Source organism: Vagococcus sp. (assembly GCF_036639995.1).
In the GTDB taxonomy this organism is placed as follows: Bacteria; Bacillota; Bacilli; order Lactobacillales; family Vagococcaceae; genus Vagococcus.
Map to the genome: position 1 here is coordinate 7467 of NZ_JAVWHO010000007.1, position 57671 is coordinate 65137.

A 57671-nucleotide genomic window follows, 5' to 3' on the forward strand; every position below is an offset into this window, starting at 1 on the left:
AAAAAGGACGATGATCTTTTAGGAAAAATTATCAATAAATCAGATAAAAAAGATTCAACACCAATTAAATACACAAGAAATCAGTCAACAGCTGAGTTCATTGAAGAAGTTGGCGAGTCTGCTCGAGAAATCGGTCAAAAAAATGATTTATATGCCTCAGTAATGATTGCACAAGCTATTTTAGAAAGTGGCTCTGGTAATAGTGGTCTTTCTAGAAGTCCAAACTATAATTTGTTTGGGATTAAAGGCTCTTTTGAAGGTGAGTATGTCCAAATGCCAACATTAGAGGATAATGGTAAAGGTGGTATGTATACTATCTCTGCTAAATTTAGAAAATATCCAAGTTATAAAGAATCACTTCAAGATTATGCAACTTTAATGACAGGTGGAACATCTGGTAGATCGACATTCTATCAAGGAGCTTGGAAATCAAATACTGATTCGTATAAAGATGCAACAAAATATTTAACAGGTCGATATGCTACTGATACACGTTACAATGATAAATTGAATGGATTAATTGAAACATATAACTTAACCCAATATGATCAGAAAAAAGCAGTCGAGCAAAAGATGAAAAAATCTAAAAAAACAGAAGCGTTCATTAAAGAAATTTCAGGTGACGCTAAAGAAATAGCTGCTAAAAATGATATGTATGCGTCAGTTCTAATTGCAGATGCTATTATTCAAAGTACTTCTGGAAATAATATTTTAGCTGAAAAAAATAATATCTTCTTAACTAAAGGCTCTTATAAAGAAAAAAGTGTTGAAGTTGACACAGTGAAACAAACGAAAAAAGGCCCTAAGTTAGAGAAAGTTACTTATAAAGAATATCCTTCTTATAAAGAATCAATCGAAGACCATGTTGCAGAAGTCAAAAAAGATAAAGATGTCTATGAAGAAATGACAACATCTAAAAAAGATACTTATAAAAAAGTAACGGCTTATATGACAGCTCAGAAAAAAGAAGACAGACATTATCACAAAAAATTAAATTCTTTAATAGCTACATATGATTTAAAGGATTTTGATAAAAAAGTAGAACAAAAGAAACCAGTTAAAGTGGTTAAAGCAAAGAAAGATACAAAGAAAAAAACAGAAAATATAGACATGCTGAATAAAATTGGTCAAACAATGACTGATAAATTATCGGAAAGTCTAGAAAAACCTGTTAAATATCAAGTAACAAAAAACTAGAAAAGGCCACTAAGCCTTTTTTAGTTTAAATAATAAATAAACACTACTTATATATGATTATAATATGGATAATCGTTTCTACTCAATGCCTTAAACATTGATCTATAAGTAAAAATAGGTTATTTAGTACCCATTTTTACTTACGTAAAGATGGGTTTTTTTATATTTTAAGGAGGATAATAATGAAAGAATTGTTTGAAAAAATTATTAATGAAGGTACTGTATTAAAAGAAGACGTGTTAAAAGTGGATAGTTTTTTAACCCATCAAATTGACCCAGAATTAATGAGTTTGATTGGAAAAAAATTCGCAGATAAATACCGAGATAAAAATATTACTAAAATTGTAACTATTGAATCTTCAGGAATTGCTCCTGCCGTTTTTATAGGCTTAGAACTCGGTGTACCTGTTATATTTGCTCGTAAACAAAAAAGTTTAACAATGACAACGGAACTTTTAACAGCAAGTGTCTATTCTTTTACTAAACAAACGACAAATCAAATTTCAATTTCAACTAAATTTTTAACGTCAAATGATAATGTCCTAGTAGTCGATGATTTCTTAGCAAATGGACAGGCTGCACTTGGTTTGGTTGAATTATGTGGTCAAGCAGGTGCTAGTGTAGAAGCCATAAATATCGTGATTGAAAAAGCCTTTCAAAATGGTCGTAGTTTACTTGAAGAAAAAGGGTATATAGTTGATTCTTTAGCAAGGATTACTTCTTTGGAAGACAATAAAGTTCACTTTTTAGAAGAATAAAAAAATAATGATAAAAATTTTGTAGTTAGAGTTATTTTCTCAATTGATATAAATTGCGTATTAATAGCAAAAATTGAATAATATTTTAGACATAGAAGATGAAAAAGCAATTGATCAAGAAGATCAATTGCTTTTTTTTGTTTGAAAAGAATGATGCTCTAGAGATTTTTGGCTTTACAGTCTATACACAGATTGATACTATTAATACATAATTACAATTGGTTTAATTTGAACTGGAGAAAGTAGTGAGAAAAGTTGTCGGAAATGATTTTACCGGGTAGTACAATTGGTATCATTGGGGGTAGACATATTAGTAAAATGTTAGTAATGTCTGCTAAAAAAATAGGATTTAAAGTAGGTATCTTGGATCCTATGGAAAACTGTCCTGCTTCACAAATTGTTGATTGGCATATATTGGCAGATTACAATAACGAAAGTGCGTTGATTGATTTTGCAAAAAGGTGTGACGTTATTACTTATGAAACAGAAAATATCGATGTCAATGCATTGGATTTTTTGAAAGAGTATGTCTTGCTACCGCAAGGAACATTTGGTTTATCTGTGACACAGGATCGATTAATTGAAAGAGAATTTTTAGATAATCATTCGATTAATATTGCACCCTATGCCACTGCAGTAGTTATTTCAGATATCAAGGAAGCGGCAAACACTGTAGGGTATCCTTGCTTAGTAAAAAGTACTAGAAGGTATCAAGAAGAGGAGTTTATCGTTAAAATTAATTCTGAAGAGGACGTAAATTTGGCAGTGCCATTAATTCAACAAGGTGTTTGTATGGTGGAAGCAGTAGTACCTTTAAGAAAAGAATTATTTGTGACAATCGCGATTAATCAAAATGGGGAATATACACTTTTTCCAGTAGTGGAAACTTTTCATTATAATAATGGGCAACTAAAAAAAGTGAAAGCGCCAATGGAGATGCTTGATTTAGATCAGGCAATTATTAATCAAATGGAGTTAATAGCTAAAGTTATTGCTTCAGAGCTAAGTGTAAGTGGTGTTGTAGGCATTGAATTTTTCCTAACTGAAGAGGACAACCTATATGTGAATGAAATATCTTCAAGACCTCATGAATCAAGTACCTATACGCTTGATGCCTGTGATTTTTCTGAATATGATGCTCATATTCGAGGACTGCTTAATTGGCCGTTACCTAAAATTGAGCAATTTAAACCTGCAGTTACGTTTAATATCACTAAAGAAAATCAAAAATTGGTCGAATCATTAATAGGGAGTAAAAAGCAGTGGCATTACCATTTTTATCAGTACCCAGAAAATGCTGCGGTATTTAAAGTGGGACATGTAACTGTCTTATCAAAAAATTTAGAGGAAACGATTCAAGATATTAAAAACACAGGATTAATAGATAATTAGTGTAGCTTATAGGATTAGGATGGAATGACAGTGAAGAAAAGTAGAATGCAGCAGAAGGCATATGATTTTATCAAAGGAAAAATTGAAGATGGAAAATGGGAAAATGACGTTAGAATAGTGGAACAAGATATTTCAAATGAATTAAATATTAGTCGCACACCAATTAGAGAAGCGATTAATAGTTTAATTTTAGAAGGGTATTTAGAAAAAGTAACGAATCGAGGAGTTGTTGTAAAAAAACAAATTATCTCTACAGAGGAATTTGTTGAGCGAACGCAACTACTTGAACTATTACTTTCAAATTATTTATTTCAACTACAAATTAAGCGTTCAGAAATTAATTCTAAAGAAGCAACTAAAAAAATTAACATACTTAAAAGAGAGTCTGATTTGTTACAAAAACAAGTTATCTTTTTAGAATTACTAGAATTATTCTTAGTTAAACTTGATAATCAAGTCATCAAACAAATCATTTTGAAAAATTTTCAACAGCTGCATTATGTCGCATTTCCAAATGCATCACCCCATTATTTTTATGATGAATTAGTTAGTTGTTTTGTGAGTTTATTTAGTCACTTAGAAAAGAAAGAATTTGAGTTAGCAAGAAAAGATGTTAGAGTTTTTTTTAACCGAGTTAATTTAGAGTTAATTGATCAACAATTTTAAACGAAGGTGTGATGAAAATGAAACAAATTTCTTTAGGTGGAACAAGTCTTAACGTTCCTCAAATAGCATTAGGCTGCATGAGGATGAACTCTTTAAGTTTAAACGAAACAACTTCTGTGATTAACACTTGTTTAGAAAATAACATAAACTTTTTTGATCATGCAGATATTTATGGTGAAGGTGATTCTGAAAAGTTATTTGGAGCAGCTGTTAAAGAATTAAAGTTAGATAGAGAAAGTATCATGATTCAATCGAAATGTGGTATACGCGATGGATTTTATGATTTTTCAAAAGAGCATATATTGGCAAGTGTTGATGGTATATTAAAACGCCTGGATACCGATTATCTGGATGTCTTAGCACTTCATAGACCAGATAGTTTGATGGAGCCTGAGGAGATAGCAGAAGCTTTCAGCAGTCTTCAGAGCAGTGGTAAGGTACGTTACTTTGGTGTAAGTAATCATGGACCGATGCAGATAGAGTTACTTCAAAAACATATTAACCAGAAATTAGTCGTGAACCAACTTCAATTTGGATTAAAACATGCTGGTATGGTTGCTTATGGTATGAATAATAATATGGAGAATGAGGTTGGCATTCACCGAGATGGTGGTATACTGGAGTATTCAAGGCTAAAAGAAATGACGATACAAGCATGGTCACCTTATCAATATGGTTATTTTGATGGCGTCTTTTTAGGAAATCCTAAATTTGAGTCGCTAAATCAAGTGATTAACGAAATGGCTGAGAAATATGGTGTGACAGATACAGGAATTGCTACAGCTTGGATTAATCGTCATCCAGCGAATATTCAAACAATTATTGGAACGATGAATCAACAAAGAATTAAAGATATTGCAAAAGCAAGTGAGATAGAACTTTCAAGACAAGATTGGTACCAATTATATCAAGCAAGTGGCTATCACTTATTATAAAGAAAAAAGAGGGAAACTATGGAAGTTAAAGTAAGTCATGTTGTAAAAAGGTACGGTGTTTTAGAAGTATTAAATATTGATGAATTAACTTTTGAAGCTGGAAAAGCCTACGGAGTTATTGGTCCAAATGGAGCTGGTAAGACAACTCTTTTTAAATGTATTACTAATATTATTGGAGACTATCAAGGTCAAGTTTCCATTGGTGGCGTGTTTGTAAAAGAAGATAATAGTATTTTAAGTAATGTGGGAATTGTCCTAGATGGTATTTCTGTTTATAAAGATCGAACAGGATGGTTTAATATTGAATATTTTTCAAGCCTTCGCGGTAATTTTGATGCGCAAAAGGCTGAAAAATTAGCAATCGAATTAGAAATATCTGAGTACTTACACAGTAAAGTGAAAACTTATTCGTACGGAATGGTAAAGAAATTAATTTTGTTAATCGCTTTACTTCATGATCCAAAAATTCTCATTTTAGATGAGCCATTTAGAGGTTTGGATAATGAAACGGTGACGTGGTTTAAATTTTATTTGAAGCAAATGACACAAAAAGGGATGACGCTAATTATTTCAAGTCATGTTAGAAATGATATTGAATCATTATGTCAGGAAGTTTATATTCTTAAAAAAGGTCGCCTTGATCGTCATATTGATTTATCAGATATTTCTCAAAAAATGGTAAGAGATGTTGAAACGACCAATCAAGAGGCGCTTATTGTGATTTTGGAAAGTTTTAATTATTATTATCAAGTACTTGAGACTGGTATTATTCGCCTAAATATTCAAGATGAACGTTGGTTGAATGTGAAGAAAACATTGACCGAACAACATGTCGAAATTACGGAGCTAGCTAAAGTTAATATTTTAGATGGCAACTTGAATTAGGGGGGCGAAGAGATGAATGCAAAATTAATATTCAAAATGGAATTATTTAAGTATATGCGAGATAAAAAATACTTAATTGCTACGTCCATTTTAGCTATTATCAATATTTGTACAACCGTTTATTTAGTTTATTTAATTGATCACGCTCAAACATTAAGCGAGTCAGAGAGTACTTTTTTCGGAATTTTTGTTTTATTTTTTAGTTTATCCATTTTGGCTAATTTTGCTTTTATGTTTTTATATCCGTTTCATTTAATGTCAATGGATTATAAAAACGATGTAATGGCAATGTTAGTTGCTTCAGGTGTTAATAGAAACCGCCTGTTTTTTTCAAAAATAGGAGCTACTCTTCTTTGGTCATTTTGTGTAACGTTTGTGTTAGTTTTTATTCCAGGATTTATTGTTTTGCTAAAAGCAACGCAATCAACTGGAATGCTTCAAATGTTTAATGATTTATTGAAATATGTTAATGTGAATCATCTTAGTATTTTTGGTATGTCTTTGAGTTTTATTAACTCATATATTAATACGCTTATTTTGATATCAGCGGCAACCATTATTATGAAGGGAAGAAATTTAACGATACTTGTTTACTTTGGTTTTAGTATGGTTCAATCATTAGTAATCAATTTTCTAGATTTGATTCCTTCATCAATGAATTTTAGTCAAACAGGTATGTCTCTTTTTAAAAATTTAATTTTAATGTTAATATCTATAGGAGTCGCACTCGCTTCTCTTTCTGTTATGAAGAAACAGAATCTATAAAACCGAACATTCGAAAGAAACTAAGCAAGATTATTATCATATGTCTTGCTTTTTTTTTGAGTTTAAGGTAGATTATCATAGGATGCAAAATATAAAGGGATGAAAAACTTTTAATATTCGGATTTTGCTCTCAAAATATTGCTTTTATCATCTAGGAGGAAGTTAAATGAAGATTTTTGATTATGAAGATATTCAATTAGTACCTAACAAATGTATTGTAGAAAGTCGTTCAGAGTGCGTAACTACAGTAAAATTAGGTGAAAGAGAGTTCAAAATGCCAGTAGTTCCTGCCAATATGCAGACAATTATTGATGAAAATGTGGCTGAATATTTAGCTTCTAACGGTTATTTTTATATTATGCATCGCTTTGATGAAGCGGGCCGTTCTTCATTTATTAAAGACATGCATCAAAAAGGTTTATTTGCCTCAATTAGTGTGGGGGTTAAACCAAATGAGTATGAGTTTGTTAAGCGATTGGCTGATGAAAAAAATATTCCTGATTATGTGACAATCGATATTGCTCATGGTCATTCTGATGCTGTGATTAATATGATTAAACATTTAAAAACATATATTCCAGAGACGTTTGTCATAGCTGGAAATGTTGGCACACCTGAAGCAGTTAGAGAGTTAGAAAATGCTGGCGCTGATGCAACTAAGGTGGGAATTGGACCTGGAAAAGTGTGTATTACAAAATTAAAAACTGGTTTTGGTACAGGGGGTTGGCAGTTGTCAGCTTTAAGAAGATGTAGTAAAGCGGCAAGAAAGCCTTTAATTGCTGATGGAGGAATTCGAACTCACGGAGATATTGCTAAATCAATTCGCTTTGGTGCAACAATGGTCATGATTGGTTCTTTGTTTGCAGGACATGAAGAATCTCCTGGGGTAACAAAAGAAGAAAATGGTAAACTATACAAAGAATATTTTGGTAGTGCATCTGAATATCAAAAAGGTGAACATAAAAATGTTGAAGGTAAGAAAATTTTGATTGAGCATCGTGGTAATTTACAAGATACATTAACTGAAATGCAACAAGATTTACAATCAGCAATTTCTTATGCAGGTGGAAAAGATATAGATGCAATTCGTAAAGTGGATTACGTTATTGTAAAAAATTCTATTTTTAATGGAGACATTTTTTAAAAAAGTGTGTAAATATATTAAAACAGCTATTCCAAAACGGAATAGCTGTTTTGTTTTTTTATCTTTGTTATTAATTTAAAAATAAATGTTAAAAAATTTTTTAACGTTATTTAAAATAAAAAAAGCAAAAATCTTATTTTGATTTTTGCCTTTTTTCTCACTTATTTTAAAACCCATTCGTTAATGGCATGAGCAACACCGTGTTCATCATTTGTTTTTGTAATTTTGTCAGCAGCTTCTTTGACAACTGGAACAGCATTTCCCATTGCAACGCCAATGGCTGCTACTTCAATCATAGACAAGTCGTTTTCGTTATCACCAATTGCCATGACTTCATCTGATTTCACATTAAGTAATGCTGCTAATTCTTTAGTAGCTTCCCCTTTTGTCGCATTTTTATTTAAAATCTCATAGTAAAAAGGAGCACTTTTAACCATAGCAAATTTTTCCTTGTAGCTAGCAGGAACATTTTTGATTGCTTCATCAAGTATATCTTCGTGATCAACCATCATCGATTTGATGATTTTCATATCAGGAGTCATCTCAGAAATAGCGCGATAGCGGACTGGAATTCCTGTTAAGGCAGCTTCATGGATAGTATATTCACTTAAGTCACGATTGGCAGTGTACATACTTTGGCTGTCTTGAGCGTGGAAATGTACGCCTAATTTTCTAGCTAATAGTTCTACATCTAAATAATCTTCAAAAGGAAGAGGATGCTGAATAAGGACTTCTTGAGTACCGGCATTTTGAATCATGGCTCCGTTATAAGTAATGATAAATCCGTGTTCATTATCAAGACCTAATTCTTTTACTAATGGCATGACACCAATAGTTGGTCTACCTGTTGCTAAGACAATATTAACACCTTGTTTGGTTGCTTTTTGGATGGCTTCTTTTACTTCTGGTGTTACTTTACGATCAGAATTTAGTAATGTTCCATCAATATCGATTGTTACTAATTTAATTGCCAATTATTAACACTCCTTAATTTATCTCTTTAATTGCTCCATTATGAAGCATATTGTTAAACGTAATAATTTGTTCTTCAAATAAAGTATAGGGGCCCTCGTCTTTAGTTGCAAGCATTTCTTTTGGGAAGTAGAATCGCTGATCACCTTTTGTTTGACCAGCAAGGGCTGCCACTAAGTCACTTGCTTTGGACAATTCGACTAAAGTTCCGTCACCTTCCATTAGTTCAATCTGTGTTCGGTGTTTATTTTCAGCTGGATGATAAAAATCATAAGGTAGATCATAGCTTGAATTAATCGCTGTGTAATTTTTGGCATCATAACCGACTGATTCAATCAATTCTTTTAAAGTATCGATTTTTTCTTCTGTTTTTTCATTAAAAGTCACTGATTTAAAGGGATGGCGATGTAAGAAACGTTTAGCTAAATCGCTTAAGGTTGTATCTGGATGGTCCATCCAAGATAAGAAGGCGGTATTCAATACCCCATCATCCAATTTCAAATAATCTTGTAGTGAGTAGTCATTTTTTAAAAAAGGAATCAAAAGAGGTGAATGATTTTCGAAAAACTCACTGTCCTCAGCATAAAGCACTTTTCCTCGGTTAAGTAAATGATCAAGAATAACTTCCATTCCTCGTGAAACTGGATGGAAATAGATTTGCATATACATTTGATAACGACTGACAATGTAGTCTTCAACAGCGTGCATGCCAGTAGCGTGGAACGCAATACCATCTTTATAGGGGCGAATAACTCTTAAAATACGTGTTAGGTCAAATGTGCCATATTCTGTTCCTGTATAGTAAGCGTCTCGAAGTAAGTAATCCATCCGGTCAGCGTCAATTTGACTAGAGATGAGTTGAACAACTTGTTTATTTGGGTAGTCTTTGCTAATAACACTTGCAACTTTATCTGGAAAGTCAGAAGAGACACGACTCAAAATCTCATTGATTTCTGTTGTGTCTGACTTAATAATTTCAACGGTTATGGCTTCATGATTTGTATCAAATATGCCTTCAAAAGTATGAGAATAAGGTCCATGTCCCACATCATGCAATAGAGCTGCACAAAGAGTGACTAGGCGTTCATTGTCATCCCAACCGTCAATAGGATCATCTTTAATAGGAAAATGGCGGTCAAAATAATGACAGATTCGTCTAGCTAATTCGTAAACGCCAAGAGAATGCCCAAAACGAGAATGCTCTGCAGCATGGAATGTAAAAGAGGTTGTCCCTAATTGCTTAATTCTACGCAAGCGTTGAAATTCTTTTGAATTTATCAAATCAAGAATTGTTTGGTGTTCTACTTGGATGTAATTATGGATAGGGTCGCGAAAGACTTTTTCCATAGGTAATTTATTTTCTATTGTCATTAAACCGTTTCACTCCAATTGATTATGTCATTTCGTTGAATCATTCGTTGTTGTTGTTTTTCAAAATTTTCTTTAAAATCAGTTGTTGTTTGATAGGTTAAAAAAGTTTCTTTTGCTTCTGATGATAGGTGATAGCGTTCATTAATGACGTGAATCATTTTTTCTTTTAATGAAGCAACAGTTAAATCTACATTTAATAAATCAGATAAGTTTGCCATTGAATTTGGGTTAACCGGTGGAAAGTTATTTTTTCCAAAATCTTCTTTTAGTCCAGCTTGATAAAAGTCCCTTACCATTTCACCGCGATGGTTTTGATTTCCTGAGACACTTAAATAAATCATAATGCCAATACCTTTTTTTATTCGTCGTTGCGAGATACCGGCAAATTTTTTACCATTAATACTTAAATCAAAATCCCCTGGGCAATAAGAGTCGCTAACTTCAAATGCATCAATCGACACATTGTATTCTTTAAGGGACGCTTCAATGAGCTCTTTCATGAGTAAATACCCATCATCAATTGAAAAAGAGTATTTTTCCTGAGGTTGAGGAATGATGATAGAAACATTCAAAATCTCTTCATCAGCAACAACAGCAAGTCCTCCTGAATTTCTGACAACTACGTGATAGTCATTTTTTATAATTTCATTGACCGCATCTTCTAAAAAAGGAACTCGAGTATCTTGCATTCCTAATATGACTTCATTTGTCATGTTCCAAAAATGGAAGAAAGAAACATGTTTATTTCCAGCATATTCAGCCAAAAGATCTGTATAGATAAATGGCTCCAAGCTTTGTTTATGTGGTATATTTATTTGATCAATTAAAATAGCTTCTTTGGTTATCATAAAAAAACTCCTAAAAATGTATTTGTTATTATTATACATGAGAATGAGAGAAGTAATAAAGAAAAAGAGTTGAGTTGAATATTTGACAAAAGGTTTCAGACCAAGGAAAATAGAGATAATAAAATAAAGATGTAGGTGTTCATATGGAAGAAAGAAAATCAATTCCCGTAGTTATTAAAGTTAAAACAGAAGTATTCCAACAAAATGAATTAAAAGAATACTTTTTTGAAGAAGAAGGTCAAGTCGTTAGAATCGGTGAAGCTCTATACATTCGTTATAATGAAGTCATGGAAGGAATTGAACAGCCAGTTCCTGTAACCATGAAAGTTTTACCAGATGGAAGTGTTCAACTGATTCGTGCTGGTGAAGTTCGCATGAGGTTGAAATTTGATTATCAAAAAGAACTAGAAACAAATTATCAAACCCCTTTTGGCACAATGGGTATTAGAACCTTTACTAATAATATACGCGTTAGTTTAAAAGATCGTCCATTTTCAGGTAATATTTTAATTGATTATGATTTATACGGTGGGGAAGAAAAATTAGGCGTATATCATTTGGAATTAAGTTTTACCGCATAGCTTGTGGAAAATGTTAGATTTGAATTGCATTGAATTGCGACTTATTGTATTATAAAGAGTAGACTGTGAAAGGACGTGTGCCAGTTGGAATTTAAAGCTTTCGAGGGTATGAATAAAAATGAGATATCAATGATTGAAGTAGCGCATGCTATTTTAGCTGAACGTGGCGATATTATGGATTTTTCAGATTTAGTCAATCAAATTCAAAATTATTTAGAAAAAGCAGATAGTGAAATCAGAGATGTTTTACCTCAATTTTATACAGACTTAAATATTGATGGTAGTTTCATTTCTCTTGGAGACAATCGTTGGGGATTACGTTCATGGTATCCAATTGACTCAATTGATGAAGAAGTATCAGGAATTGATGAAGATGAAGACGATACAGTAAGACGTAAAAAACGTAAAAAAGTTAATGCCTTTATCGCAACAGATGAAGATGCTATTGATTATAACGATGACGATCCTGAAGATTCAGATATCCATGATGATGAAGATGATGAAGAATTGTATGATGAAGAAGAAGATGAAACAAAAGAAATTAAAGAATACACAAGTGACTTATCAGAAATTGGCGCAGATAGCGACGATGAAGATGATGAAGCTGAAGGTTTAACTATCGTTGATGAAGATGATTTAGAAGATGATCTTTATGAAGAAGACGAAGAAGAAGAAGAGTAAAAGTAAAGGAGCATCTTTTTAGGTGCTCTTTTTTTTGGAAAGTAGGGAAAAACAATGTTACATAGTGTTGTTAACTATATTATTTTAGCATTGAATGCATTTTCAGTTCTTATTCTACTGTTTGGTGTTGGAAAAGCAGCCATTGATTTTTTCAAAAATGAGTTAAGACATGAAGACAGAATGGAAACTTCAAAGAAAAATAATTATGTGAAAATTTATTTAGGATCGTATATTTTACTTAGTTTAGAAGTTTTAATTGCTTCAGACATCATTGAAACTATTTTAAACCCATCTGTTGAAGATGTATTAATTCTTGCAGGTATTGTCGTTATTCGAACAGCAATATCTTACTTTTTAGGCAAAGAAATTGAAAGTACTGAAATATAGTGTGGAAGAAGCTTAAACCTGAAGAAATGGTTAAGCTTTTTTTATTTCACAAAAACACTTGTATTTTTTTTGAGAAACGCTTACAATTACATCTATACCAAATTAAAAAAGATATAGAAGGAGATAGATAGAATGGTTGATTTAAAACTAGATGAAAGCTATAAATTGTATATTGATGGTAAGTGGACCAATGGAAAAGGGGATAAAACGATTGATAGTTACTCTCCAGCAACTGGTCAAAAATTAGCAAGTTTTATAGATGCAGTAGACGAAGATGTGGATGATGCTGTTGTTGCAGCTCAAAAAGCATTAGTTGACTGGCGTAATTGGTCACTTGTTGACCGCAGTAATTTATTATTAAAAATTGCTGATGTGATTGATGAAAATATGGAACATTTAGCATTGGTTGAATCGATGGATAATGGTAAACCAATTAGAGAAACGTCAACTGTTGATGTGCCGCTGTGTGCGGATCATTTTAGATATTTTGCAGGTGTGATTCGTAGTGAAGAAGGATCAGCAACTGCATTTGATGAAAATACCTTGAGTATTGTTATTCGGGAACCAATTGGTGTTGTCGGACAAATTATTCCTTGGAATTTTCCAATTTTAATGGCAGCTTGGAAAATTGCACCAGCTATAGCTGCAGGAAATACAATTGTTATTCACCCATCGTCATCAACATCATTAAGTTTATTAGAGATGGTTAAATTAATTGGCCCAATGTTACCAAAAGGTGTTTTAAACTTAATTACAGGTAAAGGGTCTAAATCAGGCGAATACATGTTACATCATGAAGGTTTCAATAAACTAGCCTTTACAGGATCAACTGAAATTGGTTATAACGTGGCTAAAGCTGCTGCAGATCGATTGATTCCAGCAACACTAGAATTAGGCGGGAAATCTGCTAATATTTTCTTTGATGATATGCCGTTTGAAAAGGCTGTTGAAGGAGCTCAGTTAGGTATTCTATTTAACCAAGGGCAAGTTTGCTGTGCTGGTTCTCGTATTTTTGTTCAAGAAGGAATTTATGATAAATTTGTTGGAGCTTTAAAAGAAAAATTTGAAGCAGTAACTGTTGGTGAACCTTGGAAAGAAGACACTCAAATGGGTGCTCAAGTCAATGAAAGCCAAATTAGAAAAATAGAAGAAGCTGTTGCTAATGGTCAAAAAGAAGGCGCAACAATCTTAACTGGTGGTAAACGTTTAAGTGGTGCATTGGGTAATGGTTGTTATATGGCACCAACATTATTAACAGATGTTACTAATGACATGGAAGTTGCACGTGAAGAAATCTTTGGTCCAGTGGCTGTTGTTATTAAGTTTAAAACAATGGAAGAAGTTATTGAGATGGCTAATGATTCTGATTATGGCCTTGGTGGAGGTGTTTGGACAAGTAACATCAACACGGCTCTTAAAGTCGGTCGCGGTATTGAGACTGGACGTATTTGGGTAAATACTTACAATCAAATTCCAGCAGGTAGCCCATTTGGTGGTTACAAGAAGTCAGGAATTGGTCGTGAAACACATAAAGCAATTTTAGATAGCTACACACAATCTAAAAATATTTATATTGACACAAACGAAAATCCGATTGGCTTGTATTAAAAACCAAGCTTTGTGAATAATGGAAAAGTTTTCAGAAAATAGTCAGTAAAATTTGTGATTTGACTAGCAAATTTTCAAAAAATCTGTTAAAATAACGGTGTTAGTTAAGTAATTCTAAAAAAATCATTACCCAAAAATTAGGAGGAAATTAATTATGGCATTAGTATCAGCAGCAGAAATGTTAAAACAAGCTAGAGAAGGTAAATATGCAGTTGGCGCTTTTAATACAAACAATTTAGAGTGGACAAAAGCAATTTTACAAGGTGCGCAAGAATCTAACTCTCCAGTTATGATCCAAACATCAATGGGAGCAGCTAAATATATGGGCGGCTACCAAATGTGTTATGACATCGTAAAAGATTTAATCGATTCAATGGGAATCACTGTACCAGTAGCTTTACATTTAGATCATGGTGAATACGAAGATGCTTTAAAATGTATCGAAATTGGATATACTTCAGTTATGTTTGATGGTTCTCATTTACCATTTGAAGAAAACTTAGAAAAAGCAAAAGAAGTTGTTGCTAAAGCTCACGCTGCAGGCGTTTCTGTAGAATGTGAAGTTGGAAGCATTGGTGGAGAAGAAGACGGAATTATTGGAACTGGTGAATTAGCAGATCCAGCTGAATGTAAAGCAATGTCTGATACAGGTATTGATTTCTTAGCAGCAGGAATTGGTAACATTCACGGTTCATACCCTGAAAACTGGACTGGATTAAGCTTCGAAACATTAGAAGCTATTGCTAATGTAACTGATGGTAAACCATTAGTATTACATGGTGGTTCTGGTATTCCTTTAGATCAAGTACAAAAAGCTATTTCTTTAGGCGTTTCAAAAATTAACGTTAATACTGAATGTCAAGAAGTGTTTGCAGCAGCAACACGTAAATATATTGAAGAAGGAAAAGACCTTGAAGGAAAAGGCTTTGACCCTCGTAAATTATTAGCTCCTGGCTTTACAGCTGTAACAGAGTTAGTTAAACAACGTATTGAATGGTTTGGTTCAAACGGAAAAGCATAATTAAAATGTTTGTGAAAAAGCAACTGATTCGTCAGTTGCTTTTTTTGTTTCCCTTGATGAAGTGCATCTAAATCTTTTTTTACTAGACATTATGTGGTAAAATACTATTGGTTAATAAAAATAGATAGTGTAGCTGCTGCTTTTAAGGCAAGCAGCTTTTTTAAAGAATAAAGTGAGGAAATTAAAACATAATGAAAAAAATGATTATTAATGGTGGAAAAAAATTAAAAGGCGAAGTTAAAATAAGTGGTGCTAAAAATAGTGCGGTGGCTTTAATTCCAGCAGCAATTTTAGCAGATTCTCCAGTTGTTTTAGAAGGTGTCCCTGATATACAAGATGTGTACTCGTTAAAAGAAATTCTAGAATTAATGGGTGTCGGTGTGACATTTGAAAATAATCGCATGAAAATAGACCCAACTAATATGAAATCAACACCAATGCCAAGTGGCAAGATTCAAAGTTTAAGAGCTTCTTATTATTTCATGGGCGCTCTTTTAGGTAAATTCAACGAAGCAGTTGTGGGCTTACCTGGTGGTTGCTACCTAGGTCCTCGTCCAATTGATTTACATGAAAAAGGTTTTGAATCATTAGGTGCAACTGTGACAACTGAATACGGTGCAACTTATTTGAAAGCTGAAGAAGGATTAGTAGGAACACGTATTTATTTAGATATGGTATCTATTGGTGCTACAATCAACATTATGTTAGCAGCTGTTAAAGCAAAAGGACGTACTGTAATTGAAAATGCGGCAAGAGAACCAGAAATTATCGATGTAGCTACCCTTTTAAATAATATGGGTGCAAAAATTCGTGGCGCAGGTACAAACGAAATTAGAATTGATGGCGTGGAAGAGTTACATGGCTGCCGTCATTCAATTATTCCAGATAGAATTGAAGCTGGAACCTATTTATCATTAGCAGCAGCTTATGGTGAAGGAGTGAAGGTTCAAAACGTTATCCATGAACACTTAGAAAGCTTTATCGCTAAATTGCAAGAGATGGGCGTTAAAATGACAATTGAAGAAGATTCAATTACGGTACATCCTTCGGAACATTTAAAAGCAGTAAACGTCACAACTGTTCCTTATCCAGGATTTGCAACTGACTTACAACAACCTGTTACACCATTACTATTATTAACAAATGGTACAAGTATTATTACTGATACTATTTATGAGCAACGTGTGAATCATATTCCTGAACTAGTTCGCATGGGGGCTGATGCTAGTGTTGAAGGTAATATGATTGTCCTTAATGGTAATCAAGAGTTACAGCTTAAAGGTGCTGAAGTGTCTGCAAGTGACTTAAGAGCTGGTGCATGTCTTGTTATTGCAGGAGTTATGGCTGAAGGAACAACTAAAATTTCAAATGTAGAAAATATTCTGCGAGGTTATGATGATATCATTGGTAAATTAACTGACTTAGGGGCAGATATCCGAATGGAAGAAAGTGAGTAAATTTATGCGCGACTATTTAACGATGGGCGAGTTAGAGAACAAAACATTAAAAGAAATCTATACTTATGCAAAAGACTACAAAATTCCGTATTATAGTCAAATGAATAAAAAAGAACTTTCTTTAGCTGTTATCCGTGCACAAGCGGAAAAACAAGGATTCTTCATGATGGAAGGCGTTTTAGATATCGTCTCTCAAGATGGCTATGGTTTTTTAAGACCTATTAACTACACATCTAGTAAAGAAGACATCTATATTTCAACGTCACAAATTAGACGATTTGGTTTACGAAATGGTGATAAAGTAGCCGGAAAAGCCAGACCACCTAAAGAGTCGGAACGTTACTACGGCTTGATGCATGTTGAAACAGTCAACGGTAAAAATCCAGAAGAAGCCAAAGAGCGACCTCACTTTCCAGCGTTAACTGCTTTATATCCAGAAGAGCAACTAAAACTTGAAACGCATAAAACACGATTAGCAACACGAATGATTGACATTTTTGCACCAGTTGGATTTGGACAACGTGGCTTAATTGTAGCCCCTCCAAAAGCTGGTAAAACGAGTGTCATTAAAGAAATCGCTAATGGGATTAGTAAAAATTATCCCGATGTAGAGTTAATAGTTCTTTTGATTGATGAACGACCAGAAGAGGTTACAGATATTGAGCGGAGTGTAAAAGGTGAAGTTGTTTCATCAACCTTCGATCAAAAACCTGAAAACCATACACGTGTTGTTGAATTAGTCCTTGAACGAGCGCTACGTTTAGTTGAAGACAAGCGAGATGTGGTCATTTTAATGGATAGTATTACTAAGCTTGCTAGAGCTTATAACTTAGTTATCCCACCAAGTGGACGAACATTAAGCGGTGGGATTGATCCGGCTGCCTTTTATAGACCAAAACGTTTCTTTGGTTCGGCTAGAAATATTGAAGAAGGCGGAAGCTTAACTATTTTAGCAACAGCCTTAGTTGATACAGGAAGTCGAATGGACGATGTGATTTATGAAGAGTTCAAAGGAACAGGTAATATGGAACTTCATTTATCAAGAGAATTATCTGAAAGACGAGTATTTCCTGCAATTAATATTAAACGTTCAGGTACAAGAAGAGAAGAGTTATTAATGGCACCTGAGCACTTAGAAGAAGTGTGGAAATTACGCCGTCATATGAAAGGTGATTCAATAGATTTTACGAATCAATTTTTAACAATGTTGAAAAAAACCGACAATAATGAACGTTTTTATCAGACATTTAAAGATGTATCTTTTACGAAAAAGTAATTGCTAATTTGAAAAACCCATGTTAAAATAGCAATGTTGTATAATAACTCTGTTTCAGCAAATGACTCAGGGCAAAGGAGAGAAATAATTATGAAACAAGGAATTCATCCAGAATACCATCCAGTAGTATTTATGGACTCACAAACAGGGTTCAAATTCTTATCTGGATCAACTAAACATTCAGAAGAAACTGTTGAGTGGGAAGATGGTAATACATACCCAGTAGTCCGTGTGGAAATCACATCTGACTCACATCCATTCTATACAGGACGTCAAAAATTCACTCAAGCAGACGGACGTGTGGATCGTTTCAACAAAAAATACGGTCTCAAAGACGCAAACGCTGCAGAATAATTGTAACGTTTCAAAACACAATAAAACAAACGTTTTAAGAGGTTATCCATTCGTGGATAATCTCTTTTTTGTTTTTGACCATACTTTTTTACATATACATGAATTTTTCTTCAGTTTTGTTGATAATACAAGCGTATATATCAATCAATATTTTTATATCTGTATGATCAAAACTATAAAATAGATTAAGAAGGAACATAAAAAGAAATATATATTGGAGGATAAATAGGTGATAGATACATACTTTATGTTGTATATTGGATTTCGGAAATTAAAGGCAAGTGATCGTATCTTTTAAATTAAGAAAACCCTAGCCGTTCTGGGTTAGGGTTTGTTTTTTTAATCTATCCAATTGATTGGAATTACGCTATCACCTTTAAATGTAAAATTACCGGTCTCATTAGATTCAAATTCCCATGAAATTTGTAATTCTTTTATCTCAGGACTAATTCCATCCCAAGTTAGAATATCATCTTCAAAAGTAAAACCTGATGTTTCAGAAGTGATCTTGCTTTCTGGATTTTTAAATTGTTTTGACAAAATAAATGGATTAACTAAAACATATTTGTTCATTGATTTTTTTAAAGAGATAGTAGGAAAAGGTCTAGATGTTGTTTTTAGTATAAAATCATTTAAACTAGTTGAGTTATTCAAAAAAGATAAATCAGTAATTACTTTAATAGATTCATCTTTATCATCATTTTCGTCATGATTATCAAGATACATAGCGAGATCCTCTAGCTTTTGTAACTTACTTAAAAAATTAAAATTAGTGATTGAAGCAGTTATGTCTAATTGTTTTAATTCTGTAGCATTTTCAAGAGGCCTACTATCAACAAAACTTCCGTCTATTCCTAATTCTTCAATATTATGGAAATATTTAACAAAATCAATATTAGTTAATTCCCATTCAGCACCTATGTTTCCTTTTGCTTTATTCATTTTTTCTATGGAAAAAGGAAAACTATGAGAATATCCAAATTCAAAAAGTTCAGAATCACCGTTAAAGTATGAGGAATTTTTATTAATATCAGCAAGATCAAAGTAATTAGGTTTGCTAGTATTCATTAAAGATAATTCAACTTTTTTCCCATTTTCTATAGTGTAAAAGTTTGACTCTGCAAGCTGTTCAAGAATTTCAGAACTATAATCAAGATAAACGTATTTATATGGATAGTTCGTTTCGTATCTATCTTCATGCTGATACGCATCTCCAATCACAGGAAAACTCAACACCGCTAAAACTCCTAAACTAAATAAACTTTTATTCATTATAAAACACTCCTTTTTTAATATATTTTCATGGTAACATATAAAATGTTTTTAGTTAATAATATATCTAATTGCAAAATTTTTATATTTAAAATCTTTTTTTGGAAAAAGAGTCTATTTATATCTAAAAGGATTAAAATCTTTTTTCAATTAAGTTCAATTTTTTATAATTAACCATTGTGATTAAGTTATTGTGATTAAGTTAATTAGGCTTAAAAAAAGTTAAGTGATGGCTAATACGGTCTCAAAGACGCAAACGCTGCAGAATAATTGTAACGTTTCAAAACACAATAAAACAAACGTTTTAAGAGCATCTTTTTTAGATGTTTTTTTTTTGTGACGTCATTTAGAATGAGACATGCTATAATTTTAAGTAAAAATATATTTTTGAAGGATGTAAGAATGCCCATTAAACAAAAAAGAACTTCCAGTGGCTGCAGTATGATATTTTTAGCTGTGGTATTAATTATCTGTTTATTTCTGTTTGTTACATGTAGTGTACCTAGAAAAGAAAAGATCCAACAAGAAGACACCATTCGTGATCTAACTAGGGAAGTATTTTCTTTGAGGGATAATGATGTAAGGTTGAGCTTTAGTCAATTTTATGTCACAGAAGCAGGGCACTATGAGGTGCAAATAACTCTTAATGATGCGTACAAAACAAATAAATTTTTGAATGAAAATTTTCACCAAAATAAGGAACCATTTTTTGCACCAAGTATGACTAAACAAGTTAAAGAAATTGACTATGGTAAGAATTATAGTGATGATAGTATCTATACTTCAGCTATGGGTAAATATATGCAGTTTTTTGGATTTGAGGAGACACATGATATTACTGTTTTGGAACATGATAAATTTCAAGCACATTTCTTAACGAATGAGTTTAACAAAGAAGAGATAGATTTAAATTTGAAGGTTATTTCACCTGATGGATGGAAAAATTATTTGAATGACTTCTACCCATATGATTATCAATTTTCAACAAGCTTAAAAAAACTAAATAAAGCTAAAGGGTATTTTCTTGTTATTAGAGACAAAGATATTTTGAGTGATATAACTGATGGAAAAGAGCGTATGATTCAGACTCTTAGTACAAAATATCGATTAGAAAATATACCTAATAATACGTTATTTATTGTTGATACAAGTGATGGAATGACTTATTTGGTTTATCAAGACAAAAAATTTCAAGAGATATATCAATAATTTGATTAACAGTTGAGAAACTAACCTAAATATAGAATTTTTAGTATAATCACTGTTAATAATCAGTAAAAAAATAAGATAACGATAGTATGAAAACTAATGAATGAAAAGATTATGTTATAATGTACCATATTAAGGAGTGATAACGTGCGTCAATTACAAAAAGAAATTATCGAATTATTAAACGTTAAGCCATCTATTAACTCAGAATCAGAAATTAGAGACCGAGTTAATTTCATGAAGGCTTATTTAACTAAATATCCGTTTATTGAGTCACTTGTTCTTGGAATTAGTGGTGGACAAGACTCAACATTGGCAGGAAAATTGGCACAATTAGCTATTAACGAAATAAGAGAAGAAACAAAAAATACGAAGTATCAATTCATCGCCGTTCGTTTGCCTTATGGAAAACAAAATGATGAAGAAGATGCTAAAAAGGCGTTAGCTTTTATCCAAGCCGACAAAGAGTATGTGGTTAATGTTAAAACCTCTGTAGATGCTTTAACAAAAGAGTTAGAAGAAAATTCTAATCTTGTTATCGGTGATTTTAATAAGGGGAATATTAAAGCAAGAGAAAGAATGATTACTCAATATGCGATTGCTGGTGAGTTTAAAGGAGCTGTTTTAGGAACAGATCATGCAGCTGAAAACTTAACAGGGTTTTTCACTAAATTTGGTGATGGAGCAGCTGATTTACTTCCGTTAGCTGGATTAAACAAGCGCCAAGGTAGACAACTTTTAGCTTATTTAGAAGCAGATGAATCTCTTTATTTAAAAGTACCAACAGCAGATTTAGAAGAAAATAAACCGATGATTGCTGATGAAGTGGCCCTTGGTGTGACTTATGATGCCATTGATGATTACCTTGAAGGAAAAGAAGTATCTAACGAACAGGCAGAAACGATTGAAGGTTGGTTCTTAAAGACACAACACAAACGTCATTTGCCAATTACTAAAGAAGACACTTTTTGGAAGTAAGGATGATTGTATTATATGGTAAGTAAATTAAAAGCAATCGCTAAAAAAATGTGGTTTAAGTTGTTAATCAGTGTAATTATTGTTTTAGCAAGTAATTATTATTTACAATTAACTCAAAATAATTGGTCTTTTAGCTTAGCTACTAAATTTGCATTCTCGTGGCACACAGAGAAATTTTTATTAGGAGCTTTAGTTTTATTAGTAATTGATGTGTTTATTATTTCGATTGCAGGCTCTTTTCTTGTGGGAAATAGTTTTTATTTGCTTGGTATTATTCTTTTAGGAATTGCTAATGCGATGAAGATGTCTTTACGAATGGAGCCAATTTATCCAGACGATTTGAAAATGATTATTGAATGGACCATGTTAAAAGACATACTAGGAAATCCTTTATTTTTTGTCTTTATTCTAACTGTTCTTGGTCTTATCTTTTGGCTTGCTTTTTCCTTTTATCGCTCGTTAAAACTATCTTTAACTAAGCAAAAAGTAAGGGTGGTCACATTATTAGTAACCTCTATGTTACTTGTGTATATTAGTAATTTTAATCAACCGAATAACTTATTGAGAAAAGCCTATGATAAAACAGCTCTTTGGATTCCATACAGCCAGAAAATGAATTATTATAATACAGGTTTTATGGGAGGATTTTTATTTAATTTAAAAGTTGAAGGAATGGAAAAACCAGAGCATTATTCAAAAGCTGAAATCAATAAAATTATGACACACTATCAAGAGGAAGCAGACAAAAAAAATCAGAAAAAATCAACTGAAGAACAACCAGATATTGTATATATTATGTCTGAAAGCTTTTCAGATCCTTCAAAATTAGAAGGGGTTCATGTCACACCTGACCCTCTAAAAGACTACCGTGATGTTGCGAGTGAATCTATTTTAAGTGGGCAAATGTTGTCACAAAATTATGGTGGTGGTACAGCAAACATTGAGTTTGAAGCACTCACTGGTTTTTCAATGGCGTTACTCAATCCGCAAATGACAACACCTTATACGATGATGTTACCTAAAAAGGAAAACTTTCCATCAATGGTTTCAACATTAAAAAGTCAGGATTACAAAACAACGGCGATTCACCCATACAATACATCTATGTATAAACGAAAAGATGTGTATAAGGTGTTTGGTTTTGATCAATTTCTTGATGAAAAAACAATGAAAAATAAAGAAAAACTATCAAAAGAGGGGTTTATTTCTGATAAATCTGCATTTAAAGAAGTTCAACAAGTGCTAAAAGAAAGCAAAGAACCTCAGTTTATTCATCTTGTTACTATGCAAACACATATGCCTTATACGAATAAATATAGTGGCTCAAAGTATCAGGTGAAAGAGTTAGATAATGATGTTAATATTGTTAACTACGCTCAAGATATTGCCTACACATCAGAAGCATTAAAGGGATTTATTGAAGAAACAAAGACAAATGATCGACCTATACTAATCTGTTTTTGGGGTGACCATTTGCCGTCAATCTATCCTGATTCGGTTATAGATGAAAATGATAAAGTGACAACGCATTTAACGGAATACTTTGTTTATGATAGTCAAGATACATCTCCAACACTTAAACAAGTCATTAGCCCTTTTTATTTTCCTAGTGTTGTCAGCCAAACTGCCGGAGTGAAAGCTACTGGATTTTCAATGTTACTTGAAGAAATGCACTATTTATTGCCAGCATTTGAAAATGAGATGTACTTTTATAATCAAACATGGAAAAAAGAAATTACATTAAGTAAAGAGGATCAGGCCATTTTTGATGATTATCAAATGATTCAATATGACATAGTTTCTGGTCAACAATACAGTCAACATTTTTTTAAATAATAATTAAGAGGTTTGTTATGTCCTTTAAAAAGAAAGAAAATCAGAAATATTACAATCCCATGATGAAAGCTATTGGGAATTATCATTTAATTGAACCAGGTGAAAAAGTAGCCGTTGGTATGAGTGGTGGAAAAGATAGTACGGCACTTTTTGTCATGCTAGACATGCTGTCAAAGCAAAAACGTTTAGGCTTTGATTTTGAAGTAGTGCCAATCTGTTTGGATATGGGATTTGCTATGGATATCACACCGATGAAAGAGTTAGTTGAAGAAAAAGGCTATACATTAGATGTTGTGGATACCAATATTGCAAAAGTGGTTTTTGATATTAGAGAAGAAAAAAATCCTTGTTCATTGTGTGCCAAATTAAGAAGAGGTTATTTGTATTCACGAGCAAAGGAATTAGGGTGTCAGAAGGTGGCAATTGGCCATCATTTAGATGATGCTATTGAAACATATTTTATGAATTTTTTATTTCACGGTAAAATGGAAAGTTTTGAGCCGATGACTTATTTATCAAAAACAGAAGTATCAATTATTCGACCGATGATTTATATAGAAGAAAAAGATATCATTCGTTTTTGTAATAATAAAGAATTACCAGTTATCTTTAATCCTTGTCCTGTTGATAAGAAAACTAAGCGTGAAGAAATGAAACAGTTGGTGGATTCTTTAGCCATTGACTACCCATTAATCAAGCAACGGTTTGTTCAAGGAATGGAACAAGAGGTCAGAGAAAATGAGTGGTATTTATCAAAAAAATCTTAATTAAATTGTTTCAAAAACTGGAACATGCTATAATAATAAACGTCATAGGGGAGTAACTAGTAGCTGTAAATGCTGCGGCAATATCACCATCGTGAAATGAAAATTTCTGGTATTGCCTTAAATAGTGAGACTTATGTATGTTAATTCATGCATAAGTCTCTTTTTTTATTATTAACTCATGGACTAATTCAAGGAGGAATCGGATATGTCAGAAGAAAAAAAGAAACAACTAAATCAACCCTTTTACACAGAAGAAATCGATGCCGTTTTGGAAAAAATGGAGACGACAACAGAAGGGCTATCGACAAACGAAGTAAACAAGCGTCTAGATGATTATGGACATAATCAATTAGATGAAGGAAAGAAAAAAAGTTGGTTAAGTAAATTTGGTGACCAATTTAAAGATTTCATGATTATTGTGTTACTTGTTGCAGCTGTGTTGTCATTTATTATGGGTGACCAAGTAGAAGCTATTATGATTATTGTTGTTGTGATGATTATGGCTGTGTTTGGAGTTATTCAAGAAGCTAAAGCTGAAGAAGCCATAGAAGCATTAAAAGACATGTCAACGCCAAATGCGAATGTTAGACGGGACAATACAACTAAAGTTATTAAAAGTAACGAGTTAGTGCCTGGTGATATTGTGTTACTTGAAGCAGGAGATGTGATTCCAGCTGATATGCGGTTAATCGAAGCCGCTTCTTTAAAAATAGAAGAAGCAGCACTTACTGGTGAATCGGTACCAGTGGAAAAAAATATTGCTGTACTAGATCAAGAAGATATTGGTATTGGCGACAGAATTAATATGGCTTACATGAACAGCAATGTGACGTATGGCCGTGGATTAGGTGTCATAACTGGTACTGGAATGAATACTGAAGTGGGTAAAATTGCCAATATGTTAGCTCAAGCTGATGAGACAAATACACCACTAAAAGAAAATCTAAACAAACTAGGTAAAGTATTATCGATTGTTATTATTGGAATCTGTGTGATTATGTTTGCTGTTGGAATGTTACGTGGCGGACATGATTGGATTGATATGTTATTAACATCAGTTTCTCTGGCAGTTGCTGCAATTCCAGAAGGCTTACCTGCAATTGTGACAATTATTTTAGCTTTAGGTACGCAAAAAATGGCTAAAAGAAATGCATTAGTCCGTAAGTTACCTGCTGTTGAAACGCTTGGTAGTACAGATATTATTTGTTCAGATAAAACTGGAACGCTAACACTAAATCAAATGACTGTTGAAGAAGTGTTCTCAAATAATGAAACAATTGAAGCAAATGAAGAAATCCCATTAGATAACCAAACCTTAAAAATCATGACATTTTGTAATGACACAAAAATTTCTGATGACAATACATTGATTGGTGACCCAACAGAAACGGCTCTTGTTAAATTTGGTATGGACCACGGATTTGATGTGGTTGATGAATTAAGAAACGCACCTCGTGTGGCTGAAATTCCTTTTGATTCAGACCGTAAATTAATGACAACCGTTCATCAATTAGCAGATGGTAAGTTTTTAATCGCTGTTAAAGGCGCTCCAGATGAGTTATTAAAACGTTGTTCATTCTTTGATGTTCATGGTGACATTAAATCAATGACTAAAGAACAACAAGAATTAATTTTAACTAATAATACAAACATGGCGAAACAAGCATTGCGTGTGTTAGCAATGGCTTATCAAATCTCTGAATCAATTCCAGAAGATATGGCGTCAGAATCAGTTGAACGCGAATTAATCTTCTCTGGTTTAATCGGGATGATTGACCCTGAAAGAAAAGAAGCCGCAGATGCTGTTAAAGTAGCAAAAGAAGCTGGTATTCGTCCGGTTATGATTACAGGAGATCACAGAGATACAGCAGAAGCAATTGCTGTACGTTTAGGTATCATTAGTGAAGGGCAACATGAAGCCGTTATTACTGGTGGTGAGCTAAATGAGATGAGTGATGACGAGTTAGCTAAAAGAATCGAACAATACTCAGTGTATGCTCGTGTGTCACCAGAACATAAAGTAAGAATTGTTAAAGCATGGCAAAAAGATGGAAAAGTTGTTGCGATGACCGGAGATGGTGTGAATGATGCGCCTGCACTTAAGACTGCTGATATTGGTATTGGTATGGGGATTACAGGAACGGAAGTATCAAAAGGTGCCAGTGATATGGTCTTAGCAGATGATAACTTCTCAACAATCGTTATTGCTGTTGAAGAAGGTCGTAAAGTATTCTCAAATATTCAAAAAACAGTTCAATACTTACTTGCAGCCAATTTAGGTGAAGTCTTAACATTATTTATTGCGACTATGGTAGGTTGGGACACACTACTTCCAGTCCATTTGTTATGGATTAACGTAGTAACTGATACATTCCCAGCGATTGCTTTAGGACTTGAACCAGTTGAGCAAGGTATTATGAAATTAAAACCTCGTGGTAGAAGCTCTGATTTATTCTCTGGTGGTGTGTTAAGTAGTATTGTGTATCAAGGTATTCTTGAGGCGGGTATTACATTAGGCGTGTATATGTTTGCAATCACTTATCCTGTTCATTCAGGTTATGAAGCAATTCATGCAGATGCGTTAACTATGTCTTATGCGACATTAGGTTTAATTCAATTGTTCCATGCCTTTAATGTGAAGTCTGTTCGTGAGTCAATCTTTAAAGTGGGCTTATTCAAAAATAAAACCTTTAACTATGCTGTTTTATTATCATTTGTCCTACTAGCAGTAACGATTGTTATTCCAGGATTTAACGATATCTTTAAAGTGGCTCATTTAGATGCTTACCAATGGGGAATTGTCTTTGGTGCATCCATTGCGATTATTCCAATTGTTGAAATCGTGAAATGGGTTCAACGTAAAACTGTTTATAAATAACAAAAAATAGTAACGTTTCTCTTTTTGAGACGTTACTATTTTTTTGTTTAAAACATTGATATAATAAGGTTGCAACTAAAGAGTTCGTTACTTTTTTTACTAAAAATGTTAAATTATGGGTAACAAAGGAGCTGATTACCATGATTATTTCAAGCAATATAAAAAAATACAGAGAACAGAATAACATCAGTCAAGAAGACTTGGCTAATTGAATGAATATTTCAAGACAATCTATTTCGAAATGGGAGAGAGGAGATGCTTTACCGAGTGTTGAAAATCTTATCTCATTAAGTGAACTTCTTAATCTATCGTTAGACGAATTAATATTAAACCAAAAGGAAATACCTCTACCGTTTAATTTTGGTGCATTTAAATCAAGAAAAGTTTTTTGGGCATGGATGCTTTTACCATTAGCTATAATTATTAGCGGGCTATATTCTTTCCTTCAATCAGGAGATGGGATTTGGACATTTGTAAGTGGTGTTCTTATAGCAGAGCTTATTCAAACAACTGGAATGGTTGATTTAAGACGTTACTATACTTATTTTACAGTGACAAAGACGGGGATAGACTATTTTAGCCCTCGCTTTTATTGCCCTAAGATTATTCGAGAAATATTAAGCATGTATGGAAAACGGAGTTCAGCATTTATAAACTATTATGAAGTGAATAAAATGTCGATTTATTTTAACAATAAAGGATATCAAGGGGAAGGAACAACTGTTGCTTATCGTCCTCGCCAAGTTTTTTATAACCGAGAACAATTTTTATTGATTTTAGAGGTAGCAAATGGCGAAAAAATTGAATTAAATCTTGATCGTGCTTATTTTAGTGACTCTCAAGAAAGAAAATATTTTTGTGGTTTATTTGATTTCTTTGAATCTCGAGGAGTGGAAGTAGAAGATCCGTATCATATTTTAAAAAGTATTAAAAATGAATATTCTATCATTGAAGAAGCCTACAAATTAAAAGAAAAAGCGACAGTTAATTAATTTATTTTTTATTTAAGAAAACTAATTAAAGTAATCACAATGAAAATTGGTATATTTTCTTCAAAGAAAGCTTTTACTTTTTCCTAAAACAAGTTAAAATGTAAAGGAAAGTAATTTAGAAAAGAGGGATTAAGTTTGAAGAAACCAAATTTAGGTTATTACATTCAAAAAATAAATGACATCGTAACCGCATCAGAAGAAGTTGGAGAAGAAATGAACCCATCTTACGAAGTTGTTAGAGAAGCAATCGATGCTAATAAGGTGGCTGACTTAACAGAGGAACAACTAAAAAGTACCCATGAGTTGTTTACAAATGGTACAACGAAATACAGAGAAATGTTAGGTGAAATTAAAGGCTTAAACGCACCTATTAAAGTTATGGGAATCCATAAAAAATTAGAAAAAGCATTTGAATCATATGTAGAAGGCTGTCAAGAAATGATTGACTCAATCAATTTAGAAGCAGTTTCAGTGGATGCAGATAAATTTAACGCATCAGAAGTAAAACAAGATGAAGCAACAGATAATATTTCATTTTGTATTCAACGTGTGACACAATTAGTCATGGGAAGATAAATAAAAAAATTCAATCAAGAAAGGAGCAAATCGGTTAAAACGATTTGCTCCTTTTTATCTTAAAAAAATCAGTAAAATGCTGAAAAATCCATTGTAAAACAAATAATAGCAATAATGATAAAGGTGAAAGCCATCACCAGACTTGTAACAAAACTTCCTAATATAAATGAAGAAGTGTCTTTATCACCATGCTCTTTTACTTGAGTGTATGAGCGTTTAGTAACCCAAAATTGCCACGTCCCAAGAAGTAGAAAAAGACTACCTAACAAATATCTCATGGGAATCACCCCTTTTACAAATAGTGTACGCTCAAAAGTAGTTAACCACAAGAAATGTTGAAAGATATTACAAGATGAAAATGAATAATTTGAATGAAAAAAATGGAAATGGTAGCTTTTTTACCGTTTTAGCTCAATTATTGTCTTTTTTGTTAATTTTATCCTAATTCGGTCTTAAGTATGTGTTTTCTTTTACCTAATAATGGTAATCTTAAGTCATCATCAAATAAATGAGGGAAAACTATGGAAATAAATTGGGGCGTTCCATCTGATTTTAACGACGTGAATCAGATTTTGATAGAAACGGCAACACGTTTAAATAAAAAAGGGTCCAGTCAATGGTCTCACATCTTGATTGGTGAAGAAAAAGAGGATTTAGCTCGTCATTTAGCCGATAAAGAAGTGGTTGTTTTAACAATGGAGAAAGAGATAATTGCCTTAGCTTATTTGTATCAAAAACCAAATACATGGGATTTTGGGTTATGGCAATTACCTTTTAATGAAAATATATACTATTTACATAAAGTAGCTATTAAGGATGCTTTTGTTGGGAAAAATTACGGAAAACAGTTTTTACAGGAAATTATTAAATGGGTAAAACTAAGTGGTGGAACGAGAATTTGTTTGGATTGCCAAGCAAGTGTTCCTTACTTGAATCAATTTTACGCAGAGTCTGGTTTTACATTTAAAGGCAAATGTGAGAAGGGTCATTTTCCTGAACTAACTGCTGATTTTAACTTGTATGATTATGAGATCACCCAATAAGAAATAAGTTGAGGTAAATGTATGGAAACTAAAAGTAAATATCCTGGATTATCAAATTCAGAAGTGGCTAATCGAAAAGTTAGAGGAGAAGTTAATTTTTCAGCTCCAACGACAACGAGAAATTTTAGACAAATTTTTGCAGAAAATAGTTTAACGCTATTTAATTTTATTAATTTAATTATTGCAGGTTTTATCATTTACACGGGAAGTTACAAAAATCTCCTTTTTCTAGGAGTAATTGTGTCCAATACCTTTATTGGCGTATATCAAGAAATTAAAGCCAAAAAAAATATTGATGCGTTAACTATATTAAATCAAGCCAAAGCCATCGTTATTAGAAACTATGAAAAAATGGAAGTGCCACAAGATGAAGTGGTTAAAGATGATTTGCTTGTAGTCAGACGAGGTCAACAAATTATTGTAGATGGCGTTATTGTAGAAACAGAAGGAATTGAGTGTGATGAGTCACAATTAACAGGCGAATCAGATCCAGTTGAAAAACAAGTAGGTTCAGAAGTCTTCTCGGGAAGTTTTGTAGTTAGTGGAAATGCCATAATGCAAGCCACTCGTGTTGGTAGTGAGAGTTATACGTACAAACTGACAATGGAAGCAAAAGAAACAAAAGGTATTTATAGCGAGTTAATCATTATGATGAAAAAATTGATTCGAATTTTAACTTTTGTCATTATACCTGTTGGTGCACTTTTAATGGTCACAAGTATTGCTAGTGGTACTCATTTAGATAAAGCTATTTTAGGTAGTACAGCAGCGATGATTGGGATGATTCCTGAAGGTCTAGTACTATTAACCTCAGTGGCTTTAGCTGTGGGCGTGGTTAAATTAAGTAAGAAAAATGTTCTAGTACAAACTATGGGTTCAATCGAAACATTAGCAAGAGTCGACGTGCTTTGTTTAGATAAAACTGGGACTTTAACCAGTGGGAAATTAAAAGTAGTTGAAAGAGAAATTTTTCCAACGTGTGAGCTTAAAGAGGTAAGTTTTGATGACCTTGTTTCTAGTATGATTTCAGGATTAGATGAAGACAATGCGACAGGGCAAGCTTTAATGACTCACTTTAATCAACCTGAAATTCGGTTAAAACAAACCAAACAAGTTCCATTTTCTTCCGCTAGAAAATGGAGTGCTATTTCATTTGAAAACATGGGAAGCTTTTACATGGGAGCACCGGAGTATTTGTTTGACTCTTTTGAAGAAGCACAGGTATTAAAAATGCAAGAAGCGATGACTCATGGACTAAGAATTATAGCCGTAGCAAAAAGTAATAATGAGATTGAAGGAAATTCACTACCTGATGATTTAACTTTACTTGGTTTTATCTATTTGGAAGATGAAATTAGAGCAGAAGCACCTCAGACTTTAAAATACTTTAAAGACCAAGAAGTTGATGTTTGTATCATCTCTGGAGACCATCCAGAAACAGTCTCGCAAATTGCTAAAAGAGCTGGTGTGTCTAATCCAGATAAAAAAATCGATATGAGCCAAGTTGCAGATGAGGACATCCCAGAATTAATAAAGGAATACCGTATTTTTGGCCGAGTATCGCCTGAGCAGAAACGTTTATTAGTAGATGCATTACAAAAGGATGAGCATGTCGTTGGGATGACTGGAGATGGTGTGAACGATATTTTGGCATTAAAAAAGGCAGATTGTAGTATTGTCATGTCAAACGGAAGTGATGCAGCTAAGGGAATTGCGGATTTTGTTTTACTTGATTCTAATTTCGATTCGATGGTAGGTGTTGTTTTAGAAGGTCGAAAAGTGATTAATAACATTCAACGTGTGGCATCATTGTATCTAACAAAAACTGTTTATTCCATGATACTTGCTGCGTTATTTATCTTTTTATCATCACCCTATCCTTTTCAGCCTATTCAGTTGAGTCCAATCAGTTCTTTAACAGTTGGGATTCCGTCATTCTTTTTAGCTTTACGTCCAAACACTGCACCAATCAAAGGTAGATTTTTAAAGAATGTGTTTGAACCAGCTCTAGCAAGTGGAGTGAGTGTGGTCTTGTTTACAATTTCTGTGGAAATTATTGGTAACATGCTCAATTGGAGTTACGATGAAAAATCAACGGTAACAGTTTGGTTAACAGGGCTAATTTGTTTTGTAGCGCTACATTTTATTGCAAAACCAATAACGTGGAAAATCAGAGCGCTCATTATTACTCTAGTATCACTTTTCTTATTAATCTTTATTTTCTTTGGTAATATCTTCTCCTTAGTCAACATACTAGATATTCATTTAATGCTTGTCTATGTTCCAATGATGGTTCTGGCTCCATTTGTTTTTTATGGACTGAAAAAAGTTTTCCATCATTTACTGAATTTAGATTTAAAAAAATAAAAAATATCCTATAAGAAACGATAGTAAGTTATCTTTCTTATAGGATATTTATTTAGTTTTTTTCTATAGCAACAGACATATCTTCAGCAGTAACTGTAACAAAAAAGACGTCAGGGTCTTCTATTAATAAGAGCGATTTTAATTGTGTGTAATCTGGTTTATTGATGCTAACTAGAATCATTTTAGTCTCTTTTTCCTCAATCGGTACAAACAAAAAGTCACAGACTAGTTTTGTAGTTAGGGTTTCTTGAATTTCCTGATATTTAGTTGAAACAATAAGAATGTTCTTTTTAGTTAATGGTTTTGTTTGAATCATATCTACGACTTTACTTGTAAGAAACAAAGCAATAAGAGCGTATAAAACTTGTTCTATACCAAAAATAAATAAGGCACTTAAAATAATAACGCCATCACAAATACCAATCAGAATACCAAGAGTTAAAGGAACAAATTTTTGAATAATTTTTGCCATCAAGGTCGTTCCACCGGTTGAGCCGTTACCTAAAAAAACTAACCCTATACCAACACCAGCACATATCCCACCAAAAATAGCAGCTAGTAAAGGGTTGTTAGTTACTTGTGGTAAACCATTAAGTAGAGAAACAAATAGTGGTAACAATAGACTACCTAAAATACTTTTAATAAAGACTTCTTTTCCTAACGTTACTAGACACAGCGCAAGTAATACAAGGTTAACCAGAAAAATAATAATACCTGGTTGCCAATTAAATAATTCAAATAAAATAATGGTGACACCGTTAATTCCACCTGAAACAATACGATTTGGGAATAAGAGGGTGTTAAAACCAAGAGCAATGAAAAAAGCTCCTAGGATAATTAAAAGAATGTCCACAACTTTTTTACCTAAAACGTTGTTTAACTTTTGAATAAACATATTTATCTCCTCCTTTTATTCATGTTAATTGATTTAAGTGCTATTCGCAATAACTGTTAGAAAAATTCAAGGTTTGACGTAGATTTTAATGTATGTTATATTTCTTTTAACAATATTAAGGGTGAGTAATAATGGTCTTGATTAGACGAATTTGCTCTGGACATGTGAAATAGATGAAGCATACGTTCAGAGCTTAAAGAAAATTTCTTCATCACTATTTAGAATAAGTAGATTGAAATAGACTAAATGATTAGTCTTATTTTGTGATGCTTCTATTCTAGTAGTGATTGTAGAGAGGGCGATTGAAGGAAATGTTTCAGTCGTCTTCTCTATTTTTGTCTAGGATAGAAGTGGAGAGGTCAGCCAGACAAGCGGTTGATCTCTTTTGATTTATAGAAAGAAGGATAAAAAAATGAGTATATTAACAATTACAGATTTAAATTATGAATTACCAGATAAAGTATTATATAAGGACAGTTCACTAAGACTAAATAAAGGAGAACACCTTGGTTTAACAGGAAAAAATGGTGCAGGAAAATCTACCCTACTTAAAATGATTCAAGGAGAAGTTTTACCAGACGAAGGTCAAATTGTGTGGCAAAATAACTTACGAATTTCATATTTAGAGCAGCAACTAACATATGATGAAGGAGACACTATCTTTGATTACTTAAAAAGAGCATTCAGTTATCTTTATGAAATCAATGATAAAATTCAAGAATTGTATATGACATATGCTGAAACCTATGATGATTCGCTACTTGAGGAGATTGGACAGTACCAAGAGACATTAGAAAATAATGACTTTTATAATATCGAAACAGAAATTGAGAGAGTCGCAACAGGACTTGGTATTAAAGCGTTAGGATTGGACCGTGAAGTTGAAGCACTAAGTGGAGGTCAACGCTCGAAAGTTTCTTTAGCAAAACTGTTACTTGAAAAAGCGGATGTCTTTTTACTAGATGAGCCGACTAACTACTTAGATACAGAACATATCGAGTGGTTGTCAGATTATTTAAATCAATTAGAAGACAGCTATATTGTGATTTCTCATGATCGTGACTTTTTAAATCGAGTAACTAATTGTATTTGTGATATTGAATTTCAAGTATTAACCAAATACACTGGTAACTTTGAAGCAGCGATGAAACAAAAAGAGGCGCAACAAGAACATTTGAGTCGCGAGTATGAAAAACAACAAAAAGAAATTGATAAATTAGAAAACTATATTCGTAAGTATAAGGCTGGAAGTCGTTCAACTATGGCTAAAAGTCGTGAGAAACAATTAAATAGAATGGATCGTTTAACGCCACCTGTCTCACCTAAACCAGGTCACTTTCATTTTCCGTATATTGCTTCTCATGGAAATTTAGTAGTTGAAACAAAACGTTTAGAAATTGGGTACAGCAAGAAACCTTTATTGCCACCAATTAATTTATTAGTTCAAAATGGCGAAAAAATTGCAATTAATGGATTTAATGGGATTGGGAAATCAACTTTACTAAAAACATTGATTCATGAAATACCAGCAATTAATGGAGATATCGAGTTATCAAGAGAAGCTAAAATTAGTTACTTCTCTCAAGATTTACATTGGTCAAATCCACATCAATCAGCCTTTGAATGGATTAAAGAACTGTATCCAAAACTTAATAACAAAGAAGTTCGCCGTTACTTATCAAGAAGCGGAATTGTGGATGATAATGTGACAAAAGGCTTAGATCAACTAAGTGGTGGAGAACAAACCAAAGTTAAACTATGTGGTTTGACATTAAAGAAAAGCAATTTCTTAATTTTAGATGAACCAACAAACCATTTAGATCAAGGAACAAAAGATGGTCTAAAAAGAGCATTGAAAGATTATGAAGGAACACTAATCGTTGTGTCCCATGAACCTGATTTTTACGATGGGTTAGTTGAAAAAGTATTTGATGTAGAAAGTAATACAATGAGACATGTGTAATTTAGGAAAAGTTTGGTTTGATGCCAAACTTTTTTTATTTGTAATGCATTTTTTATTGAAGGAAGAACCTCTTTAAGGTAATCTTAAGGTAGTGTGTTTATAAAACTAACCATTACTTTAATGAAAGAATAGAGAGAACAATAAAGATGATAAATCATTTAATATCTATAAGTGTTACGCCACTTGCCTTAAGTTCTGTAATAATAACAAGACCAGATATTACAGGTCTTATTAAGCCAATGCATCTCTTACTTGTCATTGCAATCATTCAGTACGTTGTTGGATTGATTGCATTTAAAGTGTATCTGAATAAGGAAAGTAGGAAAAAGAAAAAAATAATTCCAATCCTTTCCATGATTTCTGGTATTATTGCAGAAACAGTTTTCTTTTTATCAGGGGCAACGAATGTCACTTTGCTTTTTATTTTAGCGACAATGAAAGGGTCTGCCAAACCAACGGATTACCTGATTTTTATTGGCTTAATATATTTCTTTTCAGCACTAGCTTCTCTTGGGGTGTTAAGTCTGATGAAGACAGGCTTTCTTAAAAAAAGAGGAAAGAAGAAAAAACGACAATCCGTTACATTTAATAATTATATAGTTAGTGTAAGTCTTGTTTCAGGTATAACTTATTTACTAGTGTACTTACTATTTCCAACATCCTTTTCAATATTAGCTATTTCTTATATTCTTAGTTTTTTTGTTGTAACCTTTGTTGGACTAATGCTTCAAAAAGTAAAATATACGAAAAATAAAAAACAAAAGAAACGTCATAAATCTAAAAGCAAAAAAAGAAACAATCAAAAGAAAAGCTTGAATAAGAAAAAACATCATAAAAAACAGTCAAGTAGAAAGAAAAAATAGTATTGGTATAGATAGTTTTGCTATAATAATGAGTCTTATAATTATTTTAATCAATTTCTTATTCATTTATTTATTCAAACATAAATCCATATAAATCAAGGAGTCACTTCATTAATAAAATAATGAGGTGATTTTTTTATAGTGCCTATTTTATTTTATATAGTATGTTCTATTGAAATTATATAATGCGTATTATATAATGCGTATATCATTAAATAATACATCTGGAGGATGACTCATGACAAAACGTGTATATAGTTTCAAAGAAGGAAATGCGGAAATGAAAGGGCTTTTAGGAGGAAAAGGCGCTAACTTAGCAGAAATGACAAGATTAGGCTTACCAGTTCCTAATGGATTTACTATTTCAACTGAAGCGTGTATGGATTACTTAAACAACGGCCAAAAATTTACAGAGGACTTAAAAGAGGAGATTGAATCCTATTTAGGACAACTTGAAAAAGAATCAGGTAAAGCTTTTAATGATAAAGAGAACATGATGCTTGTTTCGGTTCGTAGTGGTTCTAAATTTTCAATGCCTGGAATGATGGATACAGTTCTTAATTTAGGATTAAATGATGAAAATGTTGAGCATTTAGCTGCTGTCACAAATGACGAAGCATTTGCTTATGATTGTTATCGTCGTTTATTACAAATGTTTGGCGATGTGGTTTATGGGATTGATACGTCACATTTCGAAAACTTTTTAGAATTCTATAAACGTAAAAATCGAGTTCAATTAGATTCAGATTTAACAGCCGTTCAATTAAAAGAAATTGTTCATGAATACAAACGAATCTATTTAGAAATTAAAAAACAAGAATTTCCACAAGAACCTAGAGAGCAATTATTTGCTGCAGTAACAGCAGTTTTTAATTCATGGAATAATGAAAGAGCGAAAGTGTACCGCAAACTTCATAATATTGCAGATGATTTAGGAACAGCCGTTAATATCCAATTGATGGTATTTGGGAATAGCGGAGAGAATAGTGGAACAGGTGTAGCGTTTACTAGAAACCCAGCAACTGGCGAAAATAAATTGTTTGGTGAGTATTTAATTAACGCCCAAGGAGAAGACGTTGTGGCGGGAATTAGAACTCCTAATCCAATTTCTGAATTACAAGACTCAATGCCTGAAATTTATCAAGAGTTTCTAGCAATGGGGGAACGATTAGAAAAACATTATGGTGACATGCAAGACATCGAATTTACGATTGAGAACAAAAAATTGTATCTATTACAAACAAGAAACGGAAAAAGAACGGCTCATGCAGCTTTTAAAATTGCTGTTGATTTAGTTGATGAAGGATTAAAAACAAAAGAAGGTGCGATTCTTAGTTTAGATCCTCAATCAGTAAATCAGCTATTACATCCAATTTTTGTTGAAGAAGCGCTAAAAAATGCTGAATTAATTTCTAAAGTTGGTTTACCAGCAAGTCCTGGTTCTGCAACAGGTCGCATTTGCTTTGATGCAAATACAGCAAAAGAATGGACAGATCGTGGTGAAAAAGTTGTTCTAGTTCGTCAAGAAACATCTCCAGAAGATATAGGTGGTATGGTTGTCAGTGAAGCTATTGTAACAAGTCGTGGAGGCATGACTTCTCATGCCGCAGTAGTGGCTCGTGGTATGGGAACTTGTTGTGTGGCTGGTTGTAGTGAGCTTGAAATTGATGAGTTCTTAAAAACCATTAAATACCCAAATGGTGAATTAACAGAAGGTGACGTTATCTCAGTTGATGGCTCAAATGGTGATTTATACGTTGGTGAAGTTGAATTAACGTTATCAGAAAAAAATGAATACTTTGAAACCATTATGGCTTGGTCAAAAGAACTATCTCGCTTAGATGTGCGAATGAATGCTGAAACAACATCTGATATCAAAACAGGAATCGCATTTGATGCGAGTGGTATCGGATTAGCAAGAACAGAGCATATGTTTTTCGCACCGGAAAGATTAATTGAGATGCGTCGCTTTATTATTTCAGAAAAAGCTGAAGAAAGAAGAGCAGCTTTGGATACGATCTTAAATTATCAAATTGATGATTTTAAAGGTATTTTTAAAGCAAATAATGGTCATTCAACAGTGATTCGCTTACTTGATCCGCCATTACATGAATTTGTTCCAAATAAAACACAAGATATTGAACGAGTGGCTAAGGAAATGAATATTTCATATAATTTCTTACAACATAGAATCAATGAACTACATGAAATTAACCCAATGTTAGGCCATCGTGGCTGTCGTTTAGCAATTACTTATCCTGAACTTTATTTAATGCAAGCAGAAGCGATTATTAGAAGTACAATAGAACTAAAAAAAGAGCAAGGGTTAGACGTGGCACCAGAAATTATGATACCATTAGTCGGTATGGAAGGTGAACTGAGTCTATTAAAAGAAAAAGTCGAAGCTCATATTCAAACAGTGATGAAGAGTGAAGAGACATCTGTTTCTTATACTTTAGGAACAATGATTGAGTTACCAAGAGCCTGTCTGATTGCAGATGAGTTAGCAAAAGATGCCGATTTCTTTAGTTTTGGTACAAATGACTTAACACAAATGACCTTTGGCTTTTCAAGAGATGACGCAGCTAAATACATTAATCAATACGTAGCAGATGGTATCTTACCAATTGATCCCTTCCAAACAATTGATATGGATGGGGTTGGGGAGTTAATCCGTATGGCAGTTGAGAAGACAAGACAAATTAAACCAACAATGAAAATTGGTGTATGTGGAGAGCTTGGAGGCGATCCTACATCTATTGAATTCTTTGATCAACTTGGTTTAGATTATGTATCATGTTCACCTTACCGAGTGCCAGTTGCTCATTTAGCAGCGGCTCAAAGTGCGATTAAATTGAAAAAATAAGTAAAAAAAGAGGCGAAAAGATGGAATTAAGCGAGCGTCAAAAAGCGATTATTGACATAGTGAAGGCAAACGAACCAATTAGTGGGGATAAAATTGCTGAATCTCTAGGTTTAACCAAACCTACTTTACGAAGTGATTTGGCGGTCCTGACAATGACTGGTGTTTTAGATGCAAGACCAAAAGTGGGTTATATTTATTCAGGATTAAGTTTTGAACCCTTACTTCATGAGCAATTGTTTGAAACTAAAGTTGAAGAGTTAATGACATCTAGTATTATTGTTTTTCCTAATACCACAGTAAGAGATGCGACAACCTCTTTATTCATGTACGACAGTGGTTCACTTTATGTAACAGATGAAAAAACAGGTGATTTAATTGGTCTTGTTTCTCGAAAAGATTTACTGAGAAGTTTGCTAAATAATCAGGATACAGATTTATCCGTTGCGATTATTATGACAAGAATGCCGAATATTATTGTTAGTCATCCTGAAATGAGTGTCTTAGAAGCAGGTAGTTTATTGACCAAACATGAAGTGGATTCTTTACCAGTAGTTGAAAATGAGCACTCAAAACATGTTATTGGAAAAATATCAAAAACAAGAATCATGGAACATTTTATTAAGATGGGGAGCGAAAGAAATTAATGGATAAATTAAGAGAAAGACACTATAGACAAGTAAGAATGTTTGTCGTATCAGATTCCATAGGAGAGACGGCGCAGCGTGTAATCAATGCTGTATTAGCACAATTTCCTGATTTGTCTAATTACGAAATAAAGAAATTTCCTTTTGTTGATTCAAAGGAAGTATTAATGAATATTCTCGCAGATGCGTTGAAAGAAAAGGCAGTTGTTGTGACAACCTTAGTAAGCGAAGAGCTCAACCAATTATGTGTTGATTTTTCAAGAAGAACAGGTTTAGAACATGTGGATTACATGTCACCGCTTGTTAATATTATCTCTGAGAGAACTCAAATGACACCAACTCATAAAAGTGGTACGTTATATCAATTAGACGAAGAATATTTTAACCGCGTGGAAGCGATTGAATTTTCTGTTCGTTACGATGATGGAAAGGATCCAAAAGGTTTTGTTAAATCAGATATTGTGATTTTAGGTATTTCTAGAACATCAAAAACACCACTAAGTATGTATTTAGCAAATCGTTCGTTTAAAGTTTCTAATCTCCCATTAATCCCTGAAGTGCCAATACCTAAGGAGTTATTCCAAGTTGAGCCTAAACGGATTATCGGATTAACTGCTGATCCTGAGTATATCAGAAAAGTTCGTCAATCAAGACTTGTGTCATTAGGATTAACAGGAAGTTCTTCTTATGTTTCAATGGAGCGTATCAAAGAAGAACTAAAATTCTCTCATGATTTGTATCAAAAATTAGGAGCAACACTTATTAATGTGGAAAATAAATCCATTGAAGAATCAGCTCAATTAATTGAAGAGCATAGTAAACAATAATACAAAAAAGTAGTTGAAACGTTGCGTTTCAACTACTTTGCTTTTTTTCTAATCTTTTTAGTCCAAAAACCACCTGAAATATATTTAGGTTCGTGAGAAATAATAAATGCCCTCTCATCCAATTCTTTAATTAATTTATATAACGCACGTTCATCTTTTCTTGGTGTTAATATTTCGAGAATAACTCGGCGACCATCTTTTCCCTCACCATAAGTTTTAGTGACACCATAACCTTCATTTCTAATCTCAGCACTTAAAATGGGTTTTAAATCGTCATCAGGAATAATAGCAGTCACCATAATGTAACCAAGTGCTAAATAATCCTCAATTCGAATCCCAACACTTATCCCAACAGCATACCCAAGAGCGTAAACAAAAATATTTAAGGGGCTATCAATGTGGTTTAAAACCATAGAAAGGCCGACAATATAAATAGTTATTTCCACCATGCTGACTAGTGGGGCGATTACCCTATATCCTTTCATCGTTAACATGAAGCGTATGGTGTTGAGAGTAATGTAACAAAAATTAATAGTGAAAATTTTAATAAGAACTGACCAATCCATTGAAAAACCTCCTTTTTAAATAGCAAATCTACCTGTATGCTATCATATTATTTCACAAAATGTAAACGCTTTTTAGATTAAAATATAGTAAAAAAAAAGGGATGTATGTTAGAATAAAAGGTGTAAACGTTTTAGCTATTAAAAGTCGCCTAGGAGGGTTTTTATGTTATTTTCAAATAAGGAAAGAATAGAACACTTAGAAAAAATGTCAGAACACGAATTAGATGTTTTAGTCATCGGTGGTGGAATTACTGGAGCTGGAATCATCTTAGATGGTGTTAGTCGTGGCTTAGATGTAGGCTTAGTAGAAATGCGTGATTTTTCTTCAGGTACATCAAGTAGGTCAACCAAACTAGTGCATGGTGGATTACGTTATTTAGCGCAATTTGATGTCAAAACTGTGGCAGAAGTAGGACAAGAGCGTGCGGTTGTTTATGAAAATGCACCCCATGTAACAACACCACTAAAAATGGTATTACCGTTTTATGCAGCAGGAACATTTGGATCATTCACAACGTCGATTGGTTTAGATATTTATGACAGGTTAGCTAGAGTAAAAAAAGATGAACGTAAATTTATGTTAGATAAAGAGGAATCACTATTAAGAGAACCATACTTAAGACGAGATGGCTTAAAAGGGACAGGTGTATATGTTGAATATCGAACTGATGATAGTCGCTTGACTCTTGAAACTATTAAAAAGGCAAATGAATTAGGTGGCTTGATAGCAAGTTACACAAAGGTTGTTAAGCTTCTTTACAGTAACATCACAGGTCAAATAATAGGTGTACGTGTGTTAGATATGATCAATCAAAAAGAATATCCAATTTATGCTAAACGCGTGATTAATGCGGCAGGACCTTGGGTAGATAAAATTAGAGAAATGGATAACTCTAAAAAAGGTAAATATTTGCATTTAACAAAAGGAGTTCATGTTGTTGTCGATGAGAAAAAATTTCCGATTTCTAACTCTATTTATTTTGATACCCCATTTAATGATGGTCGAATGATGTTTGCTATACCAAGAGAAAACAAAGTTTATATAGGAACAACAGATACATTTTATGAAAAAAATCCAGCAGAACCAGAAATCAAACGTGAAGATGTGTTATATATTATTAATGGCGTTAATGAGATGTTTGATATTGATCCATTATCAATTAAAGACGTTGAATCAGCTTGGGCAGGTGTGAGACCGCTTATTCATGAAGAGGGCAAAGATCCTTCTGAAATTTCAAGAAGAGATGAAATCTTTGTCTCAGATAGAGGACTTTACTCAATTGCAGGTGGTAAATTAACTGGTTATCGTAAAATGGCAGAACAAATCGTTGATAAAGTCTTAAAAGATATGGCAAAAGATTTTGAAGCGGAATATGTTCCTTGTCAAACGAAAAATCAAGTATTATCTGGTGGTGAAGTTGGCGGAAGTCTTGGATTTGATGAGTTTGTACGTGATGGTATTCGAATTGGTACTGAAAACTATAATTTAGATCATGACGTGGCAAGTCAATTAACCCATCGATACGGTGCTAATGTGACGAAAGTTTACAACTACTTAATGGAAACTAATCCAACTGAGTTAGATGATGCAACGTATGCTATGTTACGTTATGGTTTAGAAGAGGAAATGGTTATTCATCCAATTGACTTCTTATTAAGAAGAAGTAGTACTATGTTGTTTAACATTGAAAAATGCCTAGCTATTAAAGACGGTGTGATTCAATATATGAGTAACTATTATGATTGGAACGAAGAAATCCTAGAAAGAATCAAAACAGAAGTCGAAGTAGAAATAAACCAACATGTGAACTATAACTTATAATCAAAAAACCGCTAAGACCTAAATCTTGGCGGTTTTTTGAGTTAAAAATTTCATACTAAGGTTATTTAGTTGATCTGGTTTTAATTTTGGAACAGAATGCCCACAATTTTTAACAATTTTAAGTGTCGCATTTGGTAGGTTTTTAACAAAAGAGCCTAATTTTTCTGGTTTAACAATGTCATGATCTCCTAAAATAAATAGTGAAGGGACATTAATTCGTTTGGCTTGCTCTGGCAGAATAGGTAGATCTTTTCGAGCCAATTGAAAGACTCTAGATTTCTTTTTAGAACGAAATACATTTTTTGCCATCCAATATAAATTGTTTGAAAGCATCCGTTGATAAGGCGTTAATTGATCAAACGTAATATTAGGTGAAACAAGTACCATTTTGCTTACTAAATTTTGATTGTAGGCCGCAAAAGTCAAGGCAATATTTGCACCATCACTAAAGCCAAAAAACGATGCTTTTTTTATTTTTTCATTTTTTAGGATGTCTTTAATATCAGCCATAATTTGCTCAAAAGTCAGTTTGTTGGCTTTGTTTTTTGAGCGGCCGTGATCTCTTGTATCCATAAGAATTAATTGATAATTATTTTTAAAATAATCAACTTGACGTTTAAAATATTGATGACTGCCACTGTTACCATGGATAAAAAATAGCGGTTCTCCTTGACCGATTGTTTGATAAAAAATCGGTGAGCCGTCTTTAGCAGAAATTATTTTTTGCATATCAATCGTCACTTCTTTCTAATAAAAAATTAAAATTGTAATTCGTAAATCTTAGAAGGTCTACCAACCCCAGTAGGCTTTTCTCCAATTTCCTTAAAGTAAGGTAACATTGATTTTTTAAAATTAGAATGATCAATTTCTCGGTAGTTTACGCCTAAAAACTTAGCATAAACTTTTCTTGCTTCTGTAATTGTAAACTCATTTCCTAAAACACGCAAGACTTGTGGCTCGTGATACATTTTATTGCAAACACGGTTAAAGGCTTTAATAATAATATCAGAATGGTCAAAGGCCAGTGTCTCTTCACCAAGGGATTCGCCTGTTTTAATATTTAAAACAATCTCAGACTCATCTGGATTTTTTAAGTAAAGAAAATCACCTTTTCTATCTAATGAGAACCAAGAAGCATCATAGGCTTGATCACCTGCTTTAAGTGGCTCCTCGCCAATAAAGGCTAAATAACTAACAGTAATCACCCAACCACGAGGATCACGACCTGGTGTACTGAACGTATGCAGCTGCTCGATATGACTACGTGTTATTGATACATTTGTTTCTTCTTTTGTTTCTCTTAAACAACTGTCAGATGTGGCTTCTCCGTTACGAACAAATCCTCCTGGAAGTGCCCAAGAGTTTTGGTAAGGGTGAGTATTTCGTTTAATTAATAGTAATTTAAAATCATCATCTTCTTTATTGTAACAAAACAAAACCATGTCAACTGTGACAGATGGCATATCTTGTGTTGGGAAATGTTGTTTTTTATACCAATTTAAAAATTCTTTTTCAGTAACTTGTGTTTCATAGTAATGACGCTCTTCGGTTTTTGATGTAAATGAAGACATACGAAACTTCCTTTCTTCACGCTGTGCTTATGCTTAACATTATCATTTTATCAAATAAATGTCACTAATCAAGGGATTAATGGTTGAAATTTTAAAAGATATTTGATATTATGATGACGAATTTAAGAAAGGGATAGGTAAGTCAACTATGTGGAAATCATTCGCTAACTAATTTTTTTAAAATAAAAAATTACGAGTGGATGAGTGTGCCCATTTTACCTATACTAAAAAGCAAAGAATATTTTTTTCTGTTTCTTTGTGTAATTTTTGTATACATAAAAAAGCTAAAGCATCCATTCGTAAGCGAAAGGATGTTTTTTTATGTCTATAAAAATAAATAAAGTTAAGAAATATATTGGAGAAAGATTATTAATTGATATTCCAAGCTTAAACCTAAGCGGTAAGGAAATAATTGGAATTGTTGGAAAGAATGGAAGTGGAAAAACAACTTTCCTTAAGATGATTGAAGGAAAAGTCCCCGTTGATGAAGGTAGTATTATTTGTTCTGATAAAATAGCAGTCATTGACCAACTACTAAGTGATGACAATCAAAAAAGTGGTGGTGAACAAACAAAAGAAAAAATAAGGGAAAGTTTAGCTGAGTACAGTGATATTTTATTAGCAGATGAACCAACTAATCATTTAGACTCAGCGGGACGTTCTTATTTGATTAAAGAATTGAATCGCTTTAAAGGACTAGTTTTAATCGTCTCACATGACCGTGACTTTTTAAATCAAGTTTGTGATAGTATTTTAGAAATACATGAAAGTAAAACGAGGCTTTATCCGGGTAACTATAATAATTATCTGTCTCAAAAAGAGCTTGAAGAAAAAGAATATGCCAAAAAGTATGCCAACTACATTCGAGAGAAAAATCGATTAGAAGGTGCCGCTCAGGAGTTACATGATAAAAGTTCAGGAATAAAAAAGGCGCCTAAGCGGATGGGTAACTCTGAGGCAAGACTTCATAAAAGAGGAAAAGGCCAATTGGCTAAAAAAGCTTTGTCTAAACAAGCCTTAGCAATAGAGACTAGGCTAGATAAACTGGAAATAATCGCGACTCCTAAAAAAGAAAAAAAGTTAATTATTCCCTTTTTAGAAGGACAGATTATTCATAAAAAGCAAGTAATTGAAGCTACAGACTTTAATCTATCTATAGGAAATAAGCCGTTACTTGTAGATAGTCAATTTCAAATTAGAACAGGTAAAAGAACGGCTTTAGTTGGTAATAATGGCGTTGGAAAAACAACTTTATTGAAAGCAATTATAAATAAACATGAGCAATTATGCTTATCAGAAAAAGCAAAATTTGCTTATTTCAGTCAATCTTTCAATCAACTAGATGACTCTTTGTCCGTCTTAGAGAACGTTCAAAAAACTTCGATTTATGAGCCACAAGCGGCTAGAGATTTATTAGCCCATTTGTTATTTAGAGGTGATATGGTTAATAAAAAAGTAAATGTACTTAGTGGTGGTGAAAGAACCAAGCTCGCTATTGCTAAGATGATTTTAAGTAAGAATAATGTGTTGATTTTAGATGAACCAACTAATCACTTAGATATAGAATCGTTAAATGTGTTAGAAGAGTCACTTAAGTTGTATCAAGGAACTATTATTTTTGTCAGCCATGATCGTTATTTCATAAAAGCTGTTGCTGATGATATTTTAGAAATTAAAAATAAAAAAATAATCAAACCGTTAGAAAATAATCGACCGATTAAACGAGAAAAGAAAAAAGAAGATAAAATGATTTTAGAGATGAGAAAGACATCCCTACTCTCACAGCTTTCTCTACTAAGTGATGAAGAGAAAAAAGGTAAATTAGAAAAAGAGTTAGAAGAGGTTCTTTCACTTTTGAAAAATTAACTAATTTTATTTGAGTGAGCATATTAGTTTTCTTTTTATAGGGTAGGGGGTATATTGGGTGTATCAACTATGTGGAGGTCAATTATGTTTTTATTCAAAAAAGTTCCAAGTATATCGGTGGCACAGTTAGAGGAAAAGTTAGCAGAACCAATCGAATTAATCGACGTTCGAAGTAAAATGGAATTTAGCAGTGGGCACATTTCACGAGCTAAAAACATTCCCTTAGATAAAATAGCCAATTTTAAACCAAAAACGAAGGGCCCTATTTATATTATTTGTCAGTCAGGGGCAAGAAGTAAGCAAGCCGCAAAATACTTAAACGATCAAGGGTACGAGGCTTATAACATTGATGGTGGCTTGATGCGCTGGACAAAACAACTAAAGGTAGGTAAATAATAATGAGAACTGTGATTATTGGTGGCGTTGCTGGTGGTATGTCTGCGGCAACTCGTTTAAGACGATTAGACGAAACGATGGATATTGTTATTCTTGAAAAGGGCCCCTATGTGTCATTTGCAAACTGCGGTTTACCCTACTACGTATCTGGTGAAATCAGTGAACGTGATGATTTATTAGTTCAGACACCTGAAAAGCTAAAGGCGCGTTTTAATTTAGATGTTCGACCATTTTCAGAAGCTGTGGCGATTGATGCTTCAAACAAGACCGTATCAGTAAGTCATGTCGATGCCACATATGAATTAACTTATGATAAATTAATTTTATCTCCTGGAGCGAAGCCATTTATTCCACCGTTTGAAGGAATAGATGAGGCAGATAGTGTGTTTACCTTAAGAAATGTACCTGATGTGGACAAAATTATGACTAATATTGATAACCAAAAACCCAAAAAAGCTGTAGTAATTGGAGCTGGTTTTATTGGTTTAGAAATGGCTGAAAATTTAGTACATCGTGGTATTGAAGTAACGATTGTAGAAATGGCCCCTCATGTTTTGCCAACTGTTGATTCAGAGATGGCAAGTTTTATTACGAATGAATTAGTTGCCAATGGTTTGAATGTCCTAACAGAAAAAAGTGTCGTGTCATTCAAAAATCAAGGAAAAACATTAATTTTAAATACTGGTGAATCAATTGAGACAGATTTAGTTATTTTATCAGTTGGTGTTCGCCCTGAAAATGAATTAGCGCAATCAGCCGGGATTAAACTAGGAATGCGTGGTGGTATTTTAGTAGATGCGTCATATGAAACGTCAGTTAAAGATATTTACGCAGTAGGAGATGCCATTATTGTAACCAACCAAATTACAAATGAAGATACCATGATTGCTCTAGCTTCGCCAGCAAATCGCCAAGGCAGACAAGTAGCCGACGTTATTGCAGGTATGAAACGTACAAATAGAGGAAGTATTGGAACGGCCATTGTTCGTGTCTTTAATCAAACCATTGCTTCCACTGGTTTAACAGAAAGACAGTTAGAAAAATTAGGCTATGATTTTCAAGTGGTTCACGTGGATGGTAAAAACCATGCAGGGTATTATCCAAATGCCAGTATGATTTTCTTAAAACTATTGTTTAATCCAAAAACGGGAGAAATTTATGGTGCTCAAGCTGTTGGAGCTGACGGAGTAGACAAACGGATAGACATTCTAGCAACAGCAATCAAAGGAAAACTAACTGTTGAGGATTTACCAGAGTTAGAATTAACTTACGTTCCACCATTTGGTTCAGCTAAAGATGTGGTGAATATGGCAGGATATGCCGCGCTAAATATTATAGAAAATATCACACAAACGATTCAACTTCATGAATTAGAAGACGTTAAAAAAACGGGAGCGTATTTAGTCGATGTTCGAACTAAAAAGGAGTTTGCTAAAGGAAGTATTCCAGGGTTTATCAATTTACCTCTTAATGAGCTACGCGAGAAAATGAATGAGATTCCTAAAGATAAAGAAATCATTTTAAGTTGCCACAGTGGTCAAAGAAGCTATATTGCTTCACGCATGCTTGCTCAATATGATTACAACGTAAAAAATTTAGATGGTTCCTATTTACTTTATCAGGCAATTAATGAAAATAAAAAGTGAGCGGAGGAGGAAATAGAGATGGCAGGGCAAGAAGAAACGAAGAAAAAAATTGAAAACCGTTTAAAACGAAGTGAAGGTCAAATCCGCGGCGTCTTAAAAATGCTTGAAGAAGATAAAAGTTGCCGTGATGTAGTGATTCAACTTTCAGCAATTCGCTCGAGTATTGATCGAGCGATTGGTGTTATTGTGGCAGAAAATCTGAAAGAGTGTCTAGCTATGGAGGACATGAGTGCTGAAGAAAAAGATGAAAAAATTAAAGAAGCCATTGAGTTAGTTGTAAAAAAATAAAAATTAGTGAACGGTTGCTAATATCCTTTTAGCAACCGTTTTTCATTTAAAATGAAAATTAAATGATAAAAAAATTAGAGTTTAGGATTGACAGGTTAAATCCTAATTGGTATGATGTTGTCAATAAGAAAAGCGTTGAGAAGAAGAGTACATTTTTGAGAAAGTTTTAAGAGACCTCGGCTGGTGAGAAAGAGGAACTGGAAGAAGATGGAATATGGTCTTTGAGCATAAAAAAGTGAGCGATTTAGTTAACTTTTTTCGGGAGTTCCCGTTACCGGACAACAGTATTTAGAGATGAATAATCTTGCGTACTGGGTGAGGTCGTTATTGTGAAATAATGACAAAAAAAGGTGGTAACACGATAAAAGCTGTCGTCCTTTGTTTACTTTTAGATAAAAGTAAATAAAGGATGGGAGCTTTTTTTATTTTCTAAATGAAGGAGGAAACAATATGAGTATCATTGAATTAAAAAATGTAAATAAAATTTATCACACAAAAAAACAACAAGTAACAGCAGTTAATCAAGTAAATTTAACAATCGAAAAAGGGGGAATATTTGGCATAATCGGTTATTCAGGTGCCGGTAAAAGCTCGTTAATAAGACTTTTGAATAACTTGGAAACTCCAACATCAGGTGAAGTTGTTATTAATGGAAACAATGTTAGTGACCTAAAAGGAAAAAATTTGCGAGATTTCAGAAAAAAAATTGGAATGATTTTTCAGCATTTTAACTTACTTTGGTCAAGAACAGTGATTGATAATGTTATGTTACCTCTTGAATTAAGCAAAGTACCAAAGGAAGAGCGACGAAAAAAAGCTGAGGAGTTAATTAAACTAGTTGGCTTAGAAGGTAAAGAAAATGCATATCCTAGCGAGTTGTCAGGTGGACAAAAACAACGAGTAGGTATCGCTAGAGCCTTAGCTAATGAACCTGAAATTCTATTGTGTGATGAAGCAACGAGCGCACTAGATCCTCAAACAACGGATGAGGTTCTTGACTTATTGCTTGATATTAATCAAAAATTGGATTTAACGATTGTTCTAATCACTCATGAGATGAATGTTATTCGAAAGATTTGCCATAAAGTAGCAGTGATGGAACAAGGTCAAGTTATCGAAACAGGTGAGGTGCTATCTGTTTTCAAAAACCCACAACACAAAGTAACAGAGAAATTTGTGAAACAGGATGCTTTAGTGGATGGGGAAGAAAACGAAGAGGCAATATCTTACTTATTACGGGAGTATCCAAGTGGGATGATCGTTAAATTATTATTTGAAGGAAATAAAGCAACTGAAGCAGTTATTTCAAAAGCAATTCGAGAGTTTTCAATTGATATTAACGTTCTTCAAGCAAATATTAGACAAACCAACCGTACCTCATTTGGAACGATGTTAGTGCAAGTGACCGGTGACTCTAATTTGCTAAGTGAAAGTTTAGTTTTCTTTGAGAAGAATGGTTTAGGAGTGGAGGTACTTCAGTATGGATAAAGGGTTTTTTAAAACATATTTCGATTTTAGTGGAGTAGATTCAGCAGCGTTTTCTACTGCCACTAAAGAAACATTATATATGACATTTGTCTCAATGTTTTTTGTTATTGTTATCGGTATTTTGCTAGGGTTATTACTTTATTATTTTTCAAAAAGTGAGAAGCCGGCATTTAAATTTGGGTACGGCGTTGTTTCTTTAATTAGTAATACATTTCGTTCCATTCCTTTTATTATATTAATGATTCTATTGTTTCCAGTTGTGAAAGCACTCATTGGCACAATGCTTGGACCAAGTGCAGCAGTACCGGCTCTAGTATTGTCAGCAGCACCATTTTATGCTCGCCTCGTTGACATTGCTTTTCGTGAAGTAGATCAAGGGGTGCTAGAAGCAAGTGAAGCCATGGGAGCAAGTAGAGGGCAAATTATCTTTAAAGTGTTGATTCCAGAAAGTTTGCCTGCTTTAATTTCAGGAGTGACTGTTACAACTATTACTATGATAGGCTTTACGGCAATGGCAGGCGCTGTTGGTGCTGGTGGGCTTGGAACGTTAGCGTATCAAGCAGGATTTATGGGGAATGATTACTCCATTATTGTGTTAGCAACTCTTTTAATTTTATTGATTGTTTTTATTGTTCAGTGGGTTGGAGATGTATTAGTAAAATTAGTTGATAAACGCTCAACTTCAAATGATACAGTAAGTCGAAAAAAAATCGGTGTAAGTTTTGGTGTAATCGCTGTTGCGGTTGTGGGATTATTTTTCCTTGTAGGTAATAACGGAGAAGCTAAAAAGGAAGTTGCCCCAACAATCAAAGACACTTTAACAGTAGGTGCTTCAACAACACCTCATGCAGAAATTTTAGAACAAGCTAAACCTTTACTAGCTGAAAAAGGTATTGATTTAAAAATAACTGTGTTTCAAGATTTTGTCTTACCCAATAAAGCTTTAGCTGAAAAAGAAGTTGATGCCAATTATTTTCAGCATATTCCTTACTTAGAAAAAGAAATCAAAGATAAGCATTATGATTTTGCTAATGCAGGTGCCATCCATTTAGAAAAAATGGCCTTTTATTCTAAATCAGTCAACAAATTAGATGATATTAAAGACGGGGCAACTGTATTAGTAAGTAATTCTCAAACTGATTGGGGTCGTGTGATTACCATGTTACAAGATGCCAAACTAATTACTGTAAAGGAAGGAACAAACTTGCTTGAAGCAACTTTTGATGATATTGAAGACAATCCTAAAAAATTGAAATTCAAGTATGATATTGATCCAGCTATTATGACTACTGCTTATGAAAATAATGAAGGTGATCTAATTGCGATTAATGCCAATTTTGCTGAAAATATTGGCTTAAATCCAGAAAAAGATGGAGTCATCATTGAAAGTAATAATTCACCATATGCTAATGTTATTGCTACAAGAACAAAAGACAAAGACGACAAGCGAGTGAAGGCATTGATTGATGTACTTCATTCAAAAGAAATCAAAGAATTTATCAACGAGAAGTGGAACGGGACTATTTCAGTTGTTGATTAATTAATAAAAAATGAAGGTTTTAAATAGGAGGAAAATAAGAATGAAAAAGAAATTATTATCATTGGGATTAGTCACGCTATTGACGTTAGGTCTAGCAGCATGTGCCGGAAGTGACGCTAAGAGTACAGAAAAAAAATCAAAAACAGAAAACAAAACATTGGTGGTAGGGGCTTCTCCAACACCTCATGCAGAAATTTTAGAGCAAGCCAAACCACTACTAAAAGAAAAAGGCTATGATTTAGAAGTGAAAGTATTCCAAGACTATGTGTTGCCAAATAAAGCACTAGCTGAAAAAGAACTTGATGCGAATTACTTCCAACACATACCTTATTTAGAAAAAGAAATCAAAGATAAAAATTACGATTTTGCTAATGCTGGTGCGATTCATTTAGAAAAAATGGCTTTTTACTCTAAATCAGTTAAAAAAGTAAGTGATGTAAAAGATGGAGCAACTGTGTTAGTGAGTAACTCTCAAACAGACTGGGGACGCGTTATTACAATGCTTAAAGACGCTGGACTTGTTGAAGTGAAAGAAGGAACTATTTTAGTTGAGGCAACGTTTGACGATATTGAAAAAAATCCTAAAAACTTGAAATTTAAATACGATATTGATCCAGCAATCATGACAACAGCGTATCAAAATGACGAAGGTGATTTAATCGCAATAAATGCCAATTTTGCTGAAAATATTGGCTTAAATCCAGAAAAAGATGGCGTGATTGTTGAAAAAGATAATTCACCATATGCCAATGTGATCGCCACAAGAAATGACGATAAGAGTGACGAACGAATTAAAGCATTAATAGATGTTCTACATTCAAAAGAAATCAAAGAATTTGTTAACACGAAATGGAAAGGTACTATTTCAGTTGTTGATTAACCTTCAAAAAACAGCAATCCAAAAGACGTTTTAAGACGTTCTAGGATTGCTGTTTTTTTATTATTTAAGTTAGAAAGGCTTTTTTTGCTAAAAGAATGAGATAATCAATACTGTCATCTTGGGAAATATCATTTAAGGTGAAAGCTTTTAATTCCCAAAACATTGGTTTTTCAAAACTTACATGAAGTACGGTAGAAAATGGAGAGGTGAGTTCTAAAATTCTCTCAGGAATCAGTGTCACACCAAGGCCAACACTAGCCAGTTTATAAGCCGTAGTAATATTTTCTGTTTCCATTATGATATTAGGTTTAATTTTTACTTCTGTGCAAATTTGATTAAGATAGCTCCGTAGTTTTTGTCCTTTTTTTAAGGTTAATAACGGTAATTCCAATAATTTTTGTTGGCTGATAGTTTGATTGGTTAATTTAAATGATTCTTTGATACTTGGTGCTAAAGCCAGTTGGATTTCCTCTCTTAAAATAAATGATTCTTCATAATAAGAAAAAGCGTGATCTTGGTTAAATGAATCCGTAAAAAAAGCAATATCGATTCGTTTATTATCTAACCACTCAATTAAGTCTTTTGTTTTCCCCTCTTTCATCTCAAGCTGAACACCTGGATATTTTTCTTGAAAGGCAGGTAGTATTCTTGGAAGAAGTAAACTCCCCCAATAACGAGTAATACCTAAAATAATTTTTCTTTTTCTAGTAGGTTGAAAACTTTCAATTTGTTGGTGAAGTTGTTTTTCGAGATAGGTGATTTCATAAGCAATCTTCAAATAAGAGTTTCCAGCATCGGTTAACTTGATTGGTTGACGTGTTCGGTCAAACAGGACAATACCCAAATCTCTTTCCAATTTTTGTATGTATTGACTAAGTGAAGATTGCGCCATATATAAATTTTCAGCAGCTTTAGAAAAGCTACCTGTTTCTGATATTTCAATCACGTATTGATATTGTTTAGTAAGCATATTATCACTTTTTCCTATATTTTTTATTAGTTAATAGTATTAGACGATACGATAAGCTCATTATACAATAGAATTATTAAAGATGCAGGAGGTTTTTTTATGGAAGAACTAAGAGTATTGGTACCAAATGGCATGATGGGATATGGATTTCCTATTGAAGATTTTGAAAGAGGTATGAAGGAATTACCACATGCAATTGTTGTAGATGCAGGATCAACAGATAGTGGTCCGCAAAAGCTAGCATTAGGAGAGATGACATGTCCAGAGTCTGCTTACTATAAGGAATTATCAATTTTAATACCGGCAGCCAAAAGTGCTAATATACCTTTAATTGTCAGCTCAGCAGGTGGAGATGGCACGAATCAGCACGTTGATTTATTTGTCAATCTTGTTGAAAAAATTGCTAAAGAAAAAAACTTATCAATTAAAGTAGCATCTATTTATAGTGATATTCCAAAAGAAAAAATTGTTGGAGAATTAAAAAATGATAACATTGTTCCAATGACCAATGTGCCACAATTAACAGAAGAAGACATTGCAGAAACTTCAGTTATCACTGCGCAAATGGGTGCAGAACCTTATTTAAATTTATTGAAATTAGACGAAGAAAGACCCGATGTGATTATTGGTGGAAGAACCTATGATCCGTCACCAACAGCTGCGTTAGGTATCTATTATGGGTTTTCACCAGCATTAGCGTGGCATATGGGAAAAATTATCGAGTGTGGAGCAATTTGCTGTGTTCCAACAGGAAAAACAGTTTTAGGACGTTTAAGAGCAGATCATTTTTTAATTGAACCTATGAATCCAAAATCAAAAGCGTTGCCTCATTCAGTTGCTGCTCATACAATGTATGAAAAAAGTAGTGCAACATTATTACCAGGACCAGGTGGTATTTTGAACTTGAAGAACTGCGTGTTTGAAGCAGAAAACGAACGAGTAGCCCGCATTAGTGGTAGTCAATTTGCAGAGGATGATATTTACCGTATTAAGTTAGAAGGCGCAAAAACTGTAGGGTATCGCTCTATTACAGTTATGGGATTAAGAGACCCTATCTTGATTAGTCAACTGGATGATGTACTAAATTATGTGAGAGAACAAGTAGAAAAGGAACTTCCAGAAGAAGTGGCACAAAGCCAGCTTATCTTCCATCCATACGGGAAAAATGCGATCATGCAACATTTAGAAGGATTAAGTAATGAAGTGGGACATGAAGTTTGTGTGATTGCTGAAGTGGCTTCACCGACTCAAGAAATGGCTCAATTAATCGTTAACCGTGTTCGAACAACACTGCTACATTACCATTATGAAGGTAGAATTGCCACATCAGGAAATATCGGTATGCCATTTACGCCACTAGAAATACCTTTAGGGTTAGTGTGCCAATTTAGTGTGTATCACTTGATGGCAATTCCTGATCCAGTGAAAGAATTTGAAACTAAAATAATGGAGGTAAAATAGCATGTTACTTCAAGATTATGCACAAGTTATCCGTAGCAAAAATTCAGGCCCCTTTGAATTGACGATTGATATTATTTTTAAAAGTTTAGAAGATTACCTGTTTTTTAAAGAAAAGCAACTATTAGATATCGACAAAGTAGCTACTCTTTATCAAATGAAGAAGGAAGATATTATTAATTTTGAATACTTTGAAGCAGCTAGAGGAATAAAAATTACGATCCCAAGACCTTGGAGTCAAGGTAGCATCGGTGAAAGTGATATGCATGGTTCACAACAATATGCGAATCTCTTAACCGTTGAAGTGCCAGTAAATTAGAAAAATCCCCATATAAAAAGGAAGTCAGTTGAAAAACCGACTTCCTTTTTTAGATTCGTATTTATTCTCCAGCTGCTTCGTGTGCTTCAAGATCTTCTTCATTACCTTCAACAAGAGTAATTAATTTCTTATTAAAGATAAATAGAAGCGCTGCAGCAACAATTAAGACAATTGGAATACCAACATAAGCTTGCATCATATCAAATTTCAAAACAAATGCATACATGTATCCATAACCTTTACCAGCTAAGAATGAAGCAATAATCCAAACACCCATCATTACTGATAAAATTCTCTTTGGAGAGTATTTAGAAATAAATGAGTTACCTAATGGAGAGAAGAACATTTCACCTAAAGAAAGTAAGATAGAGAATAAAACAATCCAAATCATACTTGCTTTAGCATCTTCACCTGCGCCAATACCACGTTGGAATTCAGCAGCAATTAACATTAAGTAAGAACTTCCAAGGAATAGTAATCCAATTCCAAGTTTTTTAAACAAACTCATATCACCTTGGGGTCTAGCAGCTAGTTTCATCCAAAGAATACCTAAAATTGGGCCTAAGACAATACACCATAAACCATTAAGTGAGTCAAACCAAGAAGTTGGAACGTTGACACTTCCGACTTGAGTTTGAATAAATTTGGCCATGTAATCGTAAACTGATAAATAAGACATATACCAGAATAACCAGAAAATAACCGAGAAGAATGAGATTAAGATAATTGCTAGAACACGTTTTTTCTCAAGTTTAGTCAAAGGTTTTTTGACTGTATCTTTTTTATCTTTATCTACACTTATTTCTTCTGTTTCTTTAAATGGACGTTTACCAGCATCACCTAGGAATCTCCAACCAAAGATAAACCAAACACCACAAACGAAACAGATAATTGCGGCAAATAGGAAACCTTCAGAGAAACCACCTATTTTACCAGTATTAAACATATTAAATACGATAAAAGAAATAATAGTTGTTCCGATGAACGAACCAATATTAACGAATGAATATTGAGTTGAAAAGGCTGCATCAAGTTCTTTTTTATCTTTAAACAATTGTCCTGTTATAGCAGATAAATTACCTTTGAAGAAACCAGTTCCAATTGAAACTAGAATAATCATTAAATTAATCATGCCAACACTTTCACCTACAGAACCAACATAATAACCGATAGCCATAATGAAAGCTCCTAGAGGAATTAAATATTTAGCTCCAATGAAACGGTCAGCAATATATCCTCCAAATACAGGTGCAAGGTAAGTATAGGCTACTAAATTTGCTTGTAGAATAGCGGCTTCACCATTACTAATACCTAATCCTCCATCAATTATTGCAGTGGTTAAGTAAATATAAAGCAACCATTTTGCAGAGTAGTAAGCCATTCTCTCAAATGTAAAAGAAATCGAACAGAAATAAAACGATGCCGGTCGTTTGTTTGACGGCTTAGTAGCAACATCATTCATAATTGTACCCCTCTCTAAGTTCCATAAATTTAGTCATGTTTATTTAACCAATCAATAAGCATTGGGACATATTCATCAATTTGATCCACAAAAGGCATGTGACGACTATGTTGATATAATTCCCACTGAGAATTAGGAATTTTATCATGCATCAATTTAGCAATGTATGGTGTACATAAATCATCAGCCCCACTAGTAATTAGTGTTGGAGTATCAATTGTGTGAAGTTGATCGACATAATAAAAGTCTTTTAACGTGCCACTTGGTGTATATTCATTAGGCCCCCATGCGTATAGATAGGCCTGCGAACCAGAATTTTTCTTTCTTCTTAATGGTTCTGGTAACTCAGGTGAAGGATTATCAGCTGCATGTCTCACCATAAAGTGATCATTGGCAGTTAAGTAAGCTTCACTTGTGAAGTCATTGGTTTCCTCCGCAATGCGAATGGCTTCTTGATCTTCTTTTGAAAGGTACTTAATTAAACGATGTTGTTCTTCACCCCAAAGTTTTGACGACGGAAGAGTACTTGATAGAATCGCACTTTTTAATCCCTTAGGCTCATAAGCACATAGATAATCTATCACCATCATTCCACCCCAAGATTGGCCAAGTAAATGAATTTCATCTAGATTTAAATGCTCTCTTAAAGCAATTAATTCGTCAATCCAAGTGCTTGCTTTCCATAATGATGGATCATCTGGCATTGAAGAAAGGCCACAACCTAATTGATCATACATAATTAATTGACGATCGTCTTCTTTGGCAATACGATCTAATAATTCAAAATAATTATGTGTTGATCCTGGACCTCCGTGAAGTAGCACAAGAGGTTTTTTATTTTTGTTTTCTTTCCCAACAATCCGGTAGTAAGTTTTATAGTCTAAATAAGGCATGTAGCCTTCTTTAATTGTCATTTGAAAAACTCCTCCTTTTTAGAGATGATTAACCAATGATTTCTAATTCCTTAGAAACATGATTTAAGTTTTCATAACCATCTTCAGTACAAATAATTAAATCTTCAATACGAACGCCAACTTCACCTGGAATGTAGATACCTGGTTCAACGGAGAAAATCATGCCTGGTTCACAAACAGCAGTATTTGATCCTGAAACGTCTCCTGTTTC

53 protein-coding genes, 1 pseudogene, 1 riboswitch and 1 other annotated feature (1 of these 56 only partly in view) are annotated in these 57671 nt (G+C 33.2%); of the genes and pseudogenes, 41 read left to right on the top strand and 13 right to left on the bottom strand.

Annotation, left to right across the window (positions count from 1 at the left end; translation table 11 throughout):
• From RR554_RS03690 to guaC, 8 genes are all read left to right on the top strand, one after another.
• The coding region (locus RR554_RS03690) for a glucosaminidase domain-containing protein (protein ID WP_332467441.1) at positions 1–1197 on the top strand (1197 nt) is incomplete at its 5' end.
• 27 nt (positions 1198–1224) lie between these two features.
• Positions 1225–1322: riboswitch (purine riboswitch) on the top strand.
• A gap of 57 nt (positions 1323–1379) precedes the next feature.
• A complete protein-coding gene (locus tag RR554_RS03695) occupies positions 1380–1955 on the top strand; it encodes a xanthine phosphoribosyltransferase (RefSeq protein WP_332462445.1) in 576 nt (191 codons plus the stop codon).
• Positions 1956–2219: 264 nt separating this feature from the next.
• A complete protein-coding gene (locus RR554_RS03700) occupies positions 2220–3347 on the top strand; it encodes a 5-(carboxyamino)imidazole ribonucleotide synthase (protein WP_332467461.1) in 1128 nt (375 codons plus the stop codon).
• Positions 3348–3377: 30 nt separating this feature from the next.
• On the top strand, positions 3378–4013 hold the full coding sequence (locus RR554_RS03705) for a GntR family transcriptional regulator (protein ID WP_332462444.1): 636 nt from the start codon (positions 3378–3380) through the stop codon (positions 4011–4013).
• Positions 4014–4030: 17 nt separating this feature from the next.
• Positions 4031–4948: an aldo/keto reductase gene (locus RR554_RS03710; protein WP_332462443.1), complete on the top strand. Its 918-nt coding sequence runs from the start codon at positions 4031–4033 to the stop codon at positions 4946–4948.
• Between the two features lie 18 nt (positions 4949–4966).
• Entirely contained in the window at positions 4967–5833 is an 867-nt protein-coding gene (locus RR554_RS03715) for an ABC transporter ATP-binding protein (protein WP_332467442.1), read from the top strand.
• 12 nt (positions 5834–5845) lie between these two features.
• Positions 5846–6598, top strand: coding sequence for a hypothetical protein (locus tag RR554_RS03720; protein WP_332462441.1), 753 nt, complete (start codon positions 5846–5848; stop codon positions 6596–6598).
• A 166-nt stretch (positions 6599–6764) separates the two neighbouring features.
• Positions 6765–7742 carry a GMP reductase gene (gene guaC / locus RR554_RS03725; protein ID WP_332462440.1) on the top strand — a complete coding sequence of 326 codons (978 nt, stop codon included), beginning with the start codon at positions 6765–6767 and terminating at the stop codon, positions 7740–7742.
• A gap of 161 nt (positions 7743–7903) precedes the next feature.
• On the opposite strand, the gene yidA is transcribed toward guaC, so the two are convergent.
• The 3 genes from yidA to RR554_RS03740 are packed head-to-tail and all read right to left on the bottom strand — an operon-like array spanning position 7904 to position 10933.
• On the bottom strand, positions 7904–8716 hold the full coding sequence (gene yidA, locus RR554_RS03730) for a sugar-phosphatase (protein WP_332462439.1): 813 nt from the start codon (positions 8714–8716) through the stop codon (positions 7904–7906).
• Between the two features lie 13 nt (positions 8717–8729).
• Positions 8730–10085 carry an HD domain-containing protein gene (locus RR554_RS03735; RefSeq protein WP_332462438.1) on the bottom strand — a complete coding sequence of 452 codons (1356 nt, stop codon included), beginning with the start codon at positions 10083–10085 and terminating at the stop codon, positions 8730–8732.
• Positions 10085–10933: a lipoate--protein ligase family protein gene (locus tag RR554_RS03740; RefSeq protein ID WP_332467443.1), complete on the bottom strand. Its 849-nt coding sequence runs from the start codon at positions 10931–10933 to the stop codon at positions 10085–10087. The genes RR554_RS03735 and RR554_RS03740 overlap by 1 nt, the downstream gene beginning before the upstream one ends.
• 143 nt (positions 10934–11076) lie before the next feature.
• Here RR554_RS03740 and RR554_RS03745 point away from each other — a divergent pair, with 143 nt between their 5' ends.
• The 8 genes from RR554_RS03745 (at position 11077) to RR554_RS03780 (ending at position 18298) form a co-directional block, all read left to right on the top strand.
• A complete protein-coding gene (locus RR554_RS03745) occupies positions 11077–11514 on the top strand; it encodes a DUF1934 domain-containing protein (RefSeq protein WP_332467444.1) in 438 nt (145 codons plus the stop codon).
• 84 nt (positions 11515–11598) lie between these two features.
• Positions 11599–12195 (top strand): DNA-directed RNA polymerase subunit delta, encoded by a 597-nt coding sequence (gene rpoE, locus RR554_RS03750; RefSeq protein WP_332462435.1) that lies wholly within the window; start codon positions 11599–11601, stop codon positions 12193–12195.
• A gap of 54 nt (positions 12196–12249) precedes the next feature.
• A complete protein-coding gene (locus RR554_RS03755) occupies positions 12250–12582 on the top strand; it encodes a DUF1622 domain-containing protein (RefSeq protein WP_332462434.1) in 333 nt (110 codons plus the stop codon).
• A gap of 132 nt (positions 12583–12714) precedes the next feature.
• Complete coding sequence (locus tag RR554_RS03760; protein WP_332467445.1) at positions 12715–14190, top strand: aldehyde dehydrogenase family protein; 1476 nt, start codon at positions 12715–12717, stop codon at positions 14188–14190.
• A 154-nt stretch (positions 14191–14344) separates the two neighbouring features.
• Positions 14345–15211: a class II fructose-bisphosphate aldolase gene (locus RR554_RS03765; protein ID WP_332467446.1), complete on the top strand. Its 867-nt coding sequence runs from the start codon at positions 14345–14347 to the stop codon at positions 15209–15211.
• A gap of 191 nt (positions 15212–15402) precedes the next feature.
• Positions 15403–16668 carry a UDP-N-acetylglucosamine 1-carboxyvinyltransferase gene (locus RR554_RS03770; protein WP_332462431.1) on the top strand — a complete coding sequence of 422 codons (1266 nt, stop codon included), beginning with the start codon at positions 15403–15405 and terminating at the stop codon, positions 16666–16668.
• A gap of 4 nt (positions 16669–16672) precedes the next feature.
• Positions 16673–17944 (top strand): transcription termination factor Rho, encoded by a 1272-nt coding sequence (gene rho, locus RR554_RS03775; protein WP_332462518.1) that lies wholly within the window; start codon positions 16673–16675, stop codon positions 17942–17944.
• Between the two features lie 90 nt (positions 17945–18034).
• A complete protein-coding gene (locus RR554_RS03780) occupies positions 18035–18298 on the top strand; it encodes a type B 50S ribosomal protein L31 (protein WP_332462430.1) in 264 nt (87 codons plus the stop codon).
• A gap of 339 nt (positions 18299–18637) precedes the next feature.
• Here RR554_RS03780 and RR554_RS03785 read toward each other — a convergent pair whose 3' ends face one another.
• Positions 18638–19570 carry a hypothetical protein gene (locus tag RR554_RS03785; RefSeq protein ID WP_332462429.1) on the bottom strand — a complete coding sequence of 311 codons (933 nt, stop codon included), beginning with the start codon at positions 19568–19570 and terminating at the stop codon, positions 18638–18640.
• Between the two features lie 402 nt (positions 19571–19972).
• On the opposite strand from RR554_RS03785, the gene RR554_RS03790 reads away from it, so the two are divergent.
• The 7 genes from RR554_RS03790 to RR554_RS03820 all read left to right on the top strand — a co-directional run bounded on the left by RR554_RS03790 (position 19973) and on the right by RR554_RS03820 (position 28806).
• Entirely contained in the window at positions 19973–20779 is an 807-nt protein-coding gene (locus RR554_RS03790) for a hypothetical protein (protein ID WP_332467447.1), read from the top strand.
• A gap of 147 nt (positions 20780–20926) precedes the next feature.
• Positions 20927–21757 carry an ammonia-dependent NAD(+) synthetase gene (nadE, locus tag RR554_RS03795; protein ID WP_332462427.1) on the top strand — a complete coding sequence of 277 codons (831 nt, stop codon included), beginning with the start codon at positions 20927–20929 and terminating at the stop codon, positions 21755–21757.
• A 15-nt stretch (positions 21758–21772) separates the two neighbouring features.
• Positions 21773–23593: an LTA synthase family protein gene (locus RR554_RS03800; RefSeq protein ID WP_332467448.1), complete on the top strand. Its 1821-nt coding sequence runs from the start codon at positions 21773–21775 to the stop codon at positions 23591–23593.
• 17 nt (positions 23594–23610) lie between these two features.
• Positions 23611–24360 (top strand): tRNA 2-thiocytidine biosynthesis TtcA family protein, encoded by a 750-nt coding sequence (locus tag RR554_RS03805; protein WP_332462425.1) that lies wholly within the window; start codon positions 23611–23613, stop codon positions 24358–24360.
• 205 nt (positions 24361–24565) lie between these two features.
• Entirely contained in the window at positions 24566–27238 is a 2673-nt protein-coding gene (locus RR554_RS03810) for a cation-translocating P-type ATPase (protein WP_332467449.1), read from the top strand.
• A 212-nt stretch (positions 27239–27450) separates the two neighbouring features.
• Positions 27451–28230, top strand: a complete 780-nt coding sequence (locus RR554_RS03815; RefSeq protein WP_332467450.1) for a helix-turn-helix transcriptional regulator — start codon at positions 27451–27453, stop codon at positions 28228–28230.
• 135 nt (positions 28231–28365) lie between these two features.
• Positions 28366–28806 carry a hypothetical protein gene (locus RR554_RS03820; protein WP_332467451.1) on the top strand — a complete coding sequence of 147 codons (441 nt, stop codon included), beginning with the start codon at positions 28366–28368 and terminating at the stop codon, positions 28804–28806.
• 68 nt (positions 28807–28874) lie between these two features.
• On the opposite strand, the gene RR554_RS03825 is transcribed toward RR554_RS03820, so the two are convergent.
• A complete protein-coding gene (locus RR554_RS03825) occupies positions 28875–29084 on the bottom strand; it encodes a hypothetical protein (protein ID WP_332462421.1) in 210 nt (69 codons plus the stop codon).
• 243 nt (positions 29085–29327) lie between these two features.
• Here RR554_RS03825 and RR554_RS03830 point away from each other — a divergent pair, with 243 nt between their 5' ends.
• Together RR554_RS03830 and RR554_RS03835 are read left to right on the top strand one after the other, a co-directional pair.
• Complete coding sequence (locus RR554_RS03830; RefSeq protein WP_332462420.1) at positions 29328–29849, top strand: GNAT family N-acetyltransferase; 522 nt, start codon at positions 29328–29330, stop codon at positions 29847–29849.
• 21 nt (positions 29850–29870) lie between these two features.
• A complete protein-coding gene (locus tag RR554_RS03835; RefSeq protein WP_332462419.1) occupies positions 29871–32216 on the top strand; it encodes an HAD-IC family P-type ATPase in 2346 nt (781 codons plus the stop codon).
• A 52-nt stretch (positions 32217–32268) separates the two neighbouring features.
• Here RR554_RS03835 and RR554_RS03840 read toward each other — a convergent pair whose 3' ends face one another.
• Positions 32269–33111: a YitT family protein gene (locus tag RR554_RS03840; protein ID WP_332467452.1), complete on the bottom strand. Its 843-nt coding sequence runs from the start codon at positions 33109–33111 to the stop codon at positions 32269–32271.
• A 412-nt stretch (positions 33112–33523) separates the two neighbouring features.
• Here RR554_RS03840 and RR554_RS03845 point away from each other — a divergent pair, with 412 nt between their 5' ends.
• The 5 genes from RR554_RS03845 to RR554_RS03865 all read left to right on the top strand — a co-directional run bounded on the left by RR554_RS03845 (position 33524) and on the right by RR554_RS03865 (position 40274).
• Positions 33524–35074, top strand: coding sequence for an ABC-F family ATP-binding cassette domain-containing protein (locus RR554_RS03845; RefSeq protein WP_332462417.1), 1551 nt, complete (start codon positions 33524–33526; stop codon positions 35072–35074).
• A gap of 146 nt (positions 35075–35220) precedes the next feature.
• Positions 35221–35937 (top strand): hypothetical protein, encoded by a 717-nt coding sequence (locus RR554_RS03850; RefSeq protein ID WP_332467453.1) that lies wholly within the window; start codon positions 35221–35223, stop codon positions 35935–35937.
• 238 nt (positions 35938–36175) lie between these two features.
• Entirely contained in the window at positions 36176–38803 is a 2628-nt protein-coding gene (gene ppdK / locus RR554_RS03855; RefSeq protein WP_332467454.1) for a pyruvate, phosphate dikinase, read from the top strand.
• A gap of 20 nt (positions 38804–38823) precedes the next feature.
• Positions 38824–39447, top strand: a complete 624-nt coding sequence (locus tag RR554_RS03860; RefSeq protein WP_332462414.1) for a helix-turn-helix transcriptional regulator — start codon at positions 38824–38826, stop codon at positions 39445–39447.
• A complete protein-coding gene (locus RR554_RS03865; protein WP_332462413.1) occupies positions 39447–40274 on the top strand; it encodes a pyruvate, water dikinase regulatory protein in 828 nt (275 codons plus the stop codon). The genes RR554_RS03860 and RR554_RS03865 overlap by 1 nt, the downstream gene beginning before the upstream one ends.
• A gap of 32 nt (positions 40275–40306) precedes the next feature.
• Here RR554_RS03865 and RR554_RS03870 read toward each other — a convergent pair whose 3' ends face one another.
• Entirely contained in the window at positions 40307–40840 is a 534-nt protein-coding gene (locus tag RR554_RS03870) for a DUF2179 domain-containing protein (protein WP_332462412.1), read from the bottom strand.
• Between the two features lie 163 nt (positions 40841–41003).
• Here RR554_RS03870 and RR554_RS03875 point away from each other — a divergent pair, with 163 nt between their 5' ends.
• Entirely contained in the window at positions 41004–42662 is a 1659-nt protein-coding gene (locus tag RR554_RS03875) for a glycerol-3-phosphate dehydrogenase/oxidase (RefSeq protein ID WP_332462411.1), read from the top strand.
• Positions 42663–42680: 18 nt separating this feature from the next.
• On the opposite strand, the gene RR554_RS03880 is transcribed toward RR554_RS03875, so the two are convergent.
• Together RR554_RS03880 and RR554_RS03885 are read right to left on the bottom strand one after the other, a co-directional pair.
• Positions 42681–43391: an alpha/beta fold hydrolase gene (locus tag RR554_RS03880; RefSeq protein WP_332462410.1), complete on the bottom strand. Its 711-nt coding sequence runs from the start codon at positions 43389–43391 to the stop codon at positions 42681–42683.
• A 29-nt stretch (positions 43392–43420) separates the two neighbouring features.
• The gene (locus RR554_RS03885; protein WP_332462409.1) at positions 43421–44233 is read right to left on the bottom strand and encodes an NUDIX hydrolase; all 813 of its coding nucleotides are present in this window, start codon (positions 44231–44233) and stop codon (positions 43421–43423) included.
• Positions 44234–44554: 321 nt separating this feature from the next.
• Between RR554_RS03885 and abc-f the strand changes: the two genes are divergently transcribed.
• The 8 genes and pseudogenes from abc-f to RR554_RS03925 all read left to right on the top strand — a co-directional run bounded on the left by abc-f (position 44555) and on the right by RR554_RS03925 (position 52337).
• Complete coding sequence (gene abc-f / locus RR554_RS03890) at positions 44555–46099, top strand: ribosomal protection-like ABC-F family protein (RefSeq protein WP_332467455.1); 1545 nt, start codon at positions 44555–44557, stop codon at positions 46097–46099.
• A gap of 84 nt (positions 46100–46183) precedes the next feature.
• Positions 46184–46495 carry a rhodanese-like domain-containing protein gene (locus RR554_RS03895; RefSeq protein ID WP_332462407.1) on the top strand — a complete coding sequence of 104 codons (312 nt, stop codon included), beginning with the start codon at positions 46184–46186 and terminating at the stop codon, positions 46493–46495.
• A 2-nt stretch (positions 46496–46497) separates the two neighbouring features.
• On the top strand, positions 46498–48141 hold the full coding sequence (locus tag RR554_RS03900; RefSeq protein WP_332462406.1) for an FAD-dependent oxidoreductase: 1644 nt from the start codon (positions 46498–46500) through the stop codon (positions 48139–48141).
• A gap of 18 nt (positions 48142–48159) precedes the next feature.
• Positions 48160–48429 carry a metal-sensitive transcriptional regulator gene (locus tag RR554_RS03905; RefSeq protein WP_332462405.1) on the top strand — a complete coding sequence of 90 codons (270 nt, stop codon included), beginning with the start codon at positions 48160–48162 and terminating at the stop codon, positions 48427–48429.
• A gap of 126 nt (positions 48430–48555) precedes the next feature.
• Positions 48556–48811: a binding site (T-box leader), on the top strand.
• A 68-nt stretch (positions 48812–48879) separates the two neighbouring features.
• The gene (locus RR554_RS03910) at positions 48880–49917 is read left to right on the top strand and encodes a methionine ABC transporter ATP-binding protein (RefSeq protein WP_332462404.1); all 1038 of its coding nucleotides are present in this window, start codon (positions 48880–48882) and stop codon (positions 49915–49917) included.
• Positions 49910–50593: pseudogene (locus tag RR554_RS03915) on the top strand (methionine ABC transporter permease); the annotation flags it as partial. The gene RR554_RS03910 and the pseudogene RR554_RS03915, both read left to right, overlap by 8 nt.
• A gap of 33 nt (positions 50594–50626) precedes the next feature.
• On the top strand, positions 50627–51457 hold the full coding sequence (locus RR554_RS03920) for a MetQ/NlpA family ABC transporter substrate-binding protein (RefSeq protein ID WP_332467462.1): 831 nt from the start codon (positions 50627–50629) through the stop codon (positions 51455–51457).
• Between the two features lie 40 nt (positions 51458–51497).
• Positions 51498–52337: a MetQ/NlpA family ABC transporter substrate-binding protein gene (locus tag RR554_RS03925; protein ID WP_332462403.1), complete on the top strand. Its 840-nt coding sequence runs from the start codon at positions 51498–51500 to the stop codon at positions 52335–52337.
• Between the two features lie 64 nt (positions 52338–52401).
• On the opposite strand, the gene RR554_RS03930 is transcribed toward RR554_RS03925, so the two are convergent.
• Positions 52402–53307: a LysR family transcriptional regulator gene (locus RR554_RS03930; protein ID WP_332462402.1), complete on the bottom strand. Its 906-nt coding sequence runs from the start codon at positions 53305–53307 to the stop codon at positions 52402–52404.
• Between the two features lie 99 nt (positions 53308–53406).
• On the opposite strand from RR554_RS03930, the gene RR554_RS03935 reads away from it, so the two are divergent.
• Positions 53407–54768, top strand: coding sequence for an acyclic terpene utilization AtuA family protein (locus RR554_RS03935; protein WP_332467456.1), 1362 nt, complete (start codon positions 53407–53409; stop codon positions 54766–54768).
• A 1-nt stretch (position 54769) separates the two neighbouring features.
• Complete coding sequence (locus RR554_RS03940) at positions 54770–55084, top strand: DUF4387 domain-containing protein (protein WP_332467457.1); 315 nt, start codon at positions 54770–54772, stop codon at positions 55082–55084.
• A 61-nt stretch (positions 55085–55145) separates the two neighbouring features.
• Here the strand turns inward: RR554_RS03940 and RR554_RS03945 are convergent, their stop codons facing one another.
• The 3 genes in view from RR554_RS03945 to RR554_RS03955 are tightly spaced (at most 29 nt apart) and all read right to left on the bottom strand, a layout consistent with a single transcriptional unit that may run on beyond the window.
• A complete protein-coding gene (locus tag RR554_RS03945; RefSeq protein ID WP_332462399.1) occupies positions 55146–56546 on the bottom strand; it encodes a peptide MFS transporter in 1401 nt (466 codons plus the stop codon).
• A 29-nt stretch (positions 56547–56575) separates the two neighbouring features.
• Positions 56576–57460: a proline iminopeptidase gene (gene pepI, locus RR554_RS03950; protein WP_332462398.1), complete on the bottom strand. Its 885-nt coding sequence runs from the start codon at positions 57458–57460 to the stop codon at positions 56576–56578.
• A gap of 28 nt (positions 57461–57488) precedes the next feature.
• Positions 57489–57671, bottom strand: partial view of a M24 family metallopeptidase gene (locus RR554_RS03955; protein ID WP_332462397.1) — the end only. It continues 894 nt past the right edge of the window; only the last 183 of its 1077 coding nucleotides appear in the window; the start codon falls outside the window, past its right edge; the stop codon is at positions 57489–57491.

Bases quoted from the DNA above. Each gene is read 5' to 3' on its own strand.
- RR554_RS03695 (WP_332462445.1), top strand. From the start codon at position 1,380: ATGAAAGAATTGTTTGAAAAAATTATTAATGAAGGTACTGTATTAAAA.
- RR554_RS03700 (WP_332467461.1), top strand. From the start codon at position 2,220: ATGATTTTACCGGGTAGTACAATTGGTATCATTGGGGGTAGACATATT.
- RR554_RS03710 (WP_332462443.1), top strand. From the start codon at position 4,031: ATGAAACAAATTTCTTTAGGTGGAACAAGTCTTAACGTTCCTCAAATA.
- RR554_RS03715 (WP_332467442.1), top strand. From the start codon at position 4,967: ATGGAAGTTAAAGTAAGTCATGTTGTAAAAAGGTACGGTGTTTTAGAA.
- RR554_RS03720 (WP_332462441.1), top strand. From the start codon at position 5,846: ATGAATGCAAAATTAATATTCAAAATGGAATTATTTAAGTATATGCGA.
- guaC (WP_332462440.1), top strand. From the start codon at position 6,765: ATGAAGATTTTTGATTATGAAGATATTCAATTAGTACCTAACAAATGT.
- RR554_RS03735 (WP_332462438.1), bottom strand. From the start codon at position 10,085: ATGACAATAGAAAATAAATTACCTATGGAAAAAGTCTTTCGCGACCCT.
- RR554_RS03740 (WP_332467443.1), bottom strand. From the start codon at position 10,933: ATGATAACCAAAGAAGCTATTTTAATTGATCAAATAAATATACCACAT.
- RR554_RS03745 (WP_332467444.1), top strand. From the start codon at position 11,077: ATGGAAGAAAGAAAATCAATTCCCGTAGTTATTAAAGTTAAAACAGAA.
- RR554_RS03755 (WP_332462434.1), top strand. From the start codon at position 12,250: ATGTTACATAGTGTTGTTAACTATATTATTTTAGCATTGAATGCATTT.
- RR554_RS03760 (WP_332467445.1), top strand. From the start codon at position 12,715: ATGGTTGATTTAAAACTAGATGAAAGCTATAAATTGTATATTGATGGT.
- RR554_RS03765 (WP_332467446.1), top strand. From the start codon at position 14,345: ATGGCATTAGTATCAGCAGCAGAAATGTTAAAACAAGCTAGAGAAGGT.
- RR554_RS03770 (WP_332462431.1), top strand. From the start codon at position 15,403: ATGAAAAAAATGATTATTAATGGTGGAAAAAAATTAAAAGGCGAAGTT.
- rho (WP_332462518.1), top strand. From the start codon at position 16,673: ATGCGCGACTATTTAACGATGGGCGAGTTAGAGAACAAAACATTAAAA.
- RR554_RS03780 (WP_332462430.1), top strand. From the start codon at position 18,035: ATGAAACAAGGAATTCATCCAGAATACCATCCAGTAGTATTTATGGAC.
- RR554_RS03785 (WP_332462429.1), bottom strand. From the start codon at position 19,570: ATGAATAAAAGTTTATTTAGTTTAGGAGTTTTAGCGGTGTTGAGTTTT.
- RR554_RS03790 (WP_332467447.1), top strand. From the start codon at position 19,973: ATGCCCATTAAACAAAAAAGAACTTCCAGTGGCTGCAGTATGATATTT.
- RR554_RS03800 (WP_332467448.1), top strand. From the start codon at position 21,773: ATGGTAAGTAAATTAAAAGCAATCGCTAAAAAAATGTGGTTTAAGTTG.
- RR554_RS03805 (WP_332462425.1), top strand. From the start codon at position 23,611: ATGTCCTTTAAAAAGAAAGAAAATCAGAAATATTACAATCCCATGATG.
- RR554_RS03810 (WP_332467449.1), top strand. From the start codon at position 24,566: ATGTCAGAAGAAAAAAAGAAACAACTAAATCAACCCTTTTACACAGAA.
- RR554_RS03815 (WP_332467450.1), top strand. From the start codon at position 27,451: ATGAATATTTCAAGACAATCTATTTCGAAATGGGAGAGAGGAGATGCT.
- RR554_RS03825 (WP_332462421.1), bottom strand. From the start codon at position 29,084: ATGAGATATTTGTTAGGTAGTCTTTTTCTACTTCTTGGGACGTGGCAA.
- RR554_RS03830 (WP_332462420.1), top strand. From the start codon at position 29,328: ATGGAAATAAATTGGGGCGTTCCATCTGATTTTAACGACGTGAATCAG.
- RR554_RS03835 (WP_332462419.1), top strand. From the start codon at position 29,871: ATGGAAACTAAAAGTAAATATCCTGGATTATCAAATTCAGAAGTGGCT.
- RR554_RS03840 (WP_332467452.1), bottom strand. From the start codon at position 33,111: ATGTTTATTCAAAAGTTAAACAACGTTTTAGGTAAAAAAGTTGTGGAC.
- RR554_RS03845 (WP_332462417.1), top strand. From the start codon at position 33,524: ATGAGTATATTAACAATTACAGATTTAAATTATGAATTACCAGATAAA.
- RR554_RS03850 (WP_332467453.1), top strand. From the start codon at position 35,221: ATGATAAATCATTTAATATCTATAAGTGTTACGCCACTTGCCTTAAGT.
- ppdK (WP_332467454.1), top strand. From the start codon at position 36,176: ATGACAAAACGTGTATATAGTTTCAAAGAAGGAAATGCGGAAATGAAA.
- RR554_RS03860 (WP_332462414.1), top strand. From the start codon at position 38,824: ATGGAATTAAGCGAGCGTCAAAAAGCGATTATTGACATAGTGAAGGCA.
- RR554_RS03865 (WP_332462413.1), top strand. From the start codon at position 39,447: ATGGATAAATTAAGAGAAAGACACTATAGACAAGTAAGAATGTTTGTC.
- RR554_RS03870 (WP_332462412.1), bottom strand. From the start codon at position 40,840: ATGGATTGGTCAGTTCTTATTAAAATTTTCACTATTAATTTTTGTTAC.
- RR554_RS03875 (WP_332462411.1), top strand. From the start codon at position 41,004: ATGTTATTTTCAAATAAGGAAAGAATAGAACACTTAGAAAAAATGTCA.
- RR554_RS03880 (WP_332462410.1), bottom strand. From the start codon at position 43,391: ATGCAAAAAATAATTTCTGCTAAAGACGGCTCACCGATTTTTTATCAA.
- RR554_RS03885 (WP_332462409.1), bottom strand. From the start codon at position 44,233: ATGTCTTCATTTACATCAAAAACCGAAGAGCGTCATTACTATGAAACA.
- abc-f (WP_332467455.1), top strand. From the start codon at position 44,555: ATGTCTATAAAAATAAATAAAGTTAAGAAATATATTGGAGAAAGATTA.
- RR554_RS03895 (WP_332462407.1), top strand. From the start codon at position 46,184: ATGTTTTTATTCAAAAAAGTTCCAAGTATATCGGTGGCACAGTTAGAG.
- RR554_RS03900 (WP_332462406.1), top strand. From the start codon at position 46,498: ATGAGAACTGTGATTATTGGTGGCGTTGCTGGTGGTATGTCTGCGGCA.
- RR554_RS03905 (WP_332462405.1), top strand. From the start codon at position 48,160: ATGGCAGGGCAAGAAGAAACGAAGAAAAAAATTGAAAACCGTTTAAAA.
- RR554_RS03910 (WP_332462404.1), top strand. From the start codon at position 48,880: ATGAGTATCATTGAATTAAAAAATGTAAATAAAATTTATCACACAAAA.
- RR554_RS03925 (WP_332462403.1), top strand. From the start codon at position 51,498: ATGAAAAAGAAATTATTATCATTGGGATTAGTCACGCTATTGACGTTA.
- RR554_RS03930 (WP_332462402.1), bottom strand. From the start codon at position 53,307: ATGCTTACTAAACAATATCAATACGTGATTGAAATATCAGAAACAGGT.
- RR554_RS03935 (WP_332467456.1), top strand. From the start codon at position 53,407: ATGGAAGAACTAAGAGTATTGGTACCAAATGGCATGATGGGATATGGA.
- RR554_RS03940 (WP_332467457.1), top strand. From the start codon at position 54,770: ATGTTACTTCAAGATTATGCACAAGTTATCCGTAGCAAAAATTCAGGC.
- RR554_RS03945 (WP_332462399.1), bottom strand. From the start codon at position 56,546: ATGAATGATGTTGCTACTAAGCCGTCAAACAAACGACCGGCATCGTTT.
- pepI (WP_332462398.1), bottom strand. From the start codon at position 57,460: ATGACAATTAAAGAAGGCTACATGCCTTATTTAGACTATAAAACTTAC.